47 protein-coding genes and 3 pseudogenes (2 of these 50 cut by a window edge) are annotated in these 57,671 nt (G+C 51.0%); 43 read left to right on the forward strand and 7 right to left on the reverse strand.

Features of this window, described 5'->3' with window-relative positions; genetic code table 11:
- Window positions 1-847 carry the 3' portion of a 3'-5' exoribonuclease YhaM family protein gene (locus tag PUR_RS07350; protein WP_179034675.1) on the forward strand. 110 nt of this gene lie to the left of the window's left edge, so 847 of the gene's 957 nt are visible here — the last part of the coding sequence; its start codon lies beyond the left edge, outside the window; its stop codon occupies window positions 845-847.
- A 100-nt stretch (window positions 848-947) separates the two neighbouring features.
- Here the strand turns inward: PUR_RS07350 and PUR_RS07355 are convergent, their stop codons facing one another.
- Both PUR_RS07355 and PUR_RS07360 read right to left on the reverse strand, forming a co-directional pair.
- On the reverse strand, window positions 948-1,697 hold the full coding sequence (locus PUR_RS07355) for a 3'-5' exonuclease (protein ID WP_232101753.1): 750 nt from the start codon (window positions 1,695-1,697) through the stop codon (window positions 948-950).
- Window positions 1,698-1,783: 86 nt separating this feature from the next.
- Window positions 1,784-1,963, reverse strand: coding sequence for a hypothetical protein (locus PUR_RS07360; protein WP_179034676.1), 180 nt, complete (start codon window positions 1,961-1,963; stop codon window positions 1,784-1,786).
- A 146-nt stretch (window positions 1,964-2,109) separates the two neighbouring features.
- On the opposite strand from PUR_RS07360, the gene PUR_RS07365 reads away from it, so the two are divergent.
- Window positions 2,110-3,462 (forward strand): RNA-guided endonuclease TnpB family protein, encoded by a 1,353-nt coding sequence (locus PUR_RS07365; protein WP_179034677.1) that lies wholly within the window; start codon window positions 2,110-2,112, stop codon window positions 3,460-3,462.
- On the opposite strand, the gene PUR_RS07370 is transcribed toward PUR_RS07365, so the two are convergent.
- The 4 genes from PUR_RS07370 to PUR_RS07385 form a co-directional block, all read right to left on the reverse strand.
- On the reverse strand, window positions 3,457-4,248 hold the full coding sequence (locus PUR_RS07370; protein WP_179034678.1) for a copper amine oxidase N-terminal domain-containing protein: 792 nt from the start codon (window positions 4,246-4,248) through the stop codon (window positions 3,457-3,459). The two genes, PUR_RS07365 and PUR_RS07370, sit on opposite strands and share 6 nt — an antisense overlap.
- A 176-nt stretch (window positions 4,249-4,424) precedes the next feature.
- The gene (locus PUR_RS07375) at window positions 4,425-5,150 is read right to left on the reverse strand and encodes a PspA/IM30 family protein (protein ID WP_179034679.1); all 726 of its coding nucleotides are present in this window, start codon (window positions 5,148-5,150) and stop codon (window positions 4,425-4,427) included.
- Between the two features lie 48 nt (window positions 5,151-5,198).
- Window positions 5,199-5,417 carry a PspC domain-containing protein gene (locus tag PUR_RS07380; protein WP_124696955.1) on the reverse strand — a complete coding sequence of 73 codons (219 nt, stop codon included), beginning with the start codon at window positions 5,415-5,417 and terminating at the stop codon, window positions 5,199-5,201.
- Between the two features lie 229 nt (window positions 5,418-5,646).
- Window positions 5,647-6,642: a LacI family DNA-binding transcriptional regulator gene (locus PUR_RS07385; RefSeq protein ID WP_179034680.1), complete on the reverse strand. Its 996-nt coding sequence runs from the start codon at window positions 6,640-6,642 to the stop codon at window positions 5,647-5,649.
- 172 nt (window positions 6,643-6,814) lie between these two features.
- Here PUR_RS07385 and PUR_RS07390 point away from each other — a divergent pair, with 172 nt between their 5' ends.
- The 29 genes and pseudogenes from PUR_RS07390 (at window position 6,815) to PUR_RS07530 (ending at window position 41,753) form a co-directional block, all read left to right on the forward strand.
- Window positions 6,815-8,494, forward strand: a complete 1,680-nt coding sequence (locus PUR_RS07390) for a glycoside hydrolase family 13 protein (protein WP_179034681.1) — start codon at window positions 6,815-6,817, stop codon at window positions 8,492-8,494.
- Between the two features lie 274 nt (window positions 8,495-8,768).
- The gene (locus PUR_RS07395) at window positions 8,769-10,133 is read left to right on the forward strand and encodes an ABC transporter substrate-binding protein (RefSeq protein ID WP_179034682.1); all 1,365 of its coding nucleotides are present in this window, start codon (window positions 8,769-8,771) and stop codon (window positions 10,131-10,133) included.
- A gap of 62 nt (window positions 10,134-10,195) precedes the next feature.
- A complete protein-coding gene (locus tag PUR_RS07400) occupies window positions 10,196-11,047 on the forward strand; it encodes a carbohydrate ABC transporter permease (RefSeq protein ID WP_179034683.1) in 852 nt (283 codons plus the stop codon).
- A gap of 23 nt (window positions 11,048-11,070) precedes the next feature.
- Entirely contained in the window at window positions 11,071-11,892 is an 822-nt protein-coding gene (locus PUR_RS07405) for a carbohydrate ABC transporter permease (protein WP_179034684.1), read from the forward strand.
- 28 nt (window positions 11,893-11,920) lie between these two features.
- On the forward strand, window positions 11,921-12,772 hold the full coding sequence (locus PUR_RS07410) for a MurR/RpiR family transcriptional regulator (RefSeq protein WP_179034685.1): 852 nt from the start codon (window positions 11,921-11,923) through the stop codon (window positions 12,770-12,772).
- 17 nt (window positions 12,773-12,789) lie between these two features.
- A complete protein-coding gene (locus PUR_RS07415; RefSeq protein ID WP_179034686.1) occupies window positions 12,790-13,497 on the forward strand; it encodes an N-acetylmannosamine-6-phosphate 2-epimerase in 708 nt (235 codons plus the stop codon).
- Window positions 13,478-14,392 carry an N-acetylglucosamine kinase gene (locus PUR_RS07420; RefSeq protein WP_179034687.1) on the forward strand — a complete coding sequence of 305 codons (915 nt, stop codon included), beginning with the start codon at window positions 13,478-13,480 and terminating at the stop codon, window positions 14,390-14,392. The genes PUR_RS07415 and PUR_RS07420 overlap by 20 nt, the downstream gene beginning before the upstream one ends.
- A gap of 180 nt (window positions 14,393-14,572) precedes the next feature.
- A complete protein-coding gene (gene modA, locus PUR_RS07425; protein WP_179034688.1) occupies window positions 14,573-15,457 on the forward strand; it encodes a molybdate ABC transporter substrate-binding protein in 885 nt (294 codons plus the stop codon).
- Window positions 15,458-15,621: 164 nt separating this feature from the next.
- Entirely contained in the window at window positions 15,622-16,092 is a 471-nt protein-coding gene (locus PUR_RS07430; RefSeq protein ID WP_179034689.1) for a MarR family winged helix-turn-helix transcriptional regulator, read from the forward strand.
- Window positions 16,093-16,254: 162 nt separating this feature from the next.
- Window positions 16,255-16,829 (forward strand): annotated as a pseudogene (locus PUR_RS07435) (NAD(P)H-dependent oxidoreductase).
- Between the two features lie 43 nt (window positions 16,830-16,872).
- Window positions 16,873-17,253, forward strand: a complete 381-nt coding sequence (locus tag PUR_RS07440) for a glyoxalase/bleomycin resistance/dioxygenase family protein (protein WP_179034690.1) — start codon at window positions 16,873-16,875, stop codon at window positions 17,251-17,253.
- 126 nt (window positions 17,254-17,379) lie between these two features.
- The gene (locus PUR_RS07445; RefSeq protein ID WP_232101754.1) at window positions 17,380-18,171 is read left to right on the forward strand and encodes a DeoR/GlpR family DNA-binding transcription regulator; all 792 of its coding nucleotides are present in this window, start codon (window positions 17,380-17,382) and stop codon (window positions 18,169-18,171) included.
- Window positions 18,172-18,197: 26 nt separating this feature from the next.
- Window positions 18,198-19,019: a Cof-type HAD-IIB family hydrolase gene (locus PUR_RS07450; protein ID WP_179034691.1), complete on the forward strand. Its 822-nt coding sequence runs from the start codon at window positions 18,198-18,200 to the stop codon at window positions 19,017-19,019.
- A gap of 59 nt (window positions 19,020-19,078) precedes the next feature.
- Window positions 19,079-19,708: a YfbR-like 5'-deoxynucleotidase gene (locus tag PUR_RS07455; protein WP_179034692.1), complete on the forward strand. Its 630-nt coding sequence runs from the start codon at window positions 19,079-19,081 to the stop codon at window positions 19,706-19,708.
- Window positions 19,709-19,918: 210 nt separating this feature from the next.
- The gene (locus PUR_RS07460) at window positions 19,919-20,245 is read left to right on the forward strand and encodes an ArsR/SmtB family transcription factor (protein WP_179034693.1); all 327 of its coding nucleotides are present in this window, start codon (window positions 19,919-19,921) and stop codon (window positions 20,243-20,245) included.
- 348 nt (window positions 20,246-20,593) lie between these two features.
- Window positions 20,594-21,622: a LacI family DNA-binding transcriptional regulator gene (locus tag PUR_RS07465; RefSeq protein ID WP_179034694.1), complete on the forward strand. Its 1,029-nt coding sequence runs from the start codon at window positions 20,594-20,596 to the stop codon at window positions 21,620-21,622.
- 119 nt (window positions 21,623-21,741) lie between these two features.
- Window positions 21,742-23,091 carry an ABC transporter substrate-binding protein gene (locus PUR_RS07470; RefSeq protein WP_179034695.1) on the forward strand — a complete coding sequence of 450 codons (1,350 nt, stop codon included), beginning with the start codon at window positions 21,742-21,744 and terminating at the stop codon, window positions 23,089-23,091.
- Window positions 23,092-23,501: 410 nt separating this feature from the next.
- Window positions 23,502-24,721: pseudogene (locus PUR_RS07475) on the forward strand (IS110 family transposase).
- Between the two features lie 208 nt (window positions 24,722-24,929).
- Window positions 24,930-26,237 carry an ABC transporter permease subunit gene (locus PUR_RS07480; protein WP_179034696.1) on the forward strand — a complete coding sequence of 436 codons (1,308 nt, stop codon included), beginning with the start codon at window positions 24,930-24,932 and terminating at the stop codon, window positions 26,235-26,237.
- An 11-nt stretch (window positions 26,238-26,248) separates the two neighbouring features.
- Entirely contained in the window at window positions 26,249-27,076 is an 828-nt protein-coding gene (locus tag PUR_RS07485; protein ID WP_179034697.1) for a carbohydrate ABC transporter permease, read from the forward strand.
- 25 nt (window positions 27,077-27,101) lie between these two features.
- The gene (locus PUR_RS07490) at window positions 27,102-28,442 is read left to right on the forward strand and encodes a sulfatase family protein (protein ID WP_179034698.1); all 1,341 of its coding nucleotides are present in this window, start codon (window positions 27,102-27,104) and stop codon (window positions 28,440-28,442) included.
- 202 nt (window positions 28,443-28,644) lie between these two features.
- Window positions 28,645-30,420: a sensor histidine kinase gene (locus PUR_RS07495; RefSeq protein ID WP_179034699.1), complete on the forward strand. Its 1,776-nt coding sequence runs from the start codon at window positions 28,645-28,647 to the stop codon at window positions 30,418-30,420.
- 5 nt (window positions 30,421-30,425) lie between these two features.
- Window positions 30,426-31,232: a response regulator gene (locus tag PUR_RS07500; RefSeq protein WP_179034700.1), complete on the forward strand. Its 807-nt coding sequence runs from the start codon at window positions 30,426-30,428 to the stop codon at window positions 31,230-31,232.
- A gap of 164 nt (window positions 31,233-31,396) precedes the next feature.
- A complete protein-coding gene (locus tag PUR_RS07505; RefSeq protein WP_179034701.1) occupies window positions 31,397-32,719 on the forward strand; it encodes an ABC transporter substrate-binding protein in 1,323 nt (440 codons plus the stop codon).
- Window positions 32,720-32,791: 72 nt separating this feature from the next.
- Window positions 32,792-33,673, forward strand: a complete 882-nt coding sequence (locus PUR_RS07510) for a carbohydrate ABC transporter permease (protein WP_179034702.1) — start codon at window positions 32,792-32,794, stop codon at window positions 33,671-33,673.
- 109 nt (window positions 33,674-33,782) lie between these two features.
- Window positions 33,783-34,583 (forward strand): carbohydrate ABC transporter permease, encoded by an 801-nt coding sequence (locus PUR_RS07515; protein WP_232101858.1) that lies wholly within the window; start codon window positions 33,783-33,785, stop codon window positions 34,581-34,583.
- A 10-nt stretch (window positions 34,584-34,593) separates the two neighbouring features.
- Window positions 34,594-36,840, forward strand: coding sequence for an FAD-dependent oxidoreductase (locus PUR_RS07520; RefSeq protein WP_179034704.1), 2,247 nt, complete (start codon window positions 34,594-34,596; stop codon window positions 36,838-36,840).
- Window positions 36,841-36,884: 44 nt separating this feature from the next.
- Window positions 36,885-40,646, forward strand: coding sequence for an OmpL47-type beta-barrel domain-containing protein (locus PUR_RS07525; protein ID WP_232101755.1), 3,762 nt, complete (start codon window positions 36,885-36,887; stop codon window positions 40,644-40,646).
- 513 nt (window positions 40,647-41,159) lie between these two features.
- Window positions 41,160-41,753 (forward strand): TetR/AcrR family transcriptional regulator, encoded by a 594-nt coding sequence (locus PUR_RS07530; RefSeq protein ID WP_179034706.1) that lies wholly within the window; start codon window positions 41,160-41,162, stop codon window positions 41,751-41,753.
- A 94-nt stretch (window positions 41,754-41,847) separates the two neighbouring features.
- On the opposite strand, the gene PUR_RS07535 is transcribed toward PUR_RS07530, so the two are convergent.
- The gene (locus PUR_RS07535) at window positions 41,848-42,813 is read right to left on the reverse strand and encodes an NADP-dependent oxidoreductase (RefSeq protein ID WP_179034707.1); all 966 of its coding nucleotides are present in this window, start codon (window positions 42,811-42,813) and stop codon (window positions 41,848-41,850) included.
- 491 nt (window positions 42,814-43,304) lie between these two features.
- On the opposite strand from PUR_RS07535, the gene PUR_RS07540 reads away from it, so the two are divergent.
- From PUR_RS07540 to PUR_RS07590, 12 genes and pseudogenes are all read left to right on the forward strand, one after another.
- Window positions 43,305-44,045, forward strand: a complete 741-nt coding sequence (locus PUR_RS07540; RefSeq protein WP_179037799.1) for an IclR family transcriptional regulator — start codon at window positions 43,305-43,307, stop codon at window positions 44,043-44,045.
- Between the two features lie 337 nt (window positions 44,046-44,382).
- Complete coding sequence (locus PUR_RS07545) at window positions 44,383-45,024, forward strand: ABC transporter permease (RefSeq protein WP_179034708.1); 642 nt, start codon at window positions 44,383-44,385, stop codon at window positions 45,022-45,024.
- A gap of 84 nt (window positions 45,025-45,108) precedes the next feature.
- Window positions 45,109-46,041, forward strand: a complete 933-nt coding sequence (locus tag PUR_RS07550) for a glycine betaine ABC transporter substrate-binding protein (RefSeq protein ID WP_179034709.1) — start codon at window positions 45,109-45,111, stop codon at window positions 46,039-46,041.
- A gap of 102 nt (window positions 46,042-46,143) precedes the next feature.
- Entirely contained in the window at window positions 46,144-47,178 is a 1,035-nt protein-coding gene (locus tag PUR_RS07555; RefSeq protein ID WP_179034710.1) for an ABC transporter ATP-binding protein, read from the forward strand.
- Window positions 47,159-47,866: an ABC transporter permease gene (locus tag PUR_RS07560; protein WP_179034711.1), complete on the forward strand. Its 708-nt coding sequence runs from the start codon at window positions 47,159-47,161 to the stop codon at window positions 47,864-47,866. Before PUR_RS07555 ends, PUR_RS07560 begins: the two co-directional genes overlap by 20 nt.
- 25 nt (window positions 47,867-47,891) lie before the next feature.
- Window positions 47,892-49,211 (forward strand): family 4 glycosyl hydrolase, encoded by a 1,320-nt coding sequence (locus PUR_RS07565; protein WP_179037800.1) that lies wholly within the window; start codon window positions 47,892-47,894, stop codon window positions 49,209-49,211.
- Window positions 49,208-50,146, forward strand: coding sequence for a nucleoside hydrolase (locus PUR_RS07570; RefSeq protein WP_179034712.1), 939 nt, complete (start codon window positions 49,208-49,210; stop codon window positions 50,144-50,146). The genes PUR_RS07565 and PUR_RS07570 overlap by 4 nt, the downstream gene beginning before the upstream one ends.
- A 92-nt stretch (window positions 50,147-50,238) precedes the next feature.
- Window positions 50,239-50,982 (forward strand): annotated as a pseudogene (locus PUR_RS26500) (Gfo/Idh/MocA family protein); the annotation flags it as partial.
- A 262-nt stretch (window positions 50,983-51,244) separates the two neighbouring features.
- Window positions 51,245-52,909: a thiourocanate hydratase gene (locus PUR_RS07575; protein ID WP_179034713.1), complete on the forward strand. Its 1,665-nt coding sequence runs from the start codon at window positions 51,245-51,247 to the stop codon at window positions 52,907-52,909.
- 139 nt (window positions 52,910-53,048) lie between these two features.
- On the forward strand, window positions 53,049-54,155 hold the full coding sequence (locus PUR_RS07580) for a thiohydantoin desulfurase (protein ID WP_179034714.1): 1,107 nt from the start codon (window positions 53,049-53,051) through the stop codon (window positions 54,153-54,155).
- Complete coding sequence (locus PUR_RS07585) at window positions 54,148-55,689, forward strand: HAL/PAL/TAL family ammonia-lyase (RefSeq protein ID WP_179034715.1); 1,542 nt, start codon at window positions 54,148-54,150, stop codon at window positions 55,687-55,689. Before PUR_RS07580 ends, PUR_RS07585 begins: the two co-directional genes overlap by 8 nt.
- 317 nt (window positions 55,690-56,006) lie before the next feature.
- Window positions 56,007-57,671: the 5' portion of a DUF5050 domain-containing protein gene (locus PUR_RS07590; protein WP_179034716.1), read on the forward strand. It continues 261 nt past the right edge of the window; 1,665 of the gene's 1,926 nt are visible here — the first part of the coding sequence; it begins with the start codon at window positions 56,007-56,009; the stop codon falls past the right edge of the window.

Genomic DNA, 57,671 nt, shown 5'->3' on the forward strand with positions numbered 1-57,671 from the left:
TATTGTGCTATGCGATTCCAGCGGTCAGCTGTCCGCGAAGTATTGGGATGTGTCGACTGCGGATAAAGAGACCTTTTTTCCAATGGGACTTGTCAAAATTCAGGGCATCGCCCATTTATACCGGGAGAAGCTGCAAGTCAAGGTCACTAAAATGAGACTCGCGACGGAGGAGGACGGTGTGTCGCTGACCGAGTTTATCCGCTCGGCGCCAATCCGGCCGGTCGACTTGATTCATGCGATCAAGCAGGCGATGAATGCCATAAGCGATCCGGAGATTCGGACGATCGTTGCGTATTGTGTGGGCAAGGTGGAGGAGAAGCTGATGCATTATCCGGCGGCCAAGACCCATCATCACGCCTATTTTGCCGGCCTTGCCTATCATATGGCGAGAATGCTGGAGATTGGGGACTTTCTGTGCAGACAGCGGCCTTTCCTGAATCCGGATTTGCTGAAGGCGGGCATTATCCTGCATGATATTGCCAAGCCGGAGGAAATGATCGCCGAGCTTGGAATCGTCTCGGATTACAGTGTTCAAGGCAAGCTGCTCGGTCATATTGCGATGGCCTCGAACTGGATTACGGAAGCGGCGATACGCTCCAATATCGATCTTGGGTCTCCGAAGGTTATCGGGCTTCAGCATCTGGTGCTGTCGCATCACAACCTAGGGGAATGGGGAAGCCCGGTGCAGCCCCAGACGGCTGAAGCGGTGGCGCTCCACCATATCGATGCCATGGACGCCAAGCTTCAGATGGTGGAGGATGCGCTGGATACGACGCCCGAGACCGAAGAGTGGACGCCGTTTATCCGCGGACTGGAGAATAAGGCTGTATATCGGATGAAGCTGTAGATCCTGGCGGCAAAAAGGCCGGCTCAAACGCCTGTTATCGGCGAAGGGACGGCCATGAATGAGAGGAGGCTTGTCCTGAAAAGGAGGATGCCTCCTCTTCTTATTCTCTACCCGGCGCCTCGCTGGAGGCTGCCGTTTCATTATGCTGAAGAAGAGCTTGGGCGGATTCCGCCGGGGCGGCCGCTGACTTGATCCCGGACTTCTTCCCGGACTTCTTCCCGGCAGCTTTCGTCTTCTTGCCGGACGGCTTGCGTGCCGGAATTGAGAACGGCGTGTAGCCTCCGATATGCAGTGTGCCGATCCGGCATCCCAAATCTTCCGCCAACGCTGTAAGGCCGGAATGCCCCGCCCGCTCCGACAGCTTCAGCAGGATGACCGCCGCGGTACGGGCATCCTCCAGCGCGTCATGATGCCGCAGGGGAATGCCGAAATATTCGGCAAGAATATTGAGACGGTAAGAGCCGAAGCCTGCCAGCATTTTTTTGGCGAGCAAATACGTGCACCAATATTGAAAGGACGGATAGGGCAGGGAGCACTGATCCAGTCCATAGCGGAGTACGCTCATATCGAAGGAAGCGTTATGCGCCACTACATTTTTCTCATGGATAAGCGGTTCAATGACGGGCCACAGCTCGCGGAATGTCGGCTGCCCGGCGACCATTTCGGGCGTTATTCCGTGGATGGCGATATTTCTGCGGTCGAATGACTGCTCCGGATTAATCAGCCATGCCTGCTCGGACACGATCCTTCCGCCCTTCACTTCCACCAGTCCCAATGCGCATGCGCTGGCCCGGCCGGCATTCGCCGTCTCAAAATCGATTGCCACAAAATCGATTGCCACAAAATCCATAATTCAAGCTCCTGTCTTTCCTTGTTGGTAGATTAAAGATTCCTTTATATAAGTATAGCAGAGGTCAACCTTGAAAAAAGTGAAGTTTACTTCTGCTCTTCCGGAATATCGACGACTTCCTCGTTCATGGCGACGTCTTGGATGCCGAGCTCCGTCACCGCTCCGTCCGGGTCGATAAATCCGTAGGAGGCTATACCGATATGGGGCATGGCCCGAAAATAGACAAATCGGCTGTTCAGAATGGGTCGTCTGCCGCTTTCATCCAACGCTTTGGTATTTTTGAACAGATTTAGTGTCGCAGTCCCCCACCTCTAAGCCAACAGCGAAGGTGGGGGTTAGACATGTTCGATTCACCAAACATACGTTCTTGTGTTATACTAGGTTCATCAAACTTGCGATGGAGGCGTGTCTCATGAAGGTGGTCAAAACACTCAAACATCCGATTACGTCTCACCACCGCATGCTAGATGCGACTCTTCATGTGTATCAAGAGGCGCTGTCGTTTTTGATTACGGTCATTCAAGAGCAGTTTATGGCCTTGGAATCGTTATCCACCCAAGCGGTTGTGACGGCGGTAGAACGGCTGACTCACCGTACCAGGCACAATCCGAATCCGCTCTACGCCGAGTTTGATCAACGCTTTTATAAGTTTCCTTCGTACTTCCGCAGAAGTGCCATTGCGGAAGCGTTTGGCATTGTGAAAAGTCATCATTCCCGTTTTGAGCTTTGGCAAGCCGAGCGGCAACACGCTGGGCAAGAAGGGAAACGCTTTTCGAAGAAACCGCCGACACTCCAAGCTAAGCATCAGGCGTTCCCTTGCTTGTACAAAGGCAATATGTTCAAACGAACCTCCGATACGACAGCCAACATTAAGATACTTCATCAAGGTGATTGGGTATGGCTCCCCATTACTTTTAAAGGCCAAGACCTATTCAAACGTAACGTGTGGAGCATGAAAGAATGCAGCCCCACATTAGTCCGAAAAGGAAAACGCTATGCCCTTCATATCGCCTATGAAGGGGATGTGAAGTTGACTCAGGCGGAAAATTCCAAGCAGCGGGTGTGTGCCGTTGATTTAGGCTTAACGAATTCCGCAGTCTGTTCCGTGATGGACGTAAGCGGCACTGTCTTGGCGAGGACATTTATCAACCAAGCCAAAGAAAAAGATCGATTGCGCCAAATCACAGGCAAACTGAAACAAGCCCAGCGACAATCCGGTATAGGGGCAAAACCGAATTTCTGGCGGCGGATGAACGGCTTACAGACGCATATCGTCCACGATACCGCGCATCGAATCATCGCCTTTGCCCAAAAGCACAGCGCAGATGTCATTGTCATGGAGTATTTAGGCAAGATGCGTCTGCCTAAAGGAACGTGGGGAGCCAAGCGACTTCGTGCCAAACTCCAGTTTTGGGCGAAACGGCGCATCCAAACAAAAGTGACCGAAATGGCGCATTTCTTGGGAATACGGGTTTCCATGGTCAATCCTGCGAATACAAGCGCGCTTGCTTTTGATGGCAGTGGATGGGTTCAACGAAACACGAAACGTGATGTTGCTGTATTCGCAACAGGCAAAGCGTATCACGCGGACCTTAATGCCTCGTATAACATCGGCGCACGGTACGTGTTACGTAGCATACACAAAGCCACATCTGAAAAGATGTGGTTGTCCTTGGAGGCAAAAGACCCTTCATTGGCAAAACGAACGTATTGGACGTTGGCTTCCCTCATTCGGGTGCAACAGGCGCTGAGCCTTCAATTATGAAGCTCGCAAGCGTGTGCAACCCTGTATCGATGCCAACAGAAGCCCCCACTTCATGCGTAAGCTAAGTGGGGGAGAGTTCACGAAGAGGGCGCTCTCCGTTATTGCGCCATTGGTCAGTCTTGCCGTCCACAATAGCTTGCTTCGTCCGTTTACCACTTCATAATAAGAGACGACGTCGCCGCCACTGGTCAAGAACCGCTCATATTCGCCTAACGGAAAATAGAAGGTGAAGTTCTGGCCTTCCAGAGAAGATGGGGTCGGTTCAAGATTCCGGATCATGCTCACGCGGGGCAGCTGCAGGGCTGCTCTGCGCGCTTCGGTCAAATTGCCGGACGCCAGGCGGTCCTTCAATTGATCGTCGGCCTTCGCCACATACACCGTTCGAGAGAGCGGGTTCCAGGTCACATAAGCGCCCGAGACTTCGGCGATAAAACGCAGCGGAACCATGACATGCCCCTTGTGAAGGGTGGCGGGCATAGAGAGTGTAATCTTGCCGGAACCGGCGGAGGCTGTCTTCTGACCGGCAATCAGCTCGATCGCATCGCTGCCGTTCTTGACCGTCACGGTCTTGGTCTTGTTATCCCAGCTTACCGATATATCCGGAATCTGCTGCACTGCGTACAAGGGGACCATAGTCGTTCCGTTTGCCAGGTAGGCGGATGTTCCGGGCCCTGCCGTACGGTTGTTCACTATAACTTGGATTTCGCCGGCCGCTAACGATGTTCCTCCCGATAGTAATGCCAGGACAAGGACTCCGGCGCAGCCCAAACTTATCAGCTTTTTCATTGCACATATACCTCCGGGAAAAAGATTCATTACATCTTAGACGCAGCCCGGTCCAACAAGTTACAGAAACTTACAAAAAAAAGCACTCTCCCTGCCCGGCAAGGAGAGTGCCCATATAGTTCCGTAACCGCCGCCCGGTATGGGAAGGCTGTTTTTCGTCTTCGTATTATTTCGTGTTAATCCGAATCTTTATGTCCGGCGCTCTTCATCTGTCCACGCAGGCGTTCCAGCTCGGCTGCCGCCTGTTCCTTTACGCGGGCGTCGGGGCGTCCGCCTTCGGTGTCAACAGCCGGGGAAACATTCCGGACCGGGAAATCCTGTCTTGCTTCCCATTCCTGGATTTTTTCTTCCATCCGCTCGAAGCCCCGCGCTGCGGCATGAGTATTCAGGCCGGAGAAGACGGTTCGGCAGGGAGCTGGAGTGGTGCTGCTTGGAGCGGAAGTGGTGTTCCCTGGTACTTTACGGAGACGCTCGGCGCGTTCGGCAAGCTCGTCTCTTTTGGCTTTCAGCCGGCCCCGCTCTTCCTTGGCCGCGGCGATCTCATATCCCAGCCCCGCCAGAACCTGCCGGGTCTCCTCCAGACCGGCGGAGCATTCCCGCTCGCTCTCCGTATAGGCAAGCTTCGCCTCGATGGCCTGCTTGGCCTTTTCTTCGTCGCCGTTCTCCAGCGCCTTCAGGGCATCGCCTTCGCTGAGCTCCGCCAGCATCGAGTATTCTTTCAACCGGCGCTCCAGGAGCTTGGCTGCCGCCTGCAAATCGCGGCTTCTCTGCTCGGCTTCCTCGATCCGGTCATCCAGATCGCGCAAATATTGTCCAGTCATGATGACTGGGTTCTCCAGCCGGTTCAGCCCTTCATGCATGGCCGCTTTCGTTAACGTTGCAATTCTCTCCAAAATACTCATCGGTATCTCTCCCTTTTTTTGTATTTAGCATTTTACAAAGGCTCTAACTTAGTAATAATGGTGCCCGTCCATGAAGCTTTCTGTCGGTTCGCTCGGAACAATCAAGCTGGCGATCAGATAAAAAAGAATGAACGACCCGACACTGCACAAAGCGACGATTACGGCAACCAAGCGAATAAGGGTGGAGTCGATGCCCAGCCACTGAGCCAAGCCTCCGCACAAGCCGCTGAATTTCTTGTCTCTTTCGGAACGGTAAAGTTTTTTCATAATTTAATCTCTTCCCTTCGTCATATCCGTTATCTATGCTTTTATTCTAGTGGTTTCACGCACGCGGCAAAACGGGCTGGAGACGGTTTTGCGATCTCGACCTTAGACGGGGGGAGGTTCGGCAATTGGACGGGGATAACAAAAAGACTTCCGGCTGCAAGGCCGGAAGCCCCTATCTGAAACGATTGGCACAGGTATGCGGTGCATGGTACTATCCGTTCCGCATTCCTCAGTCCGTGCTTTCGCGGATCGCCAGGTAGTGGGTGACGTTGGAATGCTGCGGAATATCCGCGGCGCCTCTAATCATTTTGATGAGATTGCGGGTGGCTGTCATGCCGATTTCCGCTGCGGAATACTCCACCGTCGAAAGCTTGGGGCGGATAATCGACGACAGATAGCTGCCGTCAAAGCCGAATACGGCTACATCTTCGGGTATGCGCATGCCGTGGTCCATCAAATAATTCATCGCTCCGAGCGCCATCCAGTCCGTTGAGCAGAATACCGCGCTTGGCATGTCGCCGGTTTCCGCCAGCTTGCGCATGGCGTTCATTCCGTCTTCCACGGACAGCTCGCTCTCCACAACCCAGTCTTCCCGGATCGGAAGTCCCGCATCGCTCATCGCCTGCCGAAATCCCTGGTAGCGGTCGCTTCCAATGCCAGAATCGCCTGTTCCGCGAATCATCGCGATGCGGGTGTGCCCTTTTTGAATGAGATGGGTTACGGCTTCGTAAGAGGCGGTGACGTTATCCACATGGACGGAAGGGATGGATGGAATATTGGAGATTTGTCCGATCACTACGCAGGGGATTCGTGCCGCTTCAATGGTTTCAATATGCCTGCGTTCCAGAATGGAGCCGACAAAAATGATACCCTGCGACTGGATATCTCCAAATCTTTTTAAATGATCAAGCTCGCTTTCAAGTGTTCCGTCCGTCAGCCCGATGAGCAGCTCGTAGCCGTACAACCGGGAAACCGACCCGATGCCCGCCACCATATCATTAAGCACGGTGTGGCTGAACTGCGGCGCAATGACTCCGATTAGCTGGGAATCGGTCTTGGCACTGTCGTCTATGGAGGCGCCGGAACGGTAATTGGTCCGCTTAATCGCTTCCATTACCCGCATCCGCACATCCTCTTTGACCGGCTTGCTGTTGTTGATCACCCGGGAAACGGTAGAGATCGAAACTCCGGCCATTCTGGCGATATCGTTAATCGTTACTTTCATGAGCATCACAACTCCGAATATTAAGATGGATGAATGGGAAAATATTTTCCTAATTTGTATCATATCATGCCGAAACCCAACTGCCAATTCCACTTGACTAGGAAAAAAGAGTTGTTTTATACTCCGAATAAGGAAAAACTTTTCCTATAGAGGGTTGGAGGAGCTGACGGAAGTGGAAAGAATCTGGTGGAAAGAAGCGGTGGCCTATCAAATATACCCCCGGAGCTTTATGGACGGCAACGGAGATGGAGTCGGCGATTTGCGGGGAGTTATCGGCAAGCTGGATTATCTGAAAAACTTAGGGATCGACGTGATCTGGATCTGCCCGATCTACAAGTCGCCCAATGACGATAACGGGTACGATATTTCGGATTATCATGACATTATGGACGAGTTCGGCACGATGGAGGATTTCGATGAGCTGCTGGAAGAGGTTCACCGCAGAGAGATGAAGCTTATCATGGATTTGGTCATCAACCACACCTCGGACGAGCATCCGTGGTTCATTGAATCCCGGTCCAGCAAAGACAATCCGAAACGGAACTACTATATATGGGCCGATCCGAAAGACGGTGCGGAGCCGAACAACTGGGACAGCATCTTCGGCGGGTCCATCTGGGAGTATGACATAATTACGGAGCAGTATTTCATGCATGTATTCTCCAAAAGACAGCCGGATCTCAACTGGGAGAATCCCGATGTGCGCCAGGATTTGTACGAAATGGTCAACTGGTGGCTGGATAAAGGCATCGACGGCTTCCGTATCGACGCCATCTCGCATATCAAGAAGCTGGCCGGATTTCCCGACCTGCCGAACCCGGAAGGCTTGCGCTATGTGAGCGCCTTTGCCGGACATATGAATCGCGAAGGGATTCACGATTTTCTGCTGGAATTGAAAGAGGAAACGTTCGACAAGTACGACATCATGACTGTCGGCGAAGCGAGCGGGGTCACGGCGGGGGACGCGGATCTGTGGGTCAGCAAGGAAAAAGGCAAGTTCAACATGGTGTTTCAGTTCAATCATATGCATCTTTGGGATAAAAGCCTGGAGAGCGGGTTCGACCTGGTCACCTTCAAGAAGGTGCTTACCGAGTGGCAGAAAGCGCTCGAAGGCACCGGCTGGAACGCCCTTTTCATGGAGAACCACGATAAGCCCCGCTCGGTCTCCACTTATGGCGATGATGGACCGCTGCGGGTGCAGTCGGCCAAGGCGCTGGCGACGATGTATTTCCTGATGCAGGGCACTCCCTTCATCTATCAAGGCCAGGAAATCGGTATGACGAACGTGCAATTTCAGTCGATCGACGATTATGACGATGTGCATATGAAGAATTGGTACCGGCTAGAAAGAGAAGAAGGTAAGGAACATGAAGATCTGATGCCCGTGATCTGGACCAACGGCCGGGATAACTCCCGAACGCCGATGCAGTGGAATGCCGGGGAGCAGGCGGGATTTACGGAGGGGACGCCATGGATGAAGGTGAACCCGAATTACAAGGAAATCAATGTGGAAAGCGAACTTGCGAATCCCGATTCAATCTACCATTATTACAAGAAGATGATCCATCTACGCAAAAGCAACCCGGTCGCCGTCTACGGCGTCTATGATCTGATCCTGCCAAAGAACAAGCAAATATACGCATATACCCGAACGCTTGAGGATGACCAGTTGCTGATTATCACCAACCTGTTCGCGGAAGAGGCGCTGTTCCACCTGCCTAAAGGCATTCGTTACAGCTCCACCGAGCTGCTCCTGTCGAACTATGAGGCTCCTGTATGCGGCAGCATCCGGACGATCCACCTGAAGCCGTACGAGGCCAGAGTGTACCGGCTTCATGGTAAGACTTTGTAAGCAGCGCCGCGATTTAAGGATGGATAAAGAAGCGAGGAAGAGGGACGGAGAGATCCGTTCCTCTTTTTTTGCTGCCGTAGAATGAGCCTTAGGACCTTACCTTAATGTGATTATATATGACACGTAAATCCTTGGAAACCATGCTATTTTCATTAAAAAGGAGTAGAATTCAATTGAATAAAAGAGTAATCCTCCATTTTGTAAATAAAAAAAGTGTTTACTTTTATTTTGCGATAGAATATTATAAGAACAAGCTTATCAAGGGGGGATTTGGATGAAAGGTTTATTAACTCGTTGTGTTACTTTGGCATTGTCTTTGACCGTCATTTTGGCGGGCTGCGGCTCGAAACAGGACAGCTCGACCAATGCGGGCGGCGCTTCCGGCGGAAGCGGACAATCGGGAACATCCAAGGTGTCCATGGTGTACTGGCCGGGACCGGAGAGCGACGCCATGCAGAAAGTGGTGGATGCCTATAACAGCGGGCAGGGCAAGACCGACGGCGTGAATGTCGAAATGGTGCTGCTGAGCCGTGACGGAACTTACGAGAAGGAAGCGGCCATGATGAGCTCCAAATCGGATGAAGTGGATATGTACTTTACCGCAAGCTATATCATTGGCCAGCATGCGCCAAGTCTGGATGCCCTGGACGGCAAGGTGAATACTGACGGTTATTTGAAATCCTCGGTCGACTCCCTGCGAATGAATAACGAGACCCTGGCGATCCCGATGGATGTCAGCAATCATTTCCTGCTGTACCGCCAGGATCTGATCGATAAATTGCTGAGCGATTCCGCTTGGAAGAGCAAATATGGCGAAGTCAGCCAAAAGGTGCTGGGCCAAACCCTTGAGCCCAAAGATCCCAAGGACTGGACATGGGATGACTTTATTGCGGCTGCGGCGTTCTTCAGCCAGGAGTACAATCCGGATTCCCCGACGAAATACGGAACCGCGCTTCAAATGAAGAACCTGATTTTCAACGTGATGATTTGGGACGACTTCCTGTGGTCGAGCGGCGGTTCCTGGCTTGACGAGAGCGGCAAGCCGCAGCTCAATTCGGACGCGGCCAAGAAAGCGATGGGTATCTACTCGACGATTTATAACGGTAAAATGACGTCCCCGAACTCGACCGTTGCGGAATATCCTGAAACCCAGGCGGCTCTGCAATCCGGCAACGCGGCTTTTGCCGTTCAATGGGGAGCGGCGTATGACGAATTGAACGATCCGGCACGTTCTCCCAATATTGCGGGCAAAATTGCGGTCGCGCCGATTCCGGGTGAACACAAGACACATGTTCACGCACTCGGGGTGGGACTGAACAAATACGCCAAGAACAAGGAAGCAGCACTGAAATGGATGAATTATTTGACGACGAAGGACGCCATGCAGATCTATGCCGATGGAGGAGGGATTCCTCCGATTGCGGAAGTGCTGAACGGTCTGGGCGAGAAGAAGCCGGTACTGCCGCTCATCGCGGAGCATGTGGATAAATACGGTTATTCCACACCGATTATTGCCGAAACCCAGCCAATCATGCTGAAGCTGGCCGAAGATTTGAGTGGAGCCTGGGCAGGAAAGGACGACATCGGTAAGGCGCTGGAGAAAGCGCAGAGCGATGTAAGCGAGACTTTGTCCAAGTAAGCTGCTGCCGGTAAAGGGGGGGGTTCTCCCCTTCACCCTATTTTTTAAGAAGAGGTGTTGAGATGGTCTATTCGGATAAGGCAGCAAAGTGGGTCCTGTCGTTTCCCCTGCTGTTATTCTGGGTTGTCATGGTTGTATTCCCGGCGGGATATGCGATTTACTTAAGTCTTCACGATGTATCCATGGGCCAGGGGATGTCCTCTTTTTCCGGGTTCGGCAATTATCTGGAAATTTTGCGGGATGCCGACTTTTGGCACTCCATCGGCTTTACTCTTGAGTTTGCTCTGATCACCACGGTTCTTGAGCTTGTTTTCGGATTTTTGCTCGCGCTGCTGTTTAACCGGTCGTTTCCCGGGAAGCGTCCGCTTCTGAGCATGGTGCTGCTGCCGATTATGGTCGCGCCCTCGCTGATGGGCATCATGTTCCGCCTGATTCTGAATGAGAACAACGGCGTCGCCACCTATTTTTTATCCCTGCTGCATATCCAGGTTAACCTGTTCGATCCCGATCTTGTTGTGCCGCTGATGATCGTTCTGGACATTATGCAGTGGGTCCCGTTTACGTTTCTGATCATCTATTCCGGGCTGCAGGGTGTCGATCCGGGACTCTATGAGGCGGCCTCGGTGGACGGTGCTTCATACTGGAGAACCGTTTTGCAGATCATTCTTCCCGTTATTGCTCCTATCTTTTTTATCGCGGCGTTTCTGCGGGGAATCGATGCGTTCCGCACGTTCGACGTCATTTATGTCCTGACGAACGGCGGTCCCGGCAATGTCACGAAGACGGCGAGCATCTACATCTATGAAGCGGCGTTCAAATCCGGCCAAATCGGGCAGGCGGCCTCAGCCTCCGTCATTGTCGCCGTATTCCTGCTGCTGCTCATTCCGTTCTTCGTGAAGAGATTATCCAAATAAAGCACAAGGAGGGCCATCCTCTCATGAAAGCAAGAAAGCCGTGGATTACAACGGTCGCCGTCAGTGTAATCGCCGTGTTCCTGCTGCTCCCTTTGCTCAACACGCTGCTGACCAGCTTGAAAACGACGGGCGACATCAATTCTTTCCCTCCGAAGTTTACGTTCGCTCCGACGCTGGAGCATTACCGAAATGTGATGTTCGCGGCGGGGTATGATTTTACAAGCTATTTTAAGAACAGCATCCTGCTGTCCGTGTTCACCAGTCTTTTTGTGATCGTGATCGCGCTGCCGTCTGCCTATTCCGTTATCAGGCTGGGCTTCAGTTCCGGAAGGCTTCTGACCCTTTCCATGGCGCTGAGACTGTTTCCGCCCATTGTATTTGCCATTCCCTACTATTTAATGTTTCAATATTTGGGACTGCTGGATACGGTCACCGGTTTGATCCTCATTAATATTTTCCTGAATATTCCGCTTGGGCTGATTTTAATGGTAGGATTTTTGCAGGAGCTGCCCTATGAGATTGAAGAATCTGCCAAAATCGACGGGTGCAACGTGTACCAGATTCTGTGGAAGATTATTCTTCCGCTGATGGCGCCGGGCATCGCCTCCGTGGCCATACTTGCGTTCATTTTTTCATGGAACGATTATTTATTTGCCGTTATTATATCTCTTAACAAGGCTACTCCCGTTACCCTGGGTTCGACGATGTTCATAACGAGCTGGGGAATTAAATGGGGAGATATTTCAGCCGCTACCGTATTATCGATACTGCCGCCGCTTCTGTTCACCTTTTTCGCCCAGCGTTATCTGGTCAGCGGATTGTCCATGGGTGCGGTTAAGGGCTGAACAGGTGCAATGAGGAGGAACTGCCGGGATGGAAAAAATAATTATACCCACCGGAAATGTAATCGCGTTTATCCGAAGCATTTATCCGACGCTGACTAAGGCCGAGAAGAAAGTGGCCGACGTCGTTCTCAGCGAAGTCAAAAATATTATCTTCGATTCGCTAACCGATCTCGCGGAAAAAGCGGAGGTTGGGGAAACATCGGTGCTCCGGTTCTGCCGGCATATCGGGTACAAGGGATTCCAGGAGTTTAAACTGGCCCTTGCCCAGGAACTGGATTCTGGCCATGATCAGCAAAAAGATCCCATCGGAGATGGCATTACCGAACAGGTCAGACAAAAAAATCTTCATATTATCAATGAAACGACCTCCCTTCTGAAAGAAGAGCAGATCCGGGAGGCGGTGAATATGCTGCTCCGCGCTAAGCAAATTGTGTTTTTCGGCGTGGGCTCTTCGGGATTTACGGCGGAAATCGCCAAATACCGGTTTATCCGCACGGGTCTGCCTGTCGAAGCAGTGACGGATGGGCATCTCGGACCCGTAAAGGCCACCTTGATGACGGAAAGCGATGTCGCCGTATTGCTGTCGGTATCGGGGAGCACGGTGGATATGGTGGACATAGCCCGCATTGCCAAAGAGGAAGGCAAGGCCGGAGTCGTGTGCATCACGAGCCACATCAAATCGCCGGTCACCAAATACGCCGATGTCGTTCTGCTCAGTTCGTCACGGGAGAAGCCGACGGAAGGCAGCGCCTTTACGTCAACGATTCCGCAGCTTTATATTCTGGATATTATTTTTGCGCATGTGATGCAGGAGCTTGGCGAGACCGCTGTGGGAACGATCCAAAAAACGGCAAAGGCCACCAGTAAAAACTTATACTAAAAGGAGTGGCAAAATCAATGGACAACAGCATGAAGCACGGACTCGTCGTATCCTGCCAGGCACATTTTGACCATCCGTTAAATCACCCGCTTCACATCGCGGCTTTGGCTAAATGCGCCGAGCTGGGGGGGGCGGTCGGAATCCGGGCGGATAGCCCCGAGCATATCAGAGAAATTAAGAAGAATGTAAACGTTCCCGTTATCGGGATCAATAAAGTGCTTCAACACGGCCATCGTTTCTTTATTACGCCAACATTCGAACACGCCAAGGACATCGTGGAAGCTGGAGCGGATATTGTTGCGCTGGAAGCGACCTTTCAGAATCAACCGGACAAGGAAGCGCTGAAAGAACTGATCCGGGAGATCAGAGAAGAGCTGAATACGCCGGTCATGGCGGACGTTTCCACATACGAGGAAGGCGTCCGGGCCTGGGAGCTTGGGGCTGATTATGTAGGAACCACGCTATCCGGATATACGGATATCAGCATGGACCGGCTGACGCCGGATATCGAGCTGGTCAAGGCGCTGGCCGATGCCGGCATACGGACGATTTGCGAAGGACATGTCTCCTCGCCGGAGCAGGCCCTCGCGGCCGTGGAAGCCGGCGCATACTTCGTCGTTGTCGGAACGGCGATCACCGATACGGTAGCCATTACCAAAGGGTATACGGGATTATTGCAAAATCACGGCACAGGAAGTGATCGCGATGCTGATTGTCTGCGTTGACGGAGGCCAGACGAAGACCTCGATTGACCTGTTCGACGGGAACGGCGGGCTAATCCGGAACTGGAAGACCGAGCCGGTTATCCACTATGCCCGGCCCGGAGGCTTGGACAGCTACTGCCGTATTGCTGCGGGGCTGTGCGAAGAACTGAACGGGATGAAGCTGGTCGAACCGGTCTCTGTATGCTTCAGCCTTAGCGGCTATCACGGAGATGTGTCCATCATTCCAAAGACGATTGAACGCGGGATGAGCGGCCGGAGCTTTACCATGGCCGGGCTGCTGGTGGTGCCCGACTACTTGGGTAACTGGCGGGCCGTAACGGACGGCAAGCCGGGGATCGTCGTCATCAGCGGCGGCGGCACGGTTGCTTATGGGAAGAATGCGGCGGGAAGCTCGGCGCGTCTTGGCGGCTGGGGACATCATCTGGGAGACGAGGGCAGCGGCTACTGGATCGGCCTGGAAGCCGTCAAGGAAGTTCTTAAAGCGCGGTCCGGCATTTCAGCCGCAACGGCTTTGGAACTACTGGTCGCCTCAGTGCTGGATTTTAAAGAGGAAAGCGGGCTTCTGGCCGGATTCTACTCTGGAGAAATAACCGACAAGGATCTCGCCCTGCTCGTTCCGGCGGTGAATGAACTGGCCGAGCGGGGAGACCCCGCCGCGTGCCGGATAATGGAAGAGGCGGCAGGGCATCTGTTCCGGCTGACCTTTGCGGCGCTGGGGCGGCTCGGCGGTGAACTTCCCATCTATTTGTCCGGCGGTGTATTCAACGCTTCGGCGCTCCGGCGGAATCTGAGCTCTCTCTTTGAAATGGCCGGAATTTCCCGGCTTGTGTCTATTTGCGAGGGAAATCCCGCACACGGCATTTACTGCCTGGCAAGGGAAAATGCCGCTTTATGAGCCAACTGAAGCATAGCTATTCGTTATTGCAATATACAAGGGAGGGCTGATAATGGCCTTCCTTTTTGCAGTTGAGGTACGGGAAGGAGCGGCCTCCGTTCATTTTTGACTCTTCCAGCAAGCTTCCGTTTCGTTGTATACTTGACCAAAGTTATTTTGACCTCGGAAGGATGAAGCAGGATGGCCGTCAAGTGTAAGCCCCGTTGGATCGTCTATGTGTTACTGTTGTCCCTGTGTCTGCTCGTTATCGCTGGCTGTGCCAGGAATTCGCCGCAGGGCAACGCTTACGCAACCTCAAGTCCCGCAGCCGCTTCATCGAATTCGGCATCTGCATCTCCAGGCGAGCCGGCAGATTCCGCGGCCGAACAGACGGAGCTGCTGGTATCGGCGGCTGAAAGCTTGAGCGATGCTTTAAAAGAACTGGTTCCGAAATTTCAGGCTGCGCATCCCGATATTGCCGTGCGTCTGAACCTGGCGTCTTCGGGCTCGCTTCAGCAGCAGATCGAGCAGGGCGCTCCCGCAGACCTGTTCATCTCAGCGGGTGCCAAACAGATGAACGCCCTTGCGGACAAGCAGCTGACGAATCCCGGCCTGACCAGGACCCTGCTCACGAATGACCTGGTGCTGGTCGTTCCCGCCGACTCGGCGGCGTCGGCTGTTACCGCCGAAGATTTAACCGGCTCCGGCTTCGCGAAGATTGCGGTCGGACAACCCGAATCGGTACCGGCCGGCATGTACGCGCAGCAATTTCTTCAACATGCGGGCCTCTGGGACACGCTGCTGCCCAAAATCGTCTTTGCCAAGGATGTCCGTCAGGTTCTGACCTACGTGGCGTCAGGCAATGTGGAAGCGGGCCTGGTGTATGGCAGCGACGCGGCCGGGGAGCCAAAGGTGAAGGTCGCCATGCAGGTCGACCCTTCCGCTCACGATCCGATTGATTATCCGGCGGCGGTTCTGGCGGAAAGCGCGCATCCGGAGCAAGCGGAAGTCTTCTACGATTACTTGTTTACACAGGAGGCCGGAGAGGTGTTCGTCAAATACGGTTTCAAGCTGGCCGGAAAGTAAAACTTTATTTTCCGCATGATCCGTTCCCTTATAAGGCGATCTGTTTTCGGTGCATCCGGGCAGGTCGCTTTTTTACACTTGATATTAGATGATACATCATCTATAATGAAATCAAATGATACATCATCTAGTTCTACAAATAATTGATCAAAGGTGATTTTTAGATGGATAGGAATAAGTATTCCAAAGCTGAGACCTTTCGCTACGAAATACTGGCCGTACAGCGGCAGGGAAACAGGCTGCTCAATAACTTACTGAAGGAAATCGGGTTAACCGCTTCGCAAGCAGAAGTTCTACGAATATTGGATGAGTGGAAGACCCTTTCTCTGAAAGATCTTGGGCATTTATTGATCTGTGAGTCCGGCAGTCCTTCACGGCTTCTGGAACGAATGTGTGCGGACGGTCTTGTTGAAAAAGTAGTTGATCCGAAAGATTCGCGGTATGTAATCCTTCAACTCACAACTCAGGGATTGGAGAAAGCCAAACTAGTCGATGGCATCGAGCAGGGGCTATACGAACAACTCATGCAGCTCTATTCCGAAGAGGAGCTTGAGACCATTAATTCTTTGTTGTTTCGTTTTTTAAAGGGGCAGTCTTTGGCGGACACTCTCAAAAGACGCGGGTACGAGCCTTAATCGCTGACATTGTGCCGGAAGAATCTGCGAGAAACGGTACCTAAAAGCGATACTCGTATCGCTACTTCGGAAGCTTAAGCTGCTAATAGAATGGGGCAGACGTTTCTTTTTACCCTATTAAATGACATGTCATTTATTTTCTAATGCGAAGGAGAGTTTTAAATGAACGTACTGATCATCTATGCGCACCCAATCCGGCAAGCTTCAATCACGCCACCCTGGAAAAAGTAAAGCAAGGACTAAAAGAGAAAGGCCATACATTCACTATTATTGATTTGTATCAAGAACAATTTAATCCCGTCCTGAAGTTCGACGAGACCTCCAAGAGAAGAGATTTAAAGAACGATCCCGAGACGGAACGTTATCGTACTCTTGTGAAACAAGCAGATCATTTTATCTTTGTATACCCTGTCTGGTGGTATGGTACACCTGCGATCTTAAAAGGTTTTTTTGACAGAGTGTTCGTATCCGGCTTTGCCTACATATATGAAGGATTGATGCCTAAGGGATTGTTGGCGGGAAAATCTGCATGGGTTATTTATACGATCGACTCCCCTTCCTGGTTTGTGAGGCTTTTAAGAGGAAGCACCGAATGGAAAGTAATCAAGACTTCCATCCTGAAGTTTTGCGGCATTCGTTCTGTGAAGAGAATGATGTTTGCGGGAATGAAGGGCAGCAGTATCCAGCGAAGAGAAAAGTGGCTGCAATATGTCTACCATCAAGCGCGTCAACTTTAAGATTAGTAGATACCTAAAATAATAAAAGAAAGCGGTGTTGTTCATGAAGGTGTTAGATACATTAATTCGAGTATTTGTTGAAAGAGATGCCCTGGATCAAACCATTCACTTCTATGAAGATTTGTATCAGGAAAAGTGTAAAGCTCGCGTGTTTTATGAGGAATTAAACTTAGAACTGGCGATGATTGCCCGTACGGTCATTATTGCAGGAGATGCGGAGTCCAGACGGCTATATGAGTCTGCAAGTGCAACCTTTTTAGTTGATTCAATCCAGGAAGCGGCCGTTTATTTGCAGCAGCATGGAGCAGTCTGTTTAACGGAAGCGAAGCGGACCCCGAGAAGCTGGATTATGCTTGTCAAACACCCGGACGGCTTGATTGCGGAATATGTGGAACTCGTTCCGGAGCAACCTTCATATACCTAAGATCATTATACAGGGGCTTCCCCGCTCCCCTTTTTAAGCGATTTGTTCCGGTGCATCCGGGCAGATCGCTTTTTCATTTAAAAAAATACTTAAAAACACTTAACAAATCGCTTAATAATGCTTATAATGGTGAGGAGAGGGGAGGAGTTTTCCATTTACCAGGAGGAACGCCTGCTGAAAATTTTGGATCAACTGAAGACCCATGCCCAATTGTCCAATGCGGACGTTTGCGAGCTGCTGGACATCTCCAGAGATACGGCGAGAAGAGACATTATCAAGCTGGTGGAGGAAGGCGCTGCCATCCGGACGCATGGCGGAATCGCTTTGCCATTTTTCAAAGAAGAAATTAAAGCCTACAAGGATCGTGCGGCCTCCGCTTCCACAGAGAAGCTTCGAATTGCCCAGACGGCTAACGGCTACATCGCCAAAGGGGAGGTCTGCTTCATGGATGTCTCCACCACGGTCCGGGAGCTGTGCGCGCAGGTTCGGGAAAAGATCACGGTGTATACCCACTCGCTGGATAACGCGGAGGTTCTGGCGGGCAAAACGGACGTCGATCTTCAACTGCTCGGAGGAAAGTTTAACCATGACAACCGGTTTTTTTACGACGAGACTCAAGCATTGCAGTTGAACGAGATTTACTTTGACAAGGTCTTTTTGGGGGCGGCGGCGATTATGGAGGACGGGATATATTTTGCGAACCGGGAAGACGCGCTGGTCAAAAAGCTTGTAGCGGGGCGCGCCGGGAAAGTGTTTGTGCTGGCGGACAACCAAAAATTTAATCTTACCGCTTCATTCAGGGGCATGGAATTCTCGGACATCAATATGTTGATCACCGACGAGAATCCGCCGGAGAAGCTGCTGCCTGTCATGCGCGAAAGCGGGATCGAGATCATCCAGACGGCCAGGGAAGAGTAACCAAAATTGTCAAGGAGCGATGTGCCATGATCAAAGCTATTTTCAGCGATATTGACGGAACCCTGCTGAATTCGCGGCACCAGATTACGCCGGACACCAAAACCGTTATACAGGAGGTGAAGCAACGGGATATTCCGTTTGTCCTCGTTTCGGCCCGGATGCCGAGCGGTATTCTTTCCCTGCAGCAGGAGCTTGAAATCAATGAGCCCGTCATTTGTTACAGCGGCGCTCTCGTTCTCGGAGGAAGCGATGCCCATGGCGGCAGAGAAACCCTTCACAGCATCGGACTGAACAATAACAGCGTAAGAGCCATGCTTCACATCGTGGGTACGGGCTTTCCGGGCATCAGCATCAGTCTGTACAGCTACGACCATTGGATCGTCGGCGACCGCTTCGACCCGTGGGTTATTCAGGAGCAGGAGATTATTAAGGTCGATCCGATAGAGCGCGAGCTGTCTGCTTATATTGAAGAAGATCATGAGATTCACAAAATATTATGTATGGGAAGTCCGGAGGAGATTAACCGGCTGGAGCGAACCCTGCAAAGTGTGATTCCGGGCATCAGCATTTACAAATCCAAAGATACCTACCTGGAAATCATGGACGAAATGGTGTCCAAATCATATGCGATCCGTGAGCTGGAAGAGGTGTTTCATATCTCCAACCGGGAATTGATGGCGATCGGAGACAATTATAACGACATTGACATGATCCTCTACGCGGGAGTGGGAATTGCAATGGGGAACGCGCCGGAGGAAGTAAAACGGATTGCCGACAAGGTCACTTTAAGCAATGACGAAGACGGTTTAAAGGATGGCATTGAGAGATTTGTTTTAATACGCCCTTAACATAAGTTTTTTATAGTAGAAACAAGACCTTCTATGAAAAAATAAGGGTGGCTGAACCTATGGGTATTCATGCATATTTCCGGTCTCTGGGCGGGCTTGAACGGATTATCCGCTGTCCGGGGAAGTTCAAATTCGAGGAACACAGTGTGGCGGCCCACTCGTGGAAGGTGGTGCAGTACGCCAAGACACTGGCAGATATCGAGGAGCAGCACGGCGTGAAGATCGACTGGAAGAAGCTTTACGAGATTACGAGCAGCCATGATTATGGCGAAATCTTTATTGGCGACATCAAAACGCCGGTTAAGCATTCCTCCCCGCAGCTTCGGACGCTGATTCAGCAGGTGGAGGAGGGGATGGTACATCATTTTATCGAAGAACACATCCCGTCCGAATTCAAAAGCATCTTCTACAACCAGCTGCGTGAGGGCAAGGACGAGTCGGTGGAAGGGCGCATTCTTGAAGTCGCCGACAAGCTGGACCAGGTGTACGAGGCGTTCGCCGAGCTGCAAAAGGGCAATACGGAGAAGGAATTTATTACGATGTACCGCAGCGCCTTGATGAAGATCAAGGACATCCCGCTGCACTGTGTCGGCTATTTTCTCGAACGCATCCTGCCGGATCTTGTAAATGAAGAAACCATTTCCCCTGTAGACATCAGACGGATAACGGAAGAAGCTTTGGCAAATTAATAAAATGGGCCATGAGCGGCATCGCGCGCAGTGGCAGACAAAAAGCCTAAACCGGTTGGTTCAGGCTTTTTCTATGTCTTTTGTAATGATGCCAAGCGATTTAAAGAATTGTCTTCGTGAAAAGCTCGGCGGGGTGTGCTTGATCTTATAAAATAATCTCTTTAGAATATAACCATTAGCTTCATAAACGTACGGGAAGGAGGATTCGGTATGGAGATTTTTACGAATATTGCAGATGATCTGAAGCTTCTGGGCGACAGAACCCGCTTAGCAATGCTTTCCCTTTTAAAAGAGCGGGAATGGTGCGTGTGCGAATTTGTCAGCATCTTCGACATTTCCCAGCCCGCCGTCAGCCAGCATTTAAGAAAGCTGAAAAGTAAAGGCATGGTTAAGGAGAAGAAACGCGGACAATGGGTTTACTATTCGTTGAATGTTGAAGACAAGCCGTATATCCGGGACGTTCTTGATCATATGCCGGACTCCAAAACGATCCTGTCCTCCCTGAATAAAGAATCCGTTACCGCCTCATGCGAGTAATGAAGAGTGGGGAGATTCCCCAATATAGTGGAACGATTAACGCGGAGATGTGTCCAAGGATGCATAGCTGCGTTTTTATTTTTCCGGATTATCAATAATTCATACTTGACCCATTGGATTTATCGTGATATATTTTCTCCAATGAAAGTTTTAATTTCATACCCTAAGCGCCCACTGGACAAACCAACGGCCTACCGCACTCTATCAAAGAGCCAAGTAGGCCTTTTTCTATCCATTGAAAGGAGTGAAGGAGAATTTCGCCGCAAGTTGGTATACAAAACGGAATAACTTGAACAGGAAACTGAAAAGCTTTTCAGTGGAAAAAGCGTCCGGTGAAAGGTGATAGACATGAAAGCAACGATCAAAGATGTGGCACGACTCTCCGGCGTATCCATCAGCACGGTATCCAGAGTAATGAATAATCCCGAATTGGTTGTTCCCAGGAAACGTCAGAGGGTGCTTGAAGCCATCCGCGAGCTGCACTATTCGCCGAACGCATTGGCGCGAGGGCTTATACATAAGCGGACCGGGACTCTGGGAGTTTTGATTCCGGATATATCTAATCTTTTTTATCCCGCCGTGCTCAGAGGCATGGAGGATGCAGCCAACCAGTCGGATTACAATCTGATTATTTGCAACACGGATACAAGCACCGTGCGCAGAAATTCCATTCTGAAGGTGCTGTATGAGAAGCAGATTGACGGCGTGATTTGGACAAGCGAGCCGCTTCCCCGTGACAGTTACGAGATGTTTGACACGCTCGATTTTCCGGTGGTGCTTGCGGCTACCCACAGTCCGGATTATGAGATTCCTTCCGTAAGGGTTGACGATGAGCAGGCAGCCTATGACGCGACCGTGTATCTGATTAAACGGGGGCATACCCGAATCGGTATGATCAGCGGTCCGCCGAACGATCCGATCTCCGGTTATCCGCGGATTCAGGGCTTTCTTCGGGCATTAAGGGATCATCAACTTCAATTTGACGAATCGGTCTGTGTGGAATTCGGGAAATATCATTTTGAGGACAGCTATGAAGCGATGAAACGTCTTCACGGCAAATATCCGGAAATGACTGCTGTGTTTGCCTCCAGCGATGAACGGGCTTTAGCCGCCATTTCTTATTTGCACGAGAATCAGATCCGGGTTCCGGACGAAATCTCGGTTATCGGTTTTGACGACACGCGGATGGCGGGCATGAGCTTTCCCCGGCTGACGACGGTAGCCCAGCCTCTGTACAACATCGGGTATTTGGCGGTGGACAAGCTTCTGAAAGTGATCAATGGGGAGCCTATCGAGGAACTGCGAACCTGCGTGCCCCACCGAATTATCGAACGGAATTCCGTAATTGACTGTACGCAGCAGGCCGTTATCAAGTAGATGCGGCTGCTGTGGAGTAAAGAGACGGATAAGGAGTAATCGGTTGGCCAAGCTGAAAAGCTTTTCTATTTTGTAATAATTGTAATCTTTTAATCAGATTCCAGAGGAGGATTTAAACAATGAGAACAAAAGCAGCGAAATTAAGTATGGCACTGATTATGACCGGGGTACTCCTCGCGGGGTGCGGTAACTCCGGCAACAATGCCTCAGGATCGGGCAGCGCAAGCGGAGAATCCAGTGCGGCTCCTTCCGCGGGGGCTTCAGCGGCAGCTACCGCCGCCCCGGCAGCGGGCGAAAAAGTGAAGATCGTCTTCAGCCAGGGCGCAGACCAGACCGATGGCACCAAAAAACTGGTGGAAGCCTTTGAAGCGCAGCATCCGGACATCGATGTCGAGGTCCGCGAGTTCCCGAATGATTCCTCGCAAATGCATGACCAGCTTCTGACGATTCTGAGCGGCCAATCCTCCGAGATTGATGTCGTCAACCTGGATGTGACGTGGCCGGCCGAATTCGCCCAAGCCGGGTTCCTGCTGCCGCTGGACCGGTATATTGAGCAGGATGGTATTGATACGAACGAATACTTGAAGGGCGGTATTCAAGCCGGATATTACAACGGCCAGCAGTGGGCGTTCCCGAGATACAACAATGCGGGGCTGCTCTACTACCGCACCGATCTGGTGAAGAAGGTTCCGACGACCTGGGACGAGCTCCTGAAGCAGGCGGAGGAACTGAAAGGCAAAGGCGGAACGAAGTACGGATTCGTAACTCAAGGCAAGCAGTATGAGGGACTGGCCGTCGGGTTTACCGAACTGGTTAACGCTTATGGCGGTCAAATCATTGACGATCAGGGCAACGTTGTCGTGAACAGCCCGGAAGCCCTGAAGGGACTGAAGAAGCTGATCGAGATCCAAACCTCGAAGGCGGTTCCTTCCAACCTGAACACCTTCACCGAAAAAGAAACCTTGACTGCTTTCATCGAAGGCGACGCCGTATTCGCCCGGCATTGGCCGGCCTTGTACGCACAGGCCAACGACACCAAAGTATCCAAAGTTGTCGGTAAAGTAGGCATTGCTCCTCTTCCTGCCGGAGACGCCCGTTCCGCGGCGGCGCTTGGCGGTTGGCTGGGCGCCATCAGCAAATACTCCAAGCATCCGAAGGAAGCTTGGGAATTCCTGAAATTCCTGATCAGCGAGCAAGGAGAAAAGATTGTGGCTATCAACAATACGCAAACGCCGACCTACCTGAAGCTGTTCGAAGATCCGGAAGTGCAGAAGGCAAGCCCGTTGTTTGCAAGCCGCGATTTCGTGAACGGTCTTGGCAGCGCGGTTCCGCGTACCATTACACCGCAATACGCCAAAATCTCCGGGCTGATTCAAGTCGAGGTCTCCAAGGCCATCGCCGGTCAGCAGACCGCTGAGCAGGCCCTGGCTAATTTGGAAACGCAAATTAAAGCCGCTGTTTCTCAATAAGCGTCAATCAAGTCCAATAAGGCGGGTGAAGAGCCGTATTTACGGCTCTCACTCGTTTTTGAAAATATAAGACTGTATAAGCCGGCGGCTTAACATTTTGGCTTATATTTCTACGAGAAACGTACTTGCGTCTTATAAAGACGCCGTCAGGCGTTTCTTCTTGAAATATCAGACTCCCATGCCGCTGCGCGGCACCACTGAATAATGAAAATATGGGCGATACTGGTTACTGGGCTGGCGAAGGTAGGTCGTACTTTCTTGGTGTCACGAACCCGGATATCAGACGGACCCCATCGACCCGGTGCATCACAGATTGTTGCTCCCATTCGGGAAGCACGCAGGGCAGAATAACCTTAGTATTGGTCTTTGCACCAGCCTTAATTAGCGCCAGCAGGCAGGAGAAGCAAAGCATGGAAATCCTGATTGAACGTTGCTGTGGATTGGATGTGCACAAGAAAAGCATCACCGCATGTATCATCACCCCGAAAGGAAAGGAGATTCGAAGTTTTGAAACCCTGACCAGACGACTGGTCGATCTGGTGGATTGGATCAAAAGCGAGCGGTGCAGCCATGTCGCGATGGAGAGTACCGGGGATTACTGGAAACCGATTTATAACCTGCTTGAACTGGAAGACGTCAAGCCGATCGTCGTGAACGCTCAGCATATCAAAGCGGTGCCTGGGCGAAAAACGGATGTAAAGGATGCGGAATGGATTGCCAAGCTACTCCGGCATGGACTGGTGCAAGGGAGCTATATTCCGGGTCGGGAGCAGCGTGAGCTACGGGAAATTATTCGCTACCGGCGAAGCATCATCGAAGAACGAGCCCGGGAAGTAAACCGACTGCAAAAGGTACTGGAAGGTGGAAATATCAAACTCTCGTCGGTGGCCTCCAATGTGCTGGGCGTATCTGGACGGAACATGCTGGAAGCGATGATTCAGGGAGAAAGTGATCCATCGATCCTGGCTGACTTCGCGCAAAAGAAGCTGAAGGCCAAGAAAGAACAATTAAAACTGGCGCTTGAAGGTAGCTTGGGGCCGCATCAGCTGCTCATGCTGGAAAAACAGCTGTCGCATATCGACCAATTGAACGAGTTAATCACCGAACTGGATGAAGAAGTGGAACGCCGAATGACCCCTTTCGCAGAGGACCTGAAGTTGTGGATACCATTCCCGGCGTCGGTAAGCGAACCGCCGAACAAATTCTGGCGGAAATCGGGACCGACATGACACGGTTTCCAAGTCCGGGACATTTATGTTCCTGGGCAGGAATGACTCCAGGTCACGATGAAAGTGCCGGGAAAAAGCGGTCAGCGAAGACCCGAAAAGGGAACAAAAAACTGCGAAGTGCGCTGGTGGAAGCGGCACGGGCCGCGGGACGAAAAAAGAATACCTACCTGTCGGCCCAATATCACCGGATCGCAGGCAGGCGAGGAAAAAACAGGGCAGCAGTGGCTGTCGGACATAGCATCCTGACGATCGTTTATATCTTGTTAACGCGAAAACAAGAATATAAAGAACTGGGATTTGATTATTTCGATCAACGAAACCGCGACATGGTGATGAACCGTTCCATCAAACGATTAGAATCCTTAGGCTACCAAGTGAATCTGACGGAACAAACGGCCTGACAGCTGATTCAAAAAAATATACAATCTGGGGTTTGTTTTCGTATGCACACTTTTAGTGTTCTGGAGCAACTTTATTTTCAGGGCAGAAAGTATAAGCTTCGCGCTTATCCTTAACCTGATATTTTTACGAGAAACGGATGCCTTCCTCTTCCAGAGGACGGCGAAGCCGTTTCTTCTTACTGAACTCGAATAAAGGGGAGTCCATACTATGCCGCTTAAGAAAAAAAGCAAATGGAAAGAAGGGCGAGCGGCATATGCCATGATCCTGCCCGCTGTGCTGATTATTGCTGCAGTTGCGCTCTGGCCGCTGCTCCGTTCCTTCTGGATCAGCCTGTTTGATCTCCGGCTGGGCGATCCGACACGCAATGCCATCCACTACTCGTATTCGATGAATGTCGAGCAGTATGCCGACCGGTTTCCAGGTTTGCTCCGGGCAGTGAAGCGGGAAGCCGGAAATGCCGGAGGCGGCGCATTGTCCGTCCTGTCCGCTGTCGAGAAGAAATTGGATGAAGTCGGCGGCGGGCTTGAGGATGACCCGGCGTTTCAGGAGAGGCTCACCAAGGTGAACGGGCTGCTGGATGCTTTTTCACCGGTCCCGCAAGAGCTGCGGTTCATCCCGGTGGATAATGCGAAGGCCGAGCGGCTCAAGGCAGAGCTTCAAGAGATTCGAAAGGAGCTTGCCGGACTAAAGGTCGCCGGGTCCTTGGAACGCCCGGATGAAGTTATTGGGCTGACCAATGCCGTGCTCGATACGTTCCAGGCTCCCAATTTTGTCGGTTTATCGCATTATAAAGACTTGATGTCGGGCCGGCGGCTGTGGGAGTCGCTGGGCAACACCCTGTTGTTTACCGTGTTTGCCGTGGCGCTGGAGATGCTGCTGGGACTTCTGATTGCGCTGCTGATGAACCGGACCTTTCGGGGGCGCGGGCTGGTGCGTGCGGCGGTGCTCATACCCTGGGCTACGCCGACCGCCGTATCAGCCATGATCTGGCATTATCTGTACGACGGGCAGAACGGCATTGTCGCGAAGCTGTTATACGAAGCCGGGCTGATTTCGGATATGGGAACCCTTCTGTCTTCCGGCTCCCAGGTCATGGGTTCGGTCATAATGGCCGATGTCTGGAAGACGGCCCCTTTCGTGGCTCTGCTGCTGCTTGCCGGTCTTCAGAACATTCCCGCTTCCCTGTATGAAGCCGCCTGGGTAGATGGAGGCGGCAGGTGGAAGCAGTTTGTGCATGTAACCGTGCCGCTGCTGAAGCCCGCATTTTTCGTCGCGCTGATGTTCCGTACGCTGGATGCCTTCCGCGTGTTTGATCTGATCTATGTGCTTACCGGCGGCGGCCCTGCGAATTCAACGGAATCGATCTCCATCTACGCGTACAAAACGATGTTCAGTGAACTCGATTTCGGCAAAGGCTCGGCGCTTTCCGTCATTGTATTTGTTTGCGTGCTATTGATCAGCATGGTCTATGTCAAATGGCTTGGAGCCGATGTTGTCGGCCGGCGCGCAAGTTAAGGAGGGGGAGCATGAATCAAAAGAGAGGTCTGCTGTTTTATATCGCCATTGCCGCGTTTATTGGAATTGTGATTTTTCCGTTTCTGTGGGTACTGCTCGCTTCATTAAAAGCTCCCCTGTATTTATACGGAGAGTACGCGTTCAGTATTAAGGTCCCGGAGTACACGCTCCAGAACTACATTTCCGTGTTTACGAACCATCCTTTCGGCAGATATCTGCTGAACAGCTTTACGGTCGGTGTGCTGACGATGTTTCTTTCTATCAGTATCGCGGCCTTTGCATCGTATGCGGTGGCCCGGCTGTACTTTTTTGGAAAAACCTTTTTTCTCGGCATTCTGCTCGCCGTATCCATGCTGCCGCAAATCGCCACATTGTCGCCGCTGTTTTTGTTTATGCAATCCATCGGTTTGCGCAACACGTACGCCGGGCTGGTCATTCCCTATACAACCTATGCCCTGCCGATTGCGATATGGTACATGACTACGTTCTTCAAGCAGATTCCGGTCGAGCTAGAGGAGGCGGCCAAAGTGGACGGTGCTTCCTTGCTGGGCATTTTTGGCCGGGTGCTGCTGCCGCTCGTGTCGCCCGGGCTGTTCACGACGGCCATTATCGTGTTTGTGGACGCGTGGCATGAGTTCCTGTTCGCGCTGACAATCAATACGAAGCAGTCGATGATGACGGTGCCCGTCGGTATTGCCATGTTCCAGGGGGAGTTTACGTTTCCTTGGGGAGAAATATCGGCGGCAACCGTGACGGTAACGGTTCCGGTGGTGCTGCTCGTCCTGCTGTTCCAGCGCCGGATTATCGCCGGCCTGACGTCGGGAGCGGTGAAGCAATAAATGTGGTCAAAAGGAGGAACATGAAATGAAGCGTAAAAATATTTTGCTCATGATCTCGCATGACACCGGCCGGTATTTGGGCTGCTACGGACAATCGGTCAAAACGCCAGCTATTGACGCTTTAGCTGAGGAAGGAGTGCGCTTCAGCAATTATTTCTGCCCGGCGCCGCAATGCAGCCCGAGCCGGGGGAGCATCCTTTCCGGGCTCTATCCGCAAAATCACGGAATGATCGGGCTAAGCCATCTCGGCTTCTCCATAAACCCGGAGGTAACAACGCTGCCGATGAGCCTGGGTGAAGCCGGCTATGAAACCGCGCTGATCGGCTTCAGCCATGAAACGATCGGCGAAGCCGGAGGCGACCGCACCTCATCTACATATAAGCTGGGTTACGAGACGGTCCTCCCGGTGCCAGGCGACCGGGCCGCGGATGTCGCGGAGCGGGTCGTCTCTTTCCTGGAGGATAGAGCGGCAGGGCCGCAGGAACGACCGTTTTTTGCTTCAGTCGGTTTCTTTGAAACCCACCGCGATTTCGACGAATACGCGCCGGTGGCCGATCCGGCTGAAGAGATCGTTCCGCCGCCTTACCTTCCCGACACGGAGCGGGTGCGGGAAGACTTTGCGCTGCTGCGCGGCTCGGTCAAGATGCTTGACCAAGGCATCGCCCGCATCCTGTCCCGGCTGGATGCCTTGGGACTTGCGGAAGAGACGCTGGTGATCTATACGACGGATCACGGCATTGCCTTCCCCCGGGCCAAGGGCACTCTGATGGATGCAGGCCTTGAGACCGCTCTCGTTATGCGCTGTCCGGGCACACTGGAAGGCGGGCAGGTCAACGGTCATTTGCTCTGCAACATTGATCTGATGCCTACCCTGCTGGAGTTTGCCGGAGCGGAGGCGCCGCAGGACATCGATGGAGTCAGCTTTTACAGGCTCCTGCAGAATGCGGACGGACCCTCTACACGCGACCATTTCTTCGCCGAGCTGACTTGGCATGACCAGTATCATCCGATGCGTGGCGTCCGCACGGACCGGTACAAATACATCCGCAATTTCGAGGACGGGCCTTCCGTTTATTTGCCGCTCGACATTCACCTCAGTCCCTCCGGTCATGAAGTGCGGGAAGAATATTATAAGCCGAATGTGCCTGAAGAGCTGTACGATCTTGCGAAAGATCCGCTTGAGGAACGGAATTTGGCCGATGACCCGGCTTATGCAGAAATTCTGCTGGAACTGCAGCGGAAGGTGGAGGATTGGATGGTATCAGGCGCCGACCGGCTGCTGAGCGGTAAAGTTCCGGGCATCGCCGCTTCCGACTGGCAGGAGCAATATGATAACGGCAGCGCATACGGTTCAAAACGAGGGTAGCGACCAACTGGAATTTTGCAGTCTTTTGCCCCGGATGTCATTTAAGTTACCGGGGCGAAAGCTTCCGGATGGTCGTTGCAATGGTGGCCCGCACTAAACAGTTAATCAAGGAAACCTACGTCTGTTCAAATGATTCTCCGTTTGCTAGTATAGGGTCATAAGCATCAAACATTCCGCAGTATCATCCCCTGGAGCTGAGTATATGTGGAAAAAAGTTATGGCTATTCTGTTCCCTGCTTCATTGAAGAATCGATTGTTTTTGGCTTTTATTCTGCTCATCTTGTTTCCGTTCTCCATTCTGAACATCTATAATTTCAACAAAATGGAGGGCGTAATCAAAACCAAGGTGAGCGAACAAAGCCAGACGGAAATGGATCAGATGAAACGATCGCTTGAGGAAATCATTAACACATCGATTCGTACGTTCACTTTGCTTGAGCAAGATCCGAATATTTCCGACATTCTACAAAATCCGGCGAAATACGATTCTTACGATTCACAGAATCATTTGGAGAATAAATTTAAAGCGCTTACAAATAGTATTTTTTTAACGACTTCCCATGTCTATTTTACGATTTTGGATATGAAAGGACATTTCTATACTTCCTATAAGCCCGCTGAAGCGTTGGGGTATGATAAGCTGAAGAGGCAAGACTGGTACCATCAGGACATACGGGGACAAACGCCTTATCAATGGTTCCTGGAAGTGAATTATGTTCATAAGGATGAGTCTCCTAATCCCCGGCTGCTTACAGCTGTCACTTCTTTTAAAAGCCCCAATGGAGAGGTGTACGCGGTTGTTCGTTTGAGTATTGATTATATCGATTGGTTTCAATCTATAACGTACGGGGCTTCGCCTGGTCAAGACTATTTTTTGGCCAGTGCCGATGGGGAGATTGTTGCCGAGAATAGGAATGCTGCACAGGAACTGAATGCATCGGCCTGGGATCGGATCAGAAGGAATGCGAGTAAAGAAGGATTTGATCTGGATCGCGATTCTATTGTGATTTACACCTATATTCCTTGGCTTGATTGGTATCTGCTGAAAAGAGTGTCAACCGGCGTTGTTTTTGCGGAAACCGAACAGCTTAAACAATCGTTTTTCTTTTCTTTTATTCTATTTACAACAGCTTTCGTCCTGATCACGTTTTTTATTGCTGCGACAATTACCCGGCCGCTTAAGCACCTTCAGGTCAGAATGCAGCAGATGGTAAGGAAAAATTTGAAGGTCCGCCTCCCGGAAGAACGCTATCGCGGGGAAATGCGCCAATTGACTCAGACGTTCAACCAAATGGTTAGCGATATGAATGGTCTGGTAGACAGGCTGAGAATCGAGGAACGGGAAAAAGAAGCTGTACATTTCCAAATGCTGCTCTCCCAAACAAATCCGCATTTTTTGCTGAACACGTTAAATACGATCAAATGGATTGCTATTGGTAAGCAGGATGAGGAGATCAGTGAAATCTGCCTATCCCTGGGAAGGCTGCTGGAAGCCAGTTTAAACTCGGAAGTGGAGCTGATCTATTTAAAGAACGAAGTGGAACTCGTTGATGCTTACATGGTTATTCAGAATTTCAGGTACAAACAGAGATTTAAGGTTCACTTTGAAATCGATGAGTTTTTGAAATATGCATTGGTACCGAAACTTAGTCTTCAGCCACTAGTTGAAAATTGCATCCAGCACGGTTTCAAGCTGACCAAGGAAGAAGGAGAAATTCGGATTCGCACTTATCGGAGCGAGGACAGACTGGTTGTGGAGGTGGAGGATAACGGTATTGGAATCGCTCAAACTGAGGCCTTATATCAAGAGGTTCCTTCTCCAAGAAAGCGAAGCGGAATCGGACTCAGCAATTTGAACAAGAGGCTTGCCCTTTTATTCAAAGAAAAGGCCGGACTAGACGTGCAATCCTCGGATCATGGAACGCTTGTCAGGTACTATCTGCCCCTCTTGCTCTCTGAACCCTATCATAAGGAGTGAATGCAATGTTGACCGTCATGCTCGTGGAGGATGAAGTGTTTGTCAGAGAATCGGTCAGAAAAATAATCGATTGGGAAGCTTTGGGGTTCACCGTCATCGGAGAAGCGGGAGACGGGGAGGAAGCTTTCCGATTTATTATCGACCGCAATCCTGATATTGTCATATCGGATATCATCATGCCCAGGATGAACGGTGTAGATCTTCTGAAGAAAGTCCGCGAACACGGAATTTCCTCAAGATTTATCATGCTGTCCTGCATGAGTGATTTTGAATATGTAAGGCAAGCCCTGGAATACGGGGCCTCCAATTACATTCTAAAGCTGTCTATGGATGTGAAAGCACTTCGGGTCGCTTTGGAGAAGGTTGGCAAGGAGCTGAATTCGGCTTCCGGGAAGGGAGCTTTACAGTCCGAGGCCCGAAAACCGGCATCGGAGCCGGATAAATCCGAGGATTTGACCACAGACCACCCCGAAATCAATCGCATCCTTGATTATATTCATCAGCACTTTATGGAGGATATTACACTAACTTATATGGCTCACTATGTGGTCATGGATGTCAAGTACGTTAGCCAGCTGTTTAAGAAAAAAACAGGCCAAACTTTTGTGCATTATTTGCACCGTATTCGGATTGAGCAGGCTTGCCGCTATTTGGAAACCTCCAGGATGCCGGTTCATGAAATCGGCGAGAGGGTAGGTTTTACCAATGACAATTATTTTATCAAAATTTTCCGGCGGTGCTGCGGTATGACCCCTCAGAGTTACCGTAAGCTGAATACAAACAATCGGGCGAATTCCATTGCCGCTGAATAGAACAAGAAATTGTTCTATTTTTTTATTTGTATCCAGCAAATTCAAGATTTTGATCTATCGATGTATAGAATCTGTTCATTATCCGGTATTCCGGATAGATGTATAGTTGAGAAGTAGAGCGATAAACCAATCAGGAAGGTCGAAAGGGAGGTTCTAAGCTAACTATGAATAAAAAGAAAACAGCATTATCCATGGTGGCTTCATTGGCTTTGCTTGCGGGGCTGTTTGCAGGCTGCAGCACCGGCGGTTCAACGGATGGCAAGCAGGGTGGCAACGGAACAGGTTCAGAGAACAAGGGAGTCACCTTGAAGTTTTGGGGAGGTGTTCCTGCGGAGAACGGCCCGCAAGCGGTTGTAGATGCCTGGAACAAACAGAACCCGGATATTCAGGTCAAATATGAGCGCTATGTGAATGATGATGCCGGCAACCTGAAGCTGGATACCGCTTTAATTGCCGGGCAGGATGTGGATTTGTTTGTGAATTACACGACGACACGGCTGCAGAAAAGGGTGGAGAACGGAAATGCCGTCGATCTATCCGCCTTCAACGATTATAATATCGATGAAAAAATGGGGCCGGATGCAGAGGAATGGAAGCTTGACGGAAAGTATTACGGGATGCCGACCAAACGGAATATTTATTTTTTCTGGTTAAATAAAGACGCCCTGGATCAAGCGAATCTTCCGGTACCTTTCGATTGGACCTGGAAAGATGCTCAGGAGTATGCGGCTAAGCTTAAAACAGATAAACGCTATGGATTAGTTCAACATTTGGAAGCGTTTCCAGATCCGATGGACGGTTCGCTGGCCGGGGCCAAATATGTGAAGCCGGACGGCACATCCGATTTTGATAATCCGATCGTCGGAACCTGGCTTGAAACGCTGAACTCCATGATGAAGGACAGCAAGTCTACGCCGCCGCTCGGTGAACAGTTAACGACCAAGATGCCGGTTGAAACCGTGTTCCTGAAAGGCGAGGCAGCGATGATGAATGCCGGTGAATGGATTTTCCGGAGCTCGAACGATCTGAAGAGCAACCCCAGAGATTTCAAAATTGCCTTTGCGCCCGTACCTAAGGTAACGAAGGATCAGACCAATTTTAAAATCCGGGGCGGGCTGGGAGACACCATTTCCATCTCCGCAAAAAGCCCGAATAAAGAAGCCGCGTGGAAATTCCTGAAATGGTACGCCGATGGTGGAATGCTGCCGATGGCCCCGGGCGGGCGGGTTCCAGCTTCTAAGGACGCCAATTTGGAGGAAGCGACCAAGCTCCTTCTTGGTGACGCGGCGGATACTTACGATCAAGAGTCGCTGCAGAAAGTCGTATTTGGCGAATTTGACACTTATAATCGTGATTTACCCCAGCAGGTCATGGATTTGCGCAAAGAAGAATATGAGAAGTACTTTCTTGGCAAACAGGATTTGAAAACCACGCTAGAAACACTCGCCAAACGGCATAACGATTTTATAAAGCAAAATAAGAAATAAACGAGGCTTTGAAAGGGGAGCGTACCTGATGTTGGGTGCTCCCCTTCTCCAAACCAACAGGAGGAATCCTTGATGAATGTCAACTGGTTGAAACGTCAGCGGTGGATCGGCATGCTTTTTATTGCTCCCAATTTAATAGGTATATTGCTGTTCTTCATCATCCCTGCGATCTTTTCCCTGGGATTGGTTTTTACGGATTGGAAGTTCGGTAGTCCGGTCTTTCATTTCGTCGGACTCGATAATATCAGCAGATTGCTGCATGACGATTTATTTTACATTTCCTTAAAAAACACAGGTATCTTCTTATTATCTGTCCCAGTCTCCATCCTGCTTGCTTTCCTGGTGGCAATTATACTTAATCATTCAGTTTATTTGAAAGGCCTGCTGCGGGCTATGTATTTCATGCCTTATATCACGAGCGGTGTGGCCATTGGCTTTGTTTGGATGCTGCTATTTCACCCGGAACAAGGTCCAATCAACCAGTTCCTTAGAATGGTTGGCGTAAGTCATCCTCCGCAGTGGCTGGCCTCGATGGATACTTCCATGTACGCCATGGATATTATCTGGATCTGGTTTATGCTGGGATACAATATGATTATTTATTTGGCGGCTTTACAGGAAATATCTTCGGATATCCTGGAAGCGGCTAAAATCGACGGGGCCCATTACGGGAAGATCATCCGGCATATTTTGTTTCCGCTGGTGAGTCCAACCACTTTTTTACTGCTGATTACGGGACTGATCATGACGATCAAGACATTCGGGATAATCGAGGCAACCACACAGGGCGGACCGGGGAGCAGCACAACGATTTTGTCCTTATATGTTTACAAAACAGCATTCTCCTACTATGAGATGGGATATGCTTCCACAGTCTCGTGGGCCCTGTTCGCCGTTATCCTGTTCATTACGCTGCTTCAATGGTTTGGTCAAAAGAAATGGGTTCATTATTAATCGGCAGGGAGGCAATTTCATGAGTTCACCAAGAACGAACGTTCTTACCAAAACTCCGGTTTTTTCCCGAAGACGTTCGATTGCTTCAGGCATCCAATGGATCAAGGTCATGATGACGATCTTGATGCTGATATTCGCTGTAGCTACCATTCTTCCCTTTCTGTGGATGATCAGCACATCCTTCAAGAGCCCGGCAGAGGTCTTCGAGTACCCGATTCACTGGATTCCACAGCATTGGGTGATGGAGCATCACCAAAAAGTGTGGTTTGGAGATAGCAGCTTTGTTCAGTACTACTACAATTCGTTAAAGGTTGCCGTGATTTCAACCTTCGGCGCCACGTTTCTTTCGGCACTTGCAGCCTATGGTTTTTCCCGTGTGGAATTTAAGGGAAGAGAAGCGCTATTCGTCATTTATTTGTCGATGATGATGATTCCGCCGCAGGTCCTGTTCGTTCCCAAGTTCATTATGTTTAATTGGATTGGCATTTATAATACGCACTGGGCGTTAATTCTGCCAGGCTTTTTCACCATCTTCGGGGTGTTCCTGATGCGCCAATTTATGATTTCCATCCCCAAGGAAATTACGGAATCGGCATTTATTGACGGCGCAGGCCATTTTCGCATTTTTTTTCAACTGATGCTTCCACTGGCTAAGCCGGCTTTGGCTACGCTCGCAATTATCGATTTTTCCTGGCACTGGAACGATTATGAGAACGCGCTTGTTTTTCTGATTGATCAGAAGCTGTTTACAGTACCACTAGGCCTGCAAAATTTCATTCTTGAATACAACATTGACTATAACGGGATGATGGCGGCAACTTCTGCGGGGATTATTCCCATTCTGATTCTGTTTCTGATTGGCCAAAGATTTATTATTCAAGGAATATCCAACACCGCAGTGAAAGGGTAGTGTGACCAGGATGAAGAATGAACTTGTTCAAACGGACATCACGGTGATTGGGGGCGGATTGTCGGGAGTATGCGCGGCGGTGGCAGCGGCCCGGCTTGGACAAACGGTCGCGCTTGTGCAAAATCGCCCCGTACTTGGCGGGAATTCGAGCAGCGAGGTCAGAGTCTGGGTATGCGGCGCTACGGCTCACGGAATCAATCGGTATGCCAGGGAAACGGGGATCATGGGTGAAATGTTCGTCGAGAATCAGTACCGCAACCCGGAAGGGAATCCATATTTTTGGGATCTGATTGTGCTGGAAACCGTAATCGCGGAGAAAAATATCAAGCTGTTCCTGAACACAGACGTTCACGAGGTGGAAGCGGACGGTGACGAGTCCAGTCGAAAGATCCGGTCCGTAACCGGATGGATGATGGGTTCGGAAAGACGCATCCGATTTGAGAGCCGGATGTATCTGGATTGTACCGGAGACGGGCTTATCGGATTTCTAGCCGGCGCCAAGTACCGCGTCGGACGGGAAGCCCGGCACGAGTACAACGAAGAGTGGGCCCCGGAGATAGCCGATGATATCACCCTTGGCAGTACGCTGCTGTTCTACACCAAGGATGCAGGTCATCCTGTCAAATACGTTCCGCCAAGCTTCGCCAAGGATATCAGCCAAACCTCTATTCCATTGAAACGTGTAATCCGCAGCGGCGACTCCGGATGCCATTACTGGTGGATCGAATGGGGCGGGGAGCTGGATACCGTTCACGAGAATGAGCGGATCCGGAATGAGCTGTGGTCCGTGATTTATGGGATCTGGGATTATATCAAGAACTCCGGTCTTTTTGACTCCGCGAATATGTCGCTCGAATGGGTCGGAGCCATACCGGGAAAAAGAGAGTACAGAAGATTTGTCGGAGACTACGTGCTGACCCAAAACGATATTCTGGCCCAGACCCCTTTTGAGGACCGGATCGCTTTCGGTGGCTGGTCTATCGATCTCCATCCGCCGCAGGGCATGTACGCGGATGAAAGCGGTTCAAAGCATAAACACGCAGATGGTATTTATCATATTCCTTTTCGTTCTTTATTTTCCGTAAATGTTGACAACCTAATGTTTGCCGGACGGAATATCAGCGCGACTCATGTTGCTTTCGGTACAACAAGGGTGATGGCGACATGCGCTGTCATAGGCGAAGCCGCAGGTACCGGAGCGGGCCTTTGTGTTCAAAAAGGAATCAGTCCAAGGGAACTGAGCCGCCAATTTACTGATGAACTGCAGCAGGTGATGCTGCGTCAGGATGCCTCGATCATCGGTTTAGCCAGCCATGATCCCAATGATTTGGCCAGAAAAGCGGAAGTGACTGCGTCAAGCACACTTGAACAGCTGAAGGTTGAGCGGGCAAATGAGACTATAGAGCTGACTGCCGATATCGCCTTTACCCTGCCTGTGGATCCCGTGCTAAGTCATATTGAACTTCTGCTCGGTGCAACAGCCCCAACGACCTTGGAAATTGAATTATGGGATACGGGGAGACCTGAGAATTATGTCCCTGCCGGCAAACGGTCGACAGCCAAGGTGCACGTCCAAGCGGGCGAAAAGCAGTGGATCCGGGCCGCGCTGCCCTGGACCCCAGAAGTTCCGCAAAACGCCTTTATCATCATCAAAGCTAACCGGAACCTTCAGATCTATGCATCCCTAGTGCCACAGACGGGTGTGCTGTCCTTTACGGCCACGGCGGAACAGGCGGTGTCCAAGGATCTGGAGGATCACGATCATCATCAGCCGGTGATCGCATGGTCCATGAAAAGGCTGGTTCGAAAGCCGATATGCTTTAGAGCGTTTCCGGAAACAATGGCCTTTCAAGCGCAAAAGGCGGTTGACGGATTTTCACGTCCCTTTGGAGGTCCTCATACATGGCTGTCCAAGCCGATGAAGGATGGTCAGCAGGAGTGGTTACAGCTGGATTGGGAAGCGCCGGTGGATGTCCGCGAGATTCAAATTACGTTTAATGATGATGTTAACGAGGATTTAATCAATCTGCACCATCACAAGACACCGTTTGAGATCATTCCCGAATTAGTGAAGAACTACCGCGTTGAAGCCCTTATTGAGGGCGTTTGGAAGCCGCTGGTTTCGGAAACGGATAACCGGAAGAGAACAAGGAACCATCGTTTCGATCCCCAGATCCGAACCGGACATTTGCGGGTTGTGGTGGAATCAACCAACGGCGGAGCCTGCGCGGAAATCGTCGGGATCCGGGTTTATTAGCGCCAAGGCGGTTTATTATGCTTAATCGGAATGGGGGCATTTGAATGAGGAAACGGAGCCAAAGAAAAATCAGTTTTTTTCTTCTGGTTTGCATGGCTGCTTTTGTATTTGGCGTCATTGGGCCGGGACAAGTTAAGGTTTCCGCCGAAACGTTGTTCAATGACGATTACGAAGACCAAAACGCTGACGGATGGGTAACTCCAAGCGGGAACTGGTCTGTAGCTGCGGACGATTCATATGTATTCAAACAAGGCCGCTCCGATGCAGCTGCGGAATCGATCGCCTACACAGGCGACGGCAGCTGGACGGATTATTCGGTGACAGCCCGTATCAAAATTAATGATTCGAGTCTGGGAGCCGCATCGGGTATCATCGCCCGCTATAAGGATCAGTCCAATTATTACCTGCTAAGGCTGCATGCAACCCAGGGGCTGCAGTTGTACAAAAAAAGCGCGGGAACCTTCACTTTGCTTGATACCTACAGCGTATCCGTAACGACCAATACCTGGTATACGCTGAAGCTCTCCGTAAACGGTTCCAGTCTGCAAGGCTATCTGGACGATCTGGAGATTGGCAAAATCATCAAGACCGATACCTCCGTCACGAAAGGCGCTGTTGGATTAAGAACATATGGTCAGAGCGCCAATTATGATAATGTGACCGTGGAAAGCTCCACTTCCGTACCGGTGCAGGATGTCGTTATAACATACGGCGACAGCGGCTATAGCGAAACCGGAACATGGCTAACCAGTTCCCTCACCGGCTACAACGGAACAGCATCCCGCTATTCCATAACGGCAGGCAGTACGGCAAAGTGGAGCCAGTATGCGCCCGCAACCGGCAACTATAAAATCTATGTATGGTACCCGAGCAGCAATAATACCAATAGTGCGGAATATACAATCCGTTCCCTGAATGGCACTTGGGTAAAAATGATTGATCAAACTCAAAATGTAAACGCCTGGAACCTTATTGCGACTGTAAGCGGGACTTCCGGAACCGCTTTGGATGTAACCTTAAAGGTGAAATCCGGAAATACACGGGCTAACGCAGTGAAAATAGAATATACAACGAATGCGGTTGATCCCGTATCGACTTCTCCGTCTACCGATTCAAATACGATCGGTATTTTTACCAACCAAAGCGGCTTTGACCTGGGGAAGCCGAAGCGGGCGACGATCACGAATGTTCCGGACGGTACTCCCTTTGACATCAAGAGAACGAGCGATAACAGCACGGTATTTTCCGGGACCGTAACCGGTCAAATTGCTGATTTCTCCGCTTTTCATCCGGCCGACAGCGGCGAGTTTTATATTGAGTGCAGCGGAAAGAGATCCTATTCATTTTCGATAGGAAAGTATTGGATGCAGAAGGTGTCGATAGGTCCGGCGCTTCGTTTCATGGATCTTTCGAGACAGGACACCTTTAATGTCGGAGGGAATACAGGCTATGCGTGGCGCGACGGCCACCAATTTTCCTTCGAGCTGAATTCCCTGGTTTGGCAGTATATGGCGAACCCCAGCGCTTACGACAGGCTGCCGTACGGGATATCTAACTTATCCACAACCCAGTACCCGGAGCTCCGTGCGCAAACTGAGCCGGATATAATCTGGCTTATGAAATTCGCAGCCACTCGTTATTATGATTTGAAGACGAATGGCGGAAAAGACCTGCATGCCCTGATCAAAGGGCAGCTCGCTTACTTCTTGTATCTCTACCCGGAAATTAGTGCATATGTAAGCCCTGAGTTTTATACCCAAATCCGGGATTTTACGATTCAGCAGTGGTCCGATCCGAATTCCAGTCTCCAGTGGTATGATATTGGAGGCTCCGCCGATAATAATTTATTTGATACTCAATCCGTGATTGGCACCATAAAAGGTCAGCAGCCCCCGGGATATGCGATTATACCGAATCTATTGATGTATGAAGTAGCGAAGAGGGACGGTCTCCCGAACGCCCAGGATTTTTTCAATGCGGCATATAACAATTGCAAATGGCTGATCGATAATGTGGACCTTAACGATCCGGCCAATACTAAAGGCCAAAGAATGAGCGAACGGATTACAATGGAAGCGTTGGCTTACTTTCAGGAGGTGTATCCTTCGCTTGCTCCTCCCGGACTGTCTGATAAAATCGGCGTATGGGCTGATCTCATGATCAAACGCTCGTATAATATGTGGGATTTGAGAAAATATGCGGATTTGCATGACGGCACCGGAACGCTAGACCAATGGACCGGAGGGCTGAACACATATAATGAACCGGGAAGCCCGGCTGGATTTATGGCTTCAGCATATGCGGCAAACAGGGTGATTCAAGATCCGCTCAAGAGCAGCAGACTTCAAGAAATTGGGATCGCGCAAATCGATGATGTATTTGGAAGGAACCCGTTCGGCCGGCACTTCAGCTATGACGGGCCGGGAGAGATCCAGGGAGTCGACAAGGGCTGGTTTACTTTCTACAAGGGGGGCTTTGGCGATCTCATGAATGTGCCTGGAGTGCTTGACGGGGCCCCGAAAGAGTCGGCGTATCCGTTTTCTCCAGGTGCAGATCCCGGTTATACCGAGGGCTGGGTTGCTTTCAATACCGCGTGGAACGAATCACTTGCTTATTCAGCGGCCGATGAACTGGAGATCAAGGCTTTCGATTCCATGTTCACGAACGAGATCAGCTCAGCCGTGGAAGGAAGCACGATAGGAATCCGGCTAAGAGCACCGCTTAATTTTGACGAGAATAGAGCAGAGCAGGGCGAGGTTGTCGTCACTACGGATCATGGGGAAGAAGGCAAAGTAACGGTAACGGAAGCAAGCTATGATGATTATTATTTTAACTCTGCATTTACAGTGCCTGCCGGCGTGAAGTATATCGATATTTCTTACGGTATCGGGCTGTTCAAGAAAAGTGCCAGAATTTATGTTCAAGATCAAATGCCGCCGGCAGACCCTACTTTTGAAGCAGATCGAACGGCACCGACTTCTTCAAATGTCGCCGTCACGATCAGCTTCCCGCAGGACGCAGCAGTGAAAGAGTATAAAGTTGGAGCTGCCGGCCGGTGGACAGCATATAACTCTCCTGTTATTTTTACGGATAATGACATATTGTATGCCAGAGCAGCGGATTCGGCGGGCAATGTTTCCCGGGTAACCAGCTATGAAGTAAATAATATCGATAAGGATGCGCCCGTGAGTGCCGCTTCATTAAGTCCAGATGAGCCTAACGGCAGAAACGGCTGGTACACATCGGATGTTACGGTAACTTTGTCTGCATATGACCATTCAGGTATCTTGAATACGGAATACAGAGTAAATAGCGGGAATTGGGTTACCTATACCGGTATCATTCCTGCCTTAGATGAAGGGGTTTATAAAGTAGACTACCGGAGCACGGATCAGGCCGGCAATGTGGAAGAAGTCAAAACCATCAAGTTTAAAATTGACAAAACAGCGCCGCTCCTGTCCATTCAATTAGATAAAACGTCTCTATGGCCCGTTAATCATAAAATGATTGCCGTACATGCGCTGATTGATACCCGTGATGATACATCAGGGGTAGTATCTATTGTACTAACATCGGTTACAAGCAGTGAACCGAATGGTAGCAACGACATGGAAGCCGGTATCGGTACATCGGATACTTCTTTTCTATTGCGTGCAGAAAGATTGGGCAATGAAACAGGACGTATCTATACCATCACCTACACGGTAACCGACCAAGCGGGCAATCAAACGGCGAAAGCTGCTACCGTCACAGTACCCCATGATCAGTCGGATGACTCTATTGACCGTATTGAGGACACTCTTTAAAAAGGGACTATGCTGCTATGAGAAGGGAAACCCAGGCTAGATCCTATTGTCTAATGACCGACATTTTGCGGTTGTCGTACAACGATTTGCTGCGCTTCATTCCAGGAAATCTTCACTTGAGGCGATTCATAATAAACCATATCTCTTACGCTCCATTTGATCATTTTTAAAGTTGCAAACGTCAGCAGTACGGGCGTCCAAGGATCGCTCTGCCATCGAGCTGCGCCGGATGGCTGTTGTCCCCGGACTCCCGTATCTGACGGGACTTATGGCAATTTTATCAGGTTAAGCGCAGGGAGAGGGCCTCCCGGGAATTGATGCAATTTGCCGTCTTCGGCAAAACCGCCTAGATCAACGCGGCGCTGGAACAGTTAACAAGTGAGTAAACCTGCTGTCCGGTTTCGTTGTACATCTGCGGGAAATGCCGCCGAGGTGCCGGGTTATGCTTAATGGAAATAATATGATATGTTAGTGACATCAAAGACAAGATATCTATGGAAAGGCTTAAACACCATGCCTGAGAATAAACATGATGCAATGGCGGCCCGCACCAAAGAGCTAATCAAGGAAACCTTCGTCCGTTTAGTTGAGAAAGAGGGCTTCGGCGGGGTGTCTGTCCGGAATTTAACTGCAAGTGCAGGGATAAATCGAGGAACATTTTATCTCCACTACAAAGATAAATATGATTTAATGGAACAAATTCAAACGGAGATTCTGGATGGCTTGCAGAAGGTCATGGTAGTGGATATCTCTTCGGTTGAGCTTCAGCAAACCTATTTAGATGAACAGCCCTATGCTCCATTCGTTTACATATTCCAATATCTGCATGAGCATGGGGGCTTAATCCGATTGCTGTTAGGTCCCAAAGGAGAATCCGGCTTCCCGGGCAAAATGAAAGAGGTGGTGAGCGAAAGCTTCTATAAGAAGCTGTTCAACCACCATACTTTTGAAAATAACCCTTCGATCCCGAAAGAATATTTGACCGCTTTCTCGGTATCCGTATTTCTTGGTGTCACGGAGGAGTGGTTAAACCAGGACCCGCCTTATTCCCCGGAACAAATAGCCGTAATTTATATCAAATTACTCTTCTTTCAGCCTTTTAGATAAATCACCCCTTGCGGCAGAGCGGCGGTCAAGCTCAACTAATCATGAGCCCGGCCGCCATCTGCCGCAAGGGGAGGGATTGTCTTCTTTCACGCCATTACTGCCGCCAATCCAAGTTAATCAATACTTTCCCCCGGATTTTTCCTGCCTGACTTTTGTTGTGAATCAGCGCCAGATCGTCAAGCTTTACTCTTTCGGTAATTACGGGCTTAATTCGCCCTTCGTCTACCAATGCGGCAATTTGCGAAAGCTGTCCGGCATTGCGCCCCACATACATTCGGATCGTCTGGACACCCGAACGATTGGCGAGTTCAGCGTCCGCTGGACTTGTGGTCGATACAAAAATCCCCCCCTCTTTCAGCAAGGGCAGCCACTTATTCAATTCCGCCGGGCCTTCCGGAGCAAGATTGAGAATCAGGTCCAGCTTTTCGCTTACTTTTTCCTCCACAGCCTCATGCTTATAGTCAATAATCTGATCGATCCCAAGTCCTTGGAGAAGCGGGAAGCTCGCTTCCGAAGCTGTGCCAATTACATGTGCACCCTTCCACTTGGCCAGTTGAACGGCATAAGATCCGACTCCGCCTGCGGCTGCGGTAATCAGTACACGCTGGCCATCTTGAAGCTTGCCATGATCGAACAATCCTTGCCAAGCCGTTAAAGCCCCTACAGGAATTGCGCCAGCATCCTGGAGATCAATACTCTTAGGAGCAAGAGCGGCATTTTCAGCTTTGGTCACGACATATTCGGCAGCGGCGCCGTCTTTGGTCATATCCAGAAAGACAAAGACGGGATCACCCGGTTTAAAGTTTGTTACGGCCCCGCCGATGCTTTCAATGACGCCGGATGCTTCGACATTCGGGATATACGGCATCTGATGAGGAAAAATGTTCTTCAGCGCTCCCATTCGAATCGCTGCATCCACAGGATTAAACGCAGTCGCAGCCACCTTGATTAATACTTCATCTTGGTCTATTTCAGGGATAGGAGTCACTTCATAACGAATAACCTCGGTGCCGCCATATTCATGAATTCTGACAGCTTTCATATCACCTTTTATTGTCATTTTGAACACCTCTCAGTCTTTTTATTAATGAACAACGTGTTGATCATTTGTATGAATCTATCTTACTCTCTGATTATCTTCAAAACAATCAACAATACTCTTTGAAATGTTCAGTGCAAGCTCGTCGGTCCTTGATGCCGGGAATGCGGCCATTAAGGTGTATGCAGGAAAGGTCAATGGAAAATAGACCGCTCGGACAAGCCATTTGTGGGGCCTTTCCTTCTTGATCTTTAGTGAGTATGCTATATAATGTTGGCAGGATTGCATACGGGACTTACACTGTATATAAAACGGATAAAGGGCAGATTGTCAAAGAATATGCAAATGGTGAGATAGTACCAATAAACGATCAGGAATCTTTACATGAATGAGCATTCGAAATTTGATTGTTCTGACTTTTTTCAGCGGCCTCCGGATGCGGGAGGTCCTTTTTTCAAATTCATCAACATGATTGCAATGGACAATAGAGGAGTCGTTGGTAGGTGCAGAAAATGAACGGAACACAAACGCTCAGTCGCGCGCTGGATATCCTGTTCGCCTTGGCGGAAGCAGGCGATACGCTTACGGTCAGCGAGATTGCCGAGAAGGTATCGATACCGGAGAGCACCACGTACCGGTTTCTCCAGACGCTGGAGCAGAACGGCATAGTAGAGAGAAGGGGGAGAAGCCGAATCGCCCTTGGTTTGCGGATTCTCGATTTGGCCCGGAGTCTCAACCTGCAGTTTCAACGGGACCTGCTGCCCCTGGCGCTGCCGATTATGGAGGAGCTGACGGAGAAGGTGCAGGAGACGTCAGTGCTGTTCGTGCGGACCGGCAATAATGCCGTGTGCATCCAGAATGTCAAAAGCAACAGCCTGATCCAGTTCTCCATCGAGAATGGACGGATTTTACCGCTGCATTTGGGCGCTTCAGGCAAATGTATTCTTGCTTTTGAGAGCGGCAAGGTCATTGAGCGGATTTTTCAGACCATAGAAGACGCGGGGGACAGAGCGCGCCTGGAAGCGGAGCTTGACGCTGCACGGGCTCAGAATTATATTATCACAAAGGGCGAGGTGGACCCCGATGTGTTCGCCGTCGCCGTCCCGATTACGGACGGCCACGGACAGGCGGTAGCCAGTCTGTCCGTGGCCGGTCCAAGCTTCCGCTGCAACCCGGAGCGGGAGGGCTTTATCACTGAAGCGGTTAAACATGCTGCGGCCGAATTATCGCGGCGAATGGGGGCTGGACATTAATTTTTGAAATTCCGATAAAAATACTAGAATTAATGGTTGACAAAATAAGGGCGTCAATAATAATATTGAATTGTGGAGTTTGATTATCATATGTTAATAAATAATGCTTGATTTGAGGTGTATCACAAGCACTTAAGGTGTTTGTGATTTATCTTCACCCTAATTCATATTAAATTGATTTGAATACTACATATTTGTGAGGTGTTGCACGGCATGAAGTTTATCTTACATATTCGCGTGAAAATCCCGGGAACCGAGCGATGTCGACGCTCCAACATTCAAGTACAAGCGAAGCCGGCTGCTATCGCCATTTTATTTTGAAGGGCGGTGATCCTGATTGATTGATCGGATGCTCGAATATCTGTCCAAGAACCACGACGTCTATTTTGAAGCCGTACTGACGCACATCGGCATCAGTATTGCGGTTGTGTTGATTGGAATATTGATAGCCGTTCCTTTAGGGGTATTGTGCGCAAAGTTTTTGAAGCTGTCCCAGCCGGTGCAAGGACTGTTTAACATCCTCCGTCTGATTCCGAGTCTTGCGATTCTGATTGTGATTATGCCGGTGCTCGGAACAGGGCTTGCTCCCGCAGTTTTTGCCTTGACGCTGCTGGCTTTTCCGGCAATTTTGATTAACACAAGCATTGGCTTCACAGGAATCAGCCCCTCGGTTATCGAGGCGGCCAAAGGCATGGGGATGAGCCCGCGGAGGATTTTGTTCACGGTTGAATTTCCGCTTGCCTTTCCTATGATCATCACGGGAATAAGAACGGCTGCCGTGGAAGTGATTGCGAGTGCGACATTGGCCGCTTACATCGGTTCCGGCGGTCTTGGCGAATTAATCATCATCGGACTCAGTCTGCCGAGCACAGCCATTTTACTCGTCGGGGGGGTGTCGGTAGCTATACTATCCATTGCCGCGGATGTGATTCTATCCATTACCCAGAAGAGACTTACGAAATATTTGTGGGTTAACTGAGAGGAAGGTTGGAAGGTTGGAAAGGTTGGAAGGTTTACCAGGCAGATATTATATATAAATTTTTTATTTGGGGAGAGAAAACATATGAAAAAATCCTTTAAGTCCATACTCAGCATCTCGTTGCTAACCATCGTCGTACTGTCCACCTTGCTCTCACTCACTGGCTGCTCAAAAGAAAGCGCAAGCGGCCCGGCAATTACGGTAGGCTCCAAAGATTTCACGGAGTCGCTGGTTCTTGCGGAGATTTACGCGAAGGCGCTTGAAGAGAACGGATTCTCGGTGAACAGACAATTTAATATCGGCGGGGAAGGACCTCACGCGGCGCTGCTGAAAGGCAGCATCGACTTCTACCCGGAATATACCGGAACAGCGTTAACGGTTATTTTGAAGGAACCGGCATTGTTTGACGCCAAAGAAGTATACGACAAGGTTTCTGCCGAATATAAAGACAAGTTTAAGCTTGTCCTGCTAGACCAGGCCAACATCAATGACTCGCAAGGTCTTGTCATCACCAAGAAAGCTTCGGATGAATTCGGCATCAAGACGATTTCCGATCTGCAGAAGAATGCCGACAAAATCAGATATGCCTCCAACGGTTCGTTTGATGAACGCGAGGATGGCCTTATCGGTTTGAGAAAAGTGTATGGAGAGTTCAACTTCAAATCCTCAAAGGTATATGACGACGGCATCAAGTATCAGGTGCTTAAAAATGACGAGGCCGATCTGGCCGTAGCGTACACGACAGAGGGCTCGCTGGTCGATCCGCAGTTCGTTGTGCTGGATGATGACAAACACTTGTGGCCTCCTTATTATGTGGCGCCGGTTGTCAGAGAGAACGTAGTAAAGGATTCGCCGAAGGTGGCGAATATACTGAACGCCGTGTCGGCAAAGCTTGACAACCCTACGATTATCAAGCTCAACGCCGCCGTCGATATTGACAAAAAAGAGTATGAAGAAGTGGCGGACGACTATTTCGAGACCATCAAGGCTGATGTGGAAGCGGCAGCAGGCAAATAAGATTACTAACCAAAAAAGAAATGAAAACCACGTATCGATTGGGTAGTGGTTTTCATTTTTTCTTGGCGATTATGACGGTTATGTGAAGAGGGGTTGATATCGGTGAGCAAGACAGCGCTTGAATTTAAAAATATAAGAAAAAGGTTCTCCCATACGGAGACTGACGCCGTTTCCGATGTCAGCATTACCGTAGATGAAGGTGATTTTGTCACTATACTCGGGACATCCGGCTCCGGGAAAACCACGCTGTTAAAAATGGTCAACCGGATCTACGAAAGCACTTCGGGCGACATCTACTTCTATGGTGAAAATATTAAAAAGCTGAAAGTGGAGGACTACCGGAGAAAAATCGGCTATGTTATCCAGCAAATCGGGCTGTTCCCGCATATGACAGTAGCGGACAACATCGCTACAGTGCCCAAAATTCTTCGCTGGAGCAAGGAGAGAATCAATGCCCGCGTGGAAGAACTGCTTGAACTGGTAGGGTTGCCGGGCGAAAGCTACCGGAAGAGGTACCCTTCGCAGCTCTCTGGCGGGCAGCAGCAGAGGATCGGACTGGCGCGGGCAATGGCCGCTGATCCTCAGGTCATGCTGATGGATGAGCCGTTCGGCGCGATCGATGCGATCACAAGACAGAATCTGCAGGATGAGCTGATCCGCATTCAGAAAAAACTGAATAAAACGATACTTTTTGTCACTCATGATATTCATGAAGCCTTCAAGCTCGGCAACAAAGTCATCATTATGGACCAGGGGGAAGTCCAGCAGTATGATACGCCCTTCAATATTCTTTTTCACCCTGCCAATGAATTTGTTGCGCAATTAGTAGCATCTGAGAATATTATCAACCGGCTCAAGATTCTGAAAGCTGAAACCGCCGTGCAGCCATTAACCCGGACCCCGGATGATACGGATATCTATATCGGCAAGGATGAGTTTCTCGACAGTGTGCTGTCAAAGTTTTTTGAAAGTGGCACGAAAACGATCATTGTGACGGATGCGGACGGCAGGCCGGTCGGCGAAATCGCCTGGGATCAGTTAAACGGGCTGCTGCATTCAAAAGATGACGGGACGCAAACCGGCAGCCAAAACCGGATCGGTGAGAAGGTGAACATTCATGCTCCAATCCATAGCTGATTTTCTGGCCTACTTCGCCAAATATTATGACAAAATGCTGTCCATGACGCTTGAGCACCTGCAAATCGTTACGCTCGTCCTGCTTATTTCGATCATAATCGCCGTGCCGCTCAGCCTTGCTCTATATCATTCGCACAAGCTGTCAACGATTGTACTGGCCATACTCGGAGCGCTGTACGCCATTCCAAGCCTCGCCTTTTTTGCGATCCTTATCCCGCTTTGCGGATTGGGTATGCCTACCGCCGTTACTGTACTGGTCGTCTATACCCAATTTATTTTGGTGAGAAATATTTTGGCCGGTTTTAAATCGGTCGATCCGTTCTTGCTGGAAGCCGGCCGGGGTATGGGGCTTAGCGCCACGCAGCTATTTTTCAGAGTGCAACTGCCGATCGCCATGCCTGCCTTGCTCGGCGGTCTCAGGCTGGCGGTCATTTCCTCCATCGGAATGGCGACGATCGCGGCAACGATTGGAGCGGGAGGTTTGGGTACGCTGCTGTTTGACGGACTCCGCATGAATTTTGCATTGAAGATCGTATGGGGAACGGTATTGGCCTCGGCTCTGTCCCTGATCGCCAACCGAATTCTTTTATTCTTTGAAAAACGGGCGATGAAACGCGCGCGCGGCGAACTGCATCAGCCGAAAACAGGGCAGCCGTCCAAAAATCTTCGCCAAGCTCTTGAAGAGTAAAGGGGGGCGTGTTGAGGTGAAGAGCATGCTGTATCACAAGCAATACTTGAAATTCGTATTTATAGGCGCGGGAAGTTCTTTTTTCACCATGCGGCTTGTCGGCGACATTCTCAGCGAACCGAGTTTGCAGAGCGGGCATCTGGCCCTTGTCGATATCCATGAAGGCCTGCTGAATGAAACGAAGACTGCTGTGGAAAATCTGGTCGGATACGCAGGCGGGAAATTTACGGTGTCCGCGCATACCGAGGTTAAAGCCGCACTAAACGGAGCCGACTTCGTATTCTTCACTTTCGCGACCGGCGGATATGAGCGGTGGAAGAACGATATAGAAATCTGTACAAGTCACGGCGTGCTGCAGTCGGTCGGGGATACCATCGGTCCCGGCGGCATTATCCGGACTCTTCGCACCATTCCTGCCGTGCTTGACATCGCCGGCGAAATGGAGAAGAGATGTCCCGGGGCATGGATTATCAATTATTCCAACCCCGAAGGCGCCGTCTGTCTTGCGCTGCAAAAATATACAAAAATCAAATCGTTCGGGCTGTGTCACGGCACTCCCGATACTGCCCGCTGGATTGCGGAGAAAGTCTTTCAGGTGGACCCGGCAAGACTGCATTTCCGCGCCGCCGGCATCAATCATCTTACATGGTTTACGAATCTTACGCTTGATGGCGTCGATGTCTATCCGCAGCTTATGGAAGAGCTCCACAGGTCAGGCATGGACAAGGAGGAGCCGATCTCGGCGGAGCTGTTTCGCACGTATGGCCTTTATCCTGCGCCCGGGGACCGGCATGTCGGCGAGTTTTTTCCGTTTTTTCTTAAGGATCAGGTTCTGTTGGATCACGATTACGCCTGGAAGAACAATGACTTTGCCGCAATTGACGGCTGGCGCAGCAATCTTCGCCAATTATTCGATGAAGTGCGTGTGCGGAACACCGGCTATGAGAAATTTCTGGAAGGCTCGGGAGAAACTGCGACTCACTTCATCCGGGCGCTTGTAACCGGTGAGACCGCCTCAGAGATGGTCAATGTCATCAATAGGGGATACATCGAGAATATCTCGAACGGAGTCATCGTCGAGCTGCCCGCATTCATTGACAGCTTCGGCCTGCATCCGCAAAAAATTGGAGCCCTTCCGGACGGCATCGCCCACAAGTGCGACACGCTGGGGTGCGAGTATCTGCTCGCGGTGGACGCTGCTGTCACGTGCGATTATTCCAAAGCGCTTCAGGCGATGTATCTTGACCCGCTCGTCTCCAATTGCAATTATCCAGACCGCCTGTTGAAAGACCTTGTCAAAGCTAACCTGGATGTTCTTCCGGAAAGCTGGGGCAACTTTTTATGAACAAGATTCCCCTGATAATGGATGTCGATACCGGCACAGACGATGCGATTGCCATCATCTGCGCGCTGATGAGCACGGAGGTGCTGGATATAAAAGCATTCACCGCCGTTGCCGGAAATGTCGGAGTCGATCTGACGAGCAGCAATACCCTAAATATTGTGGATTATCTTGGCTTTGACATCCCTGTTGCGGTCGGCGCGGCTAAGCCGCTGAACAAGGATTTGCATACAGCGATCAGTCATGGCGCAACCGGTCTCGGCGATGTGATTGTGCCGAAATCGGACAGGGCATTTTACGAAAGAGATGCGGCTGACACCATCTATGAGCATGCCGTTGCCATGCAAGGCGAGCTTGAAATTGTGGCCGTCGGCCCGCTTACCAATATTGCCGAGGCCATCATTCGTTACCCGGATATTGTCCGCTTAATCAAACGGATTACGATTATGGGCGGCGCACTCCGGGGCGGCAACATGACCCCGGCTTCCGAGTTCAATCTCTATGTTGATCCTGACGCTGGGAAAATAGTGTTCGAGGCCGGCATCCCTCTGGTGATGGTCGGGCTTGACGTGACGCTGAAACCGCAGCTTCCGCTTGCTGTTGTTGAAACCGTCAAGCGGCTGGACAACAAATTTGCGAACTTAGCTGCCCGGATTTTTGACTTTATGCTGCGCCGCTGCGAGCAGTTCGGATTTGATCCGCCGAATGTCCATGATGCCATCGCATTGGCCAGCCTGATCGTTCCCCGGCTCGTTACTCTGAACAAATATGTAATGACGGTAGAAACCGAAGGGACGGTAACCCGCGGCATGACCGTTGCCGACTTCAACAACGTTACGGGAAAAGAACCGAATGTGAGCGTTGCGGTTGATGTGGACTGCAATCTGTTCTGGGACTGGATGACGGGCAAATTCTTAAGTGCGGAGAGAGATGGCTAGCCAAGGACAAAGCGGGATCAAGATTAGAAATATGCACCCGGAGGAGGACAGGTATGCCGCTGCAACAGAATTTGTTCGAAACAAGCTGGAGCATGGATATCGCGGATGTCGAGCCTTTAAGGCTCGGTTTTATCGGCGCCGGCGAGATGGCTTCTTTTGCCGTATACCCGGCCTTGCATTTCTCGGAAATCGCCCTGCAGGCGGTTTGTGATCTGGATGAACAACGGGCAAAACGGATTGCCGATAAATTTTGTCCGGGACACTGGTACACGGACTATCGCAAGATGTGGGAAAAAGAAGACATAGAAGCGGTTGCCATCCAGCTCCAGCCCGGAGAAACAAGGCTCCGTATCGCGCATGAAGCACTGGAAGCGGGTTACCATGTAATTATTCCAAAGCCGCCAACGCGAAGCTACCGTGAAACGGTGGAGCTTGCAGAGTCGGCCGAAAAATCCGGAAAACGGGTTATGGTGAACTTTGAAAGCCGCTTTAGTTATGGCGTGAGGATGGCCCAAAAAGTGATGGCCCAGCCTGATTTTGGACAACTGACGCAAGCGTCTTTCTCTTTTTGCACGGGTTCATACAAGGACCGGCTTGTCTATCGGCATGATACTCCCTATAAAGACGGCGTTCACGCCTATTTGCTCGATTTTGCCCCGCATCATCTGGATCTTGCCCGCTATCTTGGCGGCGAAGTGAACAAAATGGCGCTGTTTCACCACGAATGGGGAGGGGAAAGCGCAAACGCATTGGCTGTTGAATTTGAAAACGGTTCGGTTGGCACGATGCAGCTCTGCAGCAACCGGATCTGGTGGAGAAATTACGATCGCATTGAGCTTACAGGGCAAGGGGAATATATCATTCTTGACGGGTTGTGGAACGTAAAGCATTATACGGCAGACCAGAATACGTTTACGGAAAACTACCGGGATGAGCGAAGCGGGGAATTAACTGGTGACCTGTTGCAAGCATCCAGGATTGCGCCGGGACCATGGAGCTGTATCAAGCCATTTATGATGCGGTTGCGTCCGGAAAAGACGGTGTTATTTTCAAAAGGTAATGCCAAAGAGAGATTGAAACAGAAAGGATGGGATAGCCGTGAGCAGAATTACGGCGGCAAGAGGAGGAGAACTTCGATGCAAGGGCTGGCGGCAGGAAGCGCTGCTGCGAATGCTGGAGAATGTGCTGGAGAACGGCGAGAACCAGAAGGAGCTGATTGTCTATGCTTCATTGGGCAAAGCGGCGCGGAACTGGCCGTCTTACAGAGCCATCGTGGACACGCTGAAGAATCTGGAAGAGGATGAGACGCTGGTCATTCAATCGGGCAAACCGATCGGCGTCTTCCGCACGCATCGCCAGGCTCCGCTCGTTGTGATGGCGAACTGCAATTTGGTGGGCCGATGGGCGACCAGCGAGAACTTCTATGAATTGCAGGACAAGGGCCTGATTATCTGGGGAGGGCTGACCGCAGCCGCTTGGCAGTACATCGGTTCACAGGGCGTTATCCAGGGAACGTATGAAATCTTCCAGAGCATTGCGCGCCTGCATTTCGGCGGAAGCTTGCAAGGCCGTTTTATTCTGACCGCCGGCCTGGGCGGCATGGGCGGGTCGCAGCCGCTGGCCGGAACGATGGCGGGCGCAGCTATTCTATGCGTGGAGGTCGCGGAGGACCGGATCGACAAGCGCATTGCCGCAGGTTACTTGCAGCGCAAGACCGCAAGCCTGGACGAAGCGCTGGCCTGGATCGAAGAGGCGAAAGGCAGCGGAGAGGCGCTGTCGGTCGGCCTGCTCGGCAATGCGGCCGATGTCTATCCCGAGCTGCTGGCGCGCGGGGTGCTGCCGGATATTGTGACGGACCAGACCTCCGCGCATGATTTGCTCTACGGGTATATTCCGAGAGGCTATACCCCCGCCACTGCGGCGGAGGCCCGCAAGACGGACCCGGCTGGACTTCAGGAAGCCGCCGGAACGTCGATTGCGGTCGAGGTCGGAGCGATGCTGCAATTCAAGGCGCTCGGCTCGGTCGTCTTTGATAACGGCAACAACATCCGCTCCCAGGCGGTGAAGTACGGTGTCGCCAACGCTTTTGACATCGACATCTTCACGGAAGCCTTTCTGCGGCCCCTGTTCGCCCGGGCCATCGGCCCGTTCCGCTGGATCGCCCTCAGCGGCGACCCGCAGGATATTCGGACCATTGACGAATATATTTTGCGCGAATTCAGCGACAACGAGATCGTGTCGAACTGGATCAAGCTGGCGAATGTTCACGTACCGGTCGAAGGACTGCCTGCCCGGATCGGCTGGTTCGGCCACCGGGACCGCAGCAGGCTGGCGCTGGCCGTGAATGACATGGTCCGCGAAGGCAAGCTGAGCGGTCCGGTGGCGTTCTCGCGCGACCATCTGGATGCGGCCGCCATGGCCCACCCGAACATCATGACCGAGCGGATGAAGGACGGCAGCGACGCGATTGCCGACTGGCCGCTGCTGAACGCGATGCTGAACTGCTCCTCCATGGCCGATCTGGTGGCCATTCATTCCGGCGGCGGAGGTTATGCGGGGTACATGACAAGCGCCGGCGTCACCATTGTCGCCGACGGAAAGGCGGAGAGTGACCTGCGCCTGCGGACTGCCCTCGATAACGACACCGGACTGGGCGTGCTTCGGTATGCGGATGCCGGATACGAGGAGTCGTTAGACGAGGTGGAACGCAAGGGAATTGCAAGAATTGATACCGGCAGGCACGAAGAGATTGTGGCGGACTAAAATTTGTACCGGCCGATATTTGGCCGACGGATAAGTGTGCAAAAAATAACGGCGGCGAGCCGGAAAAGTGCTGGAAATAGGCGAATGAATGCCTTTCATGCAGCCGCGCCCGGCTTGCCGCAAGAGGAGACGGGGATAAATGAGAGAGTTAACGAGAGACGATGTAAACGCCGCGGTTAGAGGCGGTTCCGTATTTGCCAGCGGCGGGGGCGGCTGGGTGGACCACGGTCTGGATATCGGTCACGCTGCGCTCAGCGTAGGCCGTCCGAAGCTGGTGTCGGTCGATGAGCTGCCGGAAGACGCCGTTATTCTGACCTGCACGGCTATCGGCGCACCGGCGGGCCGCGACTGGCAGATGCTCGGCAAAGATTATATCAAGGCCGTACAGCTCGTCATCGACCACTATGACGGCAAAATTGCCGGGGTCATGACGCCGCAGAACGGAATGTCGAGCACGATCAACGGCTGGCTGCCGGCAGCCGCGCTCGGCCTTGTTGTTGTGGACGCCACCGGGGACATCCGCGCCCATCCCACCGGCAAAATGGGCTCGCTCGGCCTCGCCTCGTCCATTGATTACGAGACGGTTCAGGCGGTGGCCGGCGGCAAGCCGGAGCTGGGCAGCTACATCGAGCTGGTTGTCAAAGGGACCCCGGCGCGGACCTCGAACATTCTGCGTACCGCATCGGACATGGCCGGCGGCTTCATCGCCGCGGCGCGCCATCCGCTCCCGGCGAAATACATCAAGGAGCATGCCGCGCTGTGCGGCATCTCGATTGCGATTGAGCTGGGCCGGGCGATCCTGGCGGCCGAGCCGGACGGTGCGGAAGCGGTGCTTGACACGATCGTACGCCATACAAAGGGCAGAATTGTCGGCAAAGGTACAGTGACGAAGAAAAATGTGCACTATTCCGGCGCTTTTGATATCGGCACTATTGAAGTGGAAATCCCGGGGAGTTCTCTGACCCTGCACGTGATGAACGAATATATGGCGGTGGACGACCGGTCGGGCACACGGCTGACCACCTTCCCCGATGTCATTACGAGCATCGATTTGGCCACAGGCCGTCCGGTCAGTGTAGGGGATCTTAAGGAAGGGCAGGAGATTGCCGTATTTGCCATCGACAAGTCCAATGTTCCACTCAGTTCCAGCGTCAAGGACCCGAGCGTCTATCCCGAAGTGGAAGAGGTGCTGGGGATCGACCTCCAGAGCTACGCCTTCGGCAAGGAGAAGCAGGTTCATGCCTGAGAGAAGCCCGCTATCCGGCAGCGCACTGGTGCTGGACGGAACGGGTCTGAGCGTTGCCGATGTGGACAGCGTTGCCCGGGGCCACCGGGAGGTTGTAATCGCGCCGAGCGCCTGGGAACGGCTCGAGAAGGCGCGGCAGGTTATCTTCGAGCTGGCGGAGGAAGGACTGCCCGTATACGGGTTGAACCGTGGCGTCGGCTGGAATAAGGATAAGATCATTTCTCCCGGATTGTATGAATATTACAACCGCAGCCTGCTGTTGTCCCACAGCGCGGGAATCAAGCCCGAGGCCCCGGAGGAGGTGGTGCGGGCGGCGATGCTCGCCCGGCTGAACGGTCTGCTCGCTGGAGTCACTGGTTCGCAGCCGGAAATCGCCGCGCGCTACGCCGATTTCCTCAACCTGGGATTTCACCCCGTTCTGCCGCTGCGCGGGTCAGTGGGCGCTGCGGATATCACCCTGATCTCCCACCTGGGTCTGGCGATGATCGGGGAAGGGGAGGCGGAGATTGGCGGACGCCGCCTGCCGGCCAAGCAGGCGCTGGCGGAGCTTGGACTGGCTCCGCTGAGGCTGGGGCCGAAGGACGGGCTGGCCATCGTCAGCTCCAATGCGCTCTCTGCCGGAAACGGCGCGCTGGCGCTGCATGATCTGGCCGGATTGCTGGAAACCGCCGATACGGTGTACGCCCTGTCGCTGGAGGCGATTCGCGGCAATGTCAGCCCGCTGGACGAAGCCGTTCACCGCAAGCGCCCATTCCGTGGGCAGCTTGCGAGCGCGGCGGATGTCCGCAAGTATCTTGCCGGAAGCAGCCTGTGGGAGGCGTATAATCCGGACTCCCTGCAGGACCCGCTAAGCTTCCGCGATGCCTGCCAGATCCACGGCGCGGCCCGTGATGCGCTCGCCTATACCCGGGAACTGCTGGAAATTCATCTGAACAGCCCGGACGACAATCCGTGCGTGCTGGCGGAAGAGCGGCGCATATTATCCAACGCCAATTTTGATCCCGTCGTCTGGACGCTCGGCTTCGAGATGCTGGGGAGCGCCCTGCATCATGTCTCCAAAAGCTCCTGCTATCGCATCCTCAAGCTGGGCGATCCGGCCTTTACCGGCCTCAGCCGCTTTCTGACTCCGGATGCGGAACGCTCAATCGGCTTCGGCACCGTCCAGAAGACGGCCTCTTCGCTGGATGCGGAAATCCGCCATCTGAGCAACCCGGCCTCCGCCGATTATATGTCGCTGGCGGGAGATATCGAGGACCACGGGACCAACGCGCCGTTTGTCGTCTCCAAGACAAGGGAGATCATTGACCGGCTGACCTATATGCTGGCGATTGAAGCCATTCACGCCGCCCAGGCCATCGACCTTCGCGGCGGGGTCAAGCTTGGACGGGGAACGGAGGCGGCCTACCGTCTGCTCCGTTCCGCCGTGCCTTTCCTGGATGCCGACCGCATCCAGACGGTGGATTTCGAGGCGGCGTACCGGCTGATCAAGGACGGGAAGTGGCTTACATCGGTGCGGCAGGCTTTAAGCGAGTGAAGGCTTGAGTGAATGAGCGATCACGGTTCCTCGAAAAAGATACTTTCCTGAGAAAATATGGATAATTATGTCCGCTTAAGAACAGGTTTTACTAAAAAGGTGGAAAAGAATCGAATTTGTGATTTTTAATGAATAGTTAAAAGCTTTATAGGTTGTTGAATAGCTCAAGCGATAAGCTTGAGCTTATTTGTGCGTACAGTTTCCTAAGAAAATTGAAGTTAATTTGAATAATGGGGTATAGTGACGAATTATGCATCTATGGATTTAGTTTTCCATTATATTGTTTTAAGGTTGGTTAAAATATGGAGGTAAGTGCTTTGCAGAGAATTCAGTTAATTTGGAAAATGATATACGGTTTGATTTTTGTATTAGGACTTGTATTTGGATGGTCGCTTACTGCAAATGCAGAGCAGAAACAGCAAGAAATCTCAGTTGTTGTCGATGGGAAAATAGTAAATCTAATGAAAAAACCGATCAGCGTTAATAATGTGATTTATGTGCCTTTACGGGGAGTGTTTGAGCAATTGGGTGTTAGTATCAAGTGGGATCAGAGCTCAAGTACGGTAAAGGCAAATAAAGGTGCTCAGAAGATGGTATACACTCTTGGTAGCTCGTATGCACGCATTAATGAGAACGTGCTGCCCCTGTCTTCACCGGGTAAAATAATTGACAGTACGATTATGGTCCCTCTTCGGTTTGTTGGAGAAGCGTTTGGAGCGGAGGTTATTTGGAACTCAACCACAAGAACCGTCGTGATATCGTCCGATCAGACACTACTTTCTTCCATTTCCGCAGAGTCTACAGGAAGCACCTCTTCCAATCTGGCTAATAACGGGTTTGCAGTTAAGGAGGGGAAGTGGATTTACGGGCTGGAAAATGAACAGCATGGATACGTATCTGGAGGGAATGGCGGATACTTATATAAGGTAAACGAAGAAGATGGCAAAAAGGTCAGTCTTTTACTATCCCAAGTGCGGATGCTGAATATTCAAGGCGAATGGCTTTATTTCATAGGCAGCGACGGCATTTACAAAATGAGGACTGACGGCAGTTCGCTTAAACAACTGGCATATAACACTGTCGCAAGACAATTATTAATCATGAACAATTGGTTGTTTTATAATACAGACGATGGAATCTACCGGATGCAAATTGACCGGAAAGGAGCAATGCCTATACGGATTCTCGATAATCCGAATATCTATCAGTTTACTGTCTCGAAGGGATGGGTTTATTACAAGGAATCAAGCAACAGTGGGCAAGCCGGAACGATCGGAAGAATCCGTATTAACGGAACGGACAACCTCAATTATGGCAGTCTCGACTATGAAGATCTCACGGTACATGAAGACTATATATATTTCAACTATATCGCAGAAGATAAGGCGATGATTGGCAGAATACCTGTTGAAGGAGGTCGCCTGCAGAACTTGGCTATTGCCGAAGGTTTTAATATTTCAGATAATAAGCTGTACTTCAGCAAGGGATATTCCCTCTATCAAAGCAATTTGGACGGTACCGACAGTAAGAAAGTAGCTCAATTGGGCAGTTGGCCAATGCCAATGAAGCTGATAATTTTGGACGGATCAGTATATTATGAAAAAGACGCAAGCAATGAAAAGGGCGAATTTGTATCTGCAATGTATTCAATGAATTTAACAACTCAACTGGGAAATAGCTTATATGGAAAGACATTACCCTCTAGCAATAATGTTGAAAATATATTCGATGAGGTCTATCCTCTTCTGTCTGAAACGGATTCGGAAAAAGAGTACGAAGTAAAGCAAGCCGCCAAGGCTGTAGTGGAACAAACGGTTTTACCGGATATGACAACGCGTGAAAAAATAAAGGCATTACATGACTATGTTGTACTGAATACGGCATATGACTATGATAATTATCTGAATGACACTATACCGGACGTTTCTTATAGTGAATATGGAGTATTGATACAGCATAAAGCTGTGTGCCAAGGATATGCA

This window comes from Paenibacillus sp. URB8-2 (genome assembly GCF_013393385.1).
In the GTDB taxonomy this organism is placed as follows: Bacteria; Bacillota; Bacilli; order Paenibacillales; family Paenibacillaceae; genus Paenibacillus_AQ.

Coding starts and splice junctions, on each gene's coding strand:
- PUR_RS07420 (WP_179034687.1), top strand. CDS start 13,478: ATGCTGATTGTCTGCGTTGACGGAGGCCAGACGAAGACCTCGATTGAC.
- PUR_RS07395 (WP_179034682.1), top strand. CDS start 8,769: ATGAAAGGTTTATTAACTCGTTGTGTTACTTTGGCATTGTCTTTGACC.
- PUR_RS07410 (WP_179034685.1), top strand. CDS start 11,921: ATGGAAAAAATAATTATACCCACCGGAAATGTAATCGCGTTTATCCGA.
- PUR_RS07385 (WP_179034680.1), bottom strand. CDS start 6,642: ATGAAAGTAACGATTAACGATATCGCCAGAATGGCCGGAGTTTCGATC.
- PUR_RS07470 (WP_179034695.1), top strand. CDS start 21,742: ATGAGAACAAAAGCAGCGAAATTAAGTATGGCACTGATTATGACCGGG.
- PUR_RS07565 (WP_179037800.1), top strand. CDS start 47,892: ATGCTGTATCACAAGCAATACTTGAAATTCGTATTTATAGGCGCGGGA.
- PUR_RS07485 (WP_179034697.1), top strand. CDS start 26,249: ATGAATCAAAAGAGAGGTCTGCTGTTTTATATCGCCATTGCCGCGTTT.
- PUR_RS07400 (WP_179034683.1), top strand. CDS start 10,196: ATGGTCTATTCGGATAAGGCAGCAAAGTGGGTCCTGTCGTTTCCCCTG.
- PUR_RS07500 (WP_179034700.1), top strand. CDS start 30,426: ATGTTGACCGTCATGCTCGTGGAGGATGAAGTGTTTGTCAGAGAATCG.
- PUR_RS07445 (WP_232101754.1), top strand. CDS start 17,380: ATGGTGAGGAGAGGGGAGGAGTTTTCCATTTACCAGGAGGAACGCCTG.
- PUR_RS07585 (WP_179034715.1), top strand. CDS start 54,148: ATGCCTGAGAGAAGCCCGCTATCCGGCAGCGCACTGGTGCTGGACGGA.
- PUR_RS07530 (WP_179034706.1), top strand. CDS start 41,160: ATGCCTGAGAATAAACATGATGCAATGGCGGCCCGCACCAAAGAGCTA.
- PUR_RS07440 (WP_179034690.1), top strand. CDS start 16,873: ATGAAGGTGTTAGATACATTAATTCGAGTATTTGTTGAAAGAGATGCC.
- PUR_RS07550 (WP_179034709.1), top strand. CDS start 45,109: ATGAAAAAATCCTTTAAGTCCATACTCAGCATCTCGTTGCTAACCATC.
- PUR_RS07495 (WP_179034699.1), top strand. CDS start 28,645: ATGTGGAAAAAAGTTATGGCTATTCTGTTCCCTGCTTCATTGAAGAAT.
- PUR_RS07405 (WP_179034684.1), top strand. CDS start 11,071: ATGAAAGCAAGAAAGCCGTGGATTACAACGGTCGCCGTCAGTGTAATC.
- PUR_RS07380 (WP_124696955.1), bottom strand. CDS start 5,417: ATGAAAAAACTTTACCGTTCCGAAAGAGACAAGAAATTCAGCGGCTTG.
- PUR_RS07510 (WP_179034702.1), top strand. CDS start 32,792: ATGAATGTCAACTGGTTGAAACGTCAGCGGTGGATCGGCATGCTTTTT.
- PUR_RS07370 (WP_179034678.1), bottom strand. CDS start 4,248: ATGAAAAAGCTGATAAGTTTGGGCTGCGCCGGAGTCCTTGTCCTGGCA.
- PUR_RS07560 (WP_179034711.1), top strand. CDS start 47,159: ATGCTCCAATCCATAGCTGATTTTCTGGCCTACTTCGCCAAATATTAT.
- PUR_RS07355 (WP_232101753.1), bottom strand. CDS start 1,697: ATGGATTTTGTGGCAATCGATTTTGTGGCAATCGATTTTGAGACGGCG.
- PUR_RS07375 (WP_179034679.1), bottom strand. CDS start 5,150: ATGAGTATTTTGGAGAGAATTGCAACGTTAACGAAAGCGGCCATGCAT.
- PUR_RS07540 (WP_179037799.1), top strand. CDS start 43,305: ATGAACGGAACACAAACGCTCAGTCGCGCGCTGGATATCCTGTTCGCC.
- PUR_RS07460 (WP_179034693.1), top strand. CDS start 19,919: ATGGAGATTTTTACGAATATTGCAGATGATCTGAAGCTTCTGGGCGAC.
- PUR_RS07430 (WP_179034689.1), top strand. CDS start 15,622: ATGGATAGGAATAAGTATTCCAAAGCTGAGACCTTTCGCTACGAAATA.
- PUR_RS07535 (WP_179034707.1), bottom strand. CDS start 42,813: ATGACAATAAAAGGTGATATGAAAGCTGTCAGAATTCATGAATATGGC.
- PUR_RS07515 (WP_232101858.1), top strand. CDS start 33,783: ATGATGACGATCTTGATGCTGATATTCGCTGTAGCTACCATTCTTCCC.
- PUR_RS07570 (WP_179034712.1), top strand. CDS start 49,208: ATGAACAAGATTCCCCTGATAATGGATGTCGATACCGGCACAGACGAT.
- PUR_RS07520 (WP_179034704.1), top strand. CDS start 34,594: ATGAAGAATGAACTTGTTCAAACGGACATCACGGTGATTGGGGGCGGA.
- PUR_RS07580 (WP_179034714.1), top strand. CDS start 53,049: ATGAGAGAGTTAACGAGAGACGATGTAAACGCCGCGGTTAGAGGCGGT.
- PUR_RS07525 (WP_232101755.1), top strand. CDS start 36,885: ATGAGGAAACGGAGCCAAAGAAAAATCAGTTTTTTTCTTCTGGTTTGC.
- modA (WP_179034688.1), top strand. CDS start 14,573: ATGGCCGTCAAGTGTAAGCCCCGTTGGATCGTCTATGTGTTACTGTTG.
- PUR_RS07415 (WP_179034686.1), top strand. CDS start 12,790: ATGGACAACAGCATGAAGCACGGACTCGTCGTATCCTGCCAGGCACAT.
- PUR_RS07455 (WP_179034692.1), top strand. CDS start 19,079: ATGGGTATTCATGCATATTTCCGGTCTCTGGGCGGGCTTGAACGGATT.
- PUR_RS07490 (WP_179034698.1), top strand. CDS start 27,102: ATGAAGCGTAAAAATATTTTGCTCATGATCTCGCATGACACCGGCCGG.
- PUR_RS07365 (WP_179034677.1), top strand. CDS start 2,110: ATGAAGGTGGTCAAAACACTCAAACATCCGATTACGTCTCACCACCGC.
- PUR_RS07450 (WP_179034691.1), top strand. CDS start 18,198: ATGATCAAAGCTATTTTCAGCGATATTGACGGAACCCTGCTGAATTCG.
- PUR_RS07465 (WP_179034694.1), top strand. CDS start 20,594: ATGAAAGCAACGATCAAAGATGTGGCACGACTCTCCGGCGTATCCATC.
- PUR_RS07480 (WP_179034696.1), top strand. CDS start 24,930: ATGCCGCTTAAGAAAAAAAGCAAATGGAAAGAAGGGCGAGCGGCATAT.
- PUR_RS07505 (WP_179034701.1), top strand. CDS start 31,397: ATGAATAAAAAGAAAACAGCATTATCCATGGTGGCTTCATTGGCTTTG.